General features: G+C 70.3%; 51 protein-coding genes and 1 pseudogene (1 of these 52 only partly in view). 17 read left to right on the forward strand and 35 right to left on the reverse strand.

The window, feature by feature from the left end; translation table 11 throughout:
- The 4 genes from AB0N16_RS07700 to AB0N16_RS07715 form a co-directional block, all read right to left on the reverse strand.
- Positions 1–252 carry the 5' end (the start) of an LLM class flavin-dependent oxidoreductase gene (locus AB0N16_RS07700; RefSeq protein WP_365794169.1) on the reverse strand. It extends 627 nt beyond the left edge of the window, so 252 of the gene's 879 nt are visible here — the first part of the coding sequence; it begins with the start codon at positions 250–252; the stop codon falls past the left edge of the window.
- Between the two features lie 61 nt (positions 253–313).
- Positions 314–829 carry a hypothetical protein gene (locus AB0N16_RS07705; RefSeq protein ID WP_365794171.1) on the reverse strand — a complete coding sequence of 172 codons (516 nt, stop codon included), beginning with the start codon at positions 827–829 and terminating at the stop codon, positions 314–316.
- Between the two features lie 2 nt (positions 830–831).
- Positions 832–2,013: a hypothetical protein gene (locus tag AB0N16_RS07710; protein WP_365794173.1), complete on the reverse strand. Its 1,182-nt coding sequence runs from the start codon at positions 2,011–2,013 to the stop codon at positions 832–834.
- A complete protein-coding gene (locus AB0N16_RS07715) occupies positions 2,010–2,321 on the reverse strand; it encodes a hypothetical protein (protein ID WP_365794175.1) in 312 nt (103 codons plus the stop codon). The genes AB0N16_RS07710 and AB0N16_RS07715 overlap by 4 nt, the downstream gene beginning before the upstream one ends.
- A gap of 279 nt (positions 2,322–2,600) precedes the next feature.
- On the opposite strand from AB0N16_RS07715, the gene AB0N16_RS07720 reads away from it, so the two are divergent.
- A complete protein-coding gene (locus tag AB0N16_RS07720; RefSeq protein WP_365794177.1) occupies positions 2,601–2,963 on the forward strand; it encodes a DUF192 domain-containing protein in 363 nt (120 codons plus the stop codon).
- 110 nt (positions 2,964–3,073) lie between these two features.
- Here the strand turns inward: AB0N16_RS07720 and AB0N16_RS07725 are convergent, their stop codons facing one another.
- The 5 genes from AB0N16_RS07725 to AB0N16_RS07745 form a co-directional block, all read right to left on the reverse strand.
- Positions 3,074–3,703 carry an OmpA family protein gene (locus tag AB0N16_RS07725; RefSeq protein WP_365794179.1) on the reverse strand — a complete coding sequence of 210 codons (630 nt, stop codon included), beginning with the start codon at positions 3,701–3,703 and terminating at the stop codon, positions 3,074–3,076.
- Between the two features lie 7 nt (positions 3,704–3,710).
- The gene (locus AB0N16_RS07730; protein WP_365794181.1) at positions 3,711–4,298 is read right to left on the reverse strand and encodes a hypothetical protein; all 588 of its coding nucleotides are present in this window, start codon (positions 4,296–4,298) and stop codon (positions 3,711–3,713) included.
- Positions 4,299–4,333: 35 nt separating this feature from the next.
- On the reverse strand, positions 4,334–4,918 hold the full coding sequence (locus AB0N16_RS07735) for a pilus assembly protein TadG-related protein (protein ID WP_365794183.1): 585 nt from the start codon (positions 4,916–4,918) through the stop codon (positions 4,334–4,336).
- Positions 4,918–5,103: a hypothetical protein gene (locus tag AB0N16_RS07740; RefSeq protein ID WP_365794185.1), complete on the reverse strand. Its 186-nt coding sequence runs from the start codon at positions 5,101–5,103 to the stop codon at positions 4,918–4,920. Before AB0N16_RS07740 ends, AB0N16_RS07735 begins: the two co-directional genes overlap by 1 nt.
- Positions 5,104–5,211: 108 nt before the next feature.
- On the reverse strand, positions 5,212–5,961 hold the full coding sequence (locus AB0N16_RS07745) for a response regulator transcription factor (RefSeq protein WP_365795191.1): 750 nt from the start codon (positions 5,959–5,961) through the stop codon (positions 5,212–5,214).
- Between AB0N16_RS07745 and AB0N16_RS07750 the strand changes: the two are divergent.
- Positions 5,950–6,237, forward strand: a pseudogene (locus AB0N16_RS07750) (hypothetical protein); the annotation flags it as partial. The gene AB0N16_RS07745 and the pseudogene AB0N16_RS07750 overlap by 12 nt on opposite strands.
- Here the strand turns inward: AB0N16_RS07750 and AB0N16_RS07755 are convergent.
- From AB0N16_RS07755 to AB0N16_RS07795, 9 genes are all read right to left on the reverse strand, one after another.
- Complete coding sequence (locus tag AB0N16_RS07755) at positions 6,192–7,403, reverse strand: ATP-binding protein (RefSeq protein WP_365794187.1); 1,212 nt, start codon at positions 7,401–7,403, stop codon at positions 6,192–6,194. The pseudogene AB0N16_RS07750 and the gene AB0N16_RS07755 sit on opposite strands and share 46 nt — an antisense overlap.
- A 23-nt stretch (positions 7,404–7,426) precedes the next feature.
- Positions 7,427–8,314 carry a DUF5936 domain-containing protein gene (locus AB0N16_RS07760; protein WP_365794189.1) on the reverse strand — a complete coding sequence of 296 codons (888 nt, stop codon included), beginning with the start codon at positions 8,312–8,314 and terminating at the stop codon, positions 7,427–7,429.
- Between the two features lie 12 nt (positions 8,315–8,326).
- Entirely contained in the window at positions 8,327–9,271 is a 945-nt protein-coding gene (locus AB0N16_RS07765; RefSeq protein ID WP_365794191.1) for a type II secretion system F family protein, read from the reverse strand.
- Between the two features lie 3 nt (positions 9,272–9,274).
- Positions 9,275–10,612, reverse strand: a complete 1,338-nt coding sequence (locus AB0N16_RS07770) for a CpaF family protein (RefSeq protein ID WP_365794193.1) — start codon at positions 10,610–10,612, stop codon at positions 9,275–9,277.
- A gap of 18 nt (positions 10,613–10,630) precedes the next feature.
- Positions 10,631–10,972: a TadE/TadG family type IV pilus assembly protein gene (locus AB0N16_RS07775; RefSeq protein WP_365794195.1), complete on the reverse strand. Its 342-nt coding sequence runs from the start codon at positions 10,970–10,972 to the stop codon at positions 10,631–10,633.
- Positions 10,969–11,295, reverse strand: a complete 327-nt coding sequence (locus tag AB0N16_RS07780; RefSeq protein WP_365794197.1) for a pilus assembly protein — start codon at positions 11,293–11,295, stop codon at positions 10,969–10,971. The genes AB0N16_RS07775 and AB0N16_RS07780 overlap by 4 nt, the downstream gene beginning before the upstream one ends.
- A 284-nt stretch (positions 11,296–11,579) precedes the next feature.
- On the reverse strand, positions 11,580–12,830 hold the full coding sequence (locus AB0N16_RS07785; RefSeq protein WP_365794199.1) for a P-loop NTPase: 1,251 nt from the start codon (positions 12,828–12,830) through the stop codon (positions 11,580–11,582).
- A gap of 12 nt (positions 12,831–12,842) precedes the next feature.
- Positions 12,843–13,547 carry a Flp pilus assembly protein CpaB gene (gene cpaB / locus AB0N16_RS07790; RefSeq protein WP_365794201.1) on the reverse strand — a complete coding sequence of 235 codons (705 nt, stop codon included), beginning with the start codon at positions 13,545–13,547 and terminating at the stop codon, positions 12,843–12,845.
- Positions 13,548–13,610: 63 nt separating this feature from the next.
- Complete coding sequence (locus tag AB0N16_RS07795; RefSeq protein ID WP_365794203.1) at positions 13,611–14,507, reverse strand: hypothetical protein; 897 nt, start codon at positions 14,505–14,507, stop codon at positions 13,611–13,613.
- Between the two features lie 235 nt (positions 14,508–14,742).
- Here AB0N16_RS07795 and AB0N16_RS07800 point away from each other — a divergent pair, with 235 nt between their 5' ends.
- Complete coding sequence (locus AB0N16_RS07800) at positions 14,743–16,467, forward strand: glycosyl hydrolase family 18 protein (RefSeq protein ID WP_365794205.1); 1,725 nt, start codon at positions 14,743–14,745, stop codon at positions 16,465–16,467.
- A 148-nt stretch (positions 16,468–16,615) separates the two neighbouring features.
- On the opposite strand, the gene AB0N16_RS07805 is transcribed toward AB0N16_RS07800, so the two are convergent.
- Entirely contained in the window at positions 16,616–17,539 is a 924-nt protein-coding gene (locus AB0N16_RS07805) for an MEDS domain-containing protein (RefSeq protein ID WP_365794207.1), read from the reverse strand.
- A 267-nt stretch (positions 17,540–17,806) separates the two neighbouring features.
- Here AB0N16_RS07805 and AB0N16_RS07810 point away from each other — a divergent pair, with 267 nt between their 5' ends.
- The gene (locus AB0N16_RS07810) at positions 17,807–19,162 is read left to right on the forward strand and encodes a M14 family metallopeptidase (RefSeq protein WP_365794210.1); all 1,356 of its coding nucleotides are present in this window, start codon (positions 17,807–17,809) and stop codon (positions 19,160–19,162) included.
- Positions 19,163–19,198: 36 nt separating this feature from the next.
- Here AB0N16_RS07810 and AB0N16_RS07815 read toward each other — a convergent pair whose 3' ends face one another.
- The 5 genes from AB0N16_RS07815 to AB0N16_RS07835 form a co-directional block, all read right to left on the reverse strand.
- Positions 19,199–19,834, reverse strand: a complete 636-nt coding sequence (locus AB0N16_RS07815) for a hypothetical protein (protein WP_365794212.1) — start codon at positions 19,832–19,834, stop codon at positions 19,199–19,201.
- A gap of 64 nt (positions 19,835–19,898) precedes the next feature.
- Entirely contained in the window at positions 19,899–21,383 is a 1,485-nt protein-coding gene (locus tag AB0N16_RS07820; protein ID WP_365794214.1) for a gluconate:H+ symporter, read from the reverse strand.
- Positions 21,384–21,522: 139 nt separating this feature from the next.
- Positions 21,523–21,933, reverse strand: a complete 411-nt coding sequence (locus AB0N16_RS07825) for a RidA family protein (protein WP_365794216.1) — start codon at positions 21,931–21,933, stop codon at positions 21,523–21,525.
- On the reverse strand, positions 21,933–22,697 hold the full coding sequence (locus tag AB0N16_RS07830) for an IclR family transcriptional regulator (RefSeq protein ID WP_365794218.1): 765 nt from the start codon (positions 22,695–22,697) through the stop codon (positions 21,933–21,935). The genes AB0N16_RS07825 and AB0N16_RS07830 overlap by 1 nt, the downstream gene beginning before the upstream one ends.
- A complete protein-coding gene (locus AB0N16_RS07835) occupies positions 22,694–23,752 on the reverse strand; it encodes a sugar kinase (protein ID WP_365794221.1) in 1,059 nt (352 codons plus the stop codon). The genes AB0N16_RS07830 and AB0N16_RS07835 overlap by 4 nt, the downstream gene beginning before the upstream one ends.
- Positions 23,753–23,888: 136 nt before the next feature.
- Here AB0N16_RS07835 and AB0N16_RS07840 point away from each other — a divergent pair, with 136 nt between their 5' ends.
- A complete protein-coding gene (locus AB0N16_RS07840) occupies positions 23,889–25,166 on the forward strand; it encodes an amino acid deaminase (RefSeq protein WP_365794223.1) in 1,278 nt (425 codons plus the stop codon).
- A gap of 8 nt (positions 25,167–25,174) precedes the next feature.
- Complete coding sequence (locus AB0N16_RS07845; RefSeq protein ID WP_365794225.1) at positions 25,175–26,791, forward strand: D-aminoacylase; 1,617 nt, start codon at positions 25,175–25,177, stop codon at positions 26,789–26,791.
- A 92-nt stretch (positions 26,792–26,883) separates the two neighbouring features.
- Here the strand turns inward: AB0N16_RS07845 and AB0N16_RS07850 are convergent, their stop codons facing one another.
- Positions 26,884–27,735 (reverse strand): serine protease, encoded by an 852-nt coding sequence (locus AB0N16_RS07850; protein ID WP_351708503.1) that lies wholly within the window; start codon positions 27,733–27,735, stop codon positions 26,884–26,886.
- Between the two features lie 357 nt (positions 27,736–28,092).
- Positions 28,093–28,755, reverse strand: a complete 663-nt coding sequence (locus AB0N16_RS07855) for a hypothetical protein (RefSeq protein WP_365794228.1) — start codon at positions 28,753–28,755, stop codon at positions 28,093–28,095.
- 135 nt (positions 28,756–28,890) lie between these two features.
- Here AB0N16_RS07855 and AB0N16_RS07860 point away from each other — a divergent pair, with 135 nt between their 5' ends.
- The 6 genes from AB0N16_RS07860 to AB0N16_RS07885 all read left to right on the forward strand — a co-directional run bounded on the left by AB0N16_RS07860 (position 28,891) and on the right by AB0N16_RS07885 (position 35,359).
- Positions 28,891–30,102, forward strand: a complete 1,212-nt coding sequence (locus AB0N16_RS07860; protein ID WP_365794230.1) for a pyridoxal phosphate-dependent aminotransferase — start codon at positions 28,891–28,893, stop codon at positions 30,100–30,102.
- 91 nt (positions 30,103–30,193) lie between these two features.
- Positions 30,194–30,601, forward strand: coding sequence for a hypothetical protein (locus tag AB0N16_RS07865; RefSeq protein WP_365794232.1), 408 nt, complete (start codon positions 30,194–30,196; stop codon positions 30,599–30,601).
- Between the two features lie 327 nt (positions 30,602–30,928).
- Positions 30,929–32,005, forward strand: a complete 1,077-nt coding sequence (locus AB0N16_RS07870) for a substrate-binding domain-containing protein (RefSeq protein ID WP_365794234.1) — start codon at positions 30,929–30,931, stop codon at positions 32,003–32,005.
- 30 nt (positions 32,006–32,035) lie between these two features.
- Positions 32,036–33,235, forward strand: coding sequence for a toxic anion resistance protein (locus tag AB0N16_RS07875; RefSeq protein ID WP_365795193.1), 1,200 nt, complete (start codon positions 32,036–32,038; stop codon positions 33,233–33,235).
- Positions 33,232–34,770 (forward strand): VWA domain-containing protein, encoded by a 1,539-nt coding sequence (locus AB0N16_RS07880; protein ID WP_365794236.1) that lies wholly within the window; start codon positions 33,232–33,234, stop codon positions 34,768–34,770. Before AB0N16_RS07875 ends, AB0N16_RS07880 begins: the two co-directional genes overlap by 4 nt.
- Complete coding sequence (locus tag AB0N16_RS07885) at positions 34,757–35,359, forward strand: hypothetical protein (protein WP_365794238.1); 603 nt, start codon at positions 34,757–34,759, stop codon at positions 35,357–35,359. The genes AB0N16_RS07880 and AB0N16_RS07885 overlap by 14 nt, the downstream gene beginning before the upstream one ends.
- Before the next feature lie 305 nt (positions 35,360–35,664).
- Here the strand turns inward: AB0N16_RS07885 and AB0N16_RS07890 are convergent, their stop codons facing one another.
- Positions 35,665–37,509 carry a phosphoenolpyruvate carboxykinase (GTP) gene (locus AB0N16_RS07890; protein ID WP_365794240.1) on the reverse strand — a complete coding sequence of 615 codons (1,845 nt, stop codon included), beginning with the start codon at positions 37,507–37,509 and terminating at the stop codon, positions 35,665–35,667.
- A 391-nt stretch (positions 37,510–37,900) separates the two neighbouring features.
- Between AB0N16_RS07890 and AB0N16_RS07895 the strand changes: the two genes are divergently transcribed.
- The 5 genes from AB0N16_RS07895 to AB0N16_RS07915 all read left to right on the forward strand — a co-directional run bounded on the left by AB0N16_RS07895 (position 37,901) and on the right by AB0N16_RS07915 (position 43,528).
- Positions 37,901–38,617: a hemolysin III family protein gene (locus AB0N16_RS07895; RefSeq protein ID WP_365794242.1), complete on the forward strand. Its 717-nt coding sequence runs from the start codon at positions 37,901–37,903 to the stop codon at positions 38,615–38,617.
- Between the two features lie 113 nt (positions 38,618–38,730).
- Positions 38,731–40,305, forward strand: a complete 1,575-nt coding sequence (locus AB0N16_RS07900; protein WP_365794244.1) for a DHA2 family efflux MFS transporter permease subunit — start codon at positions 38,731–38,733, stop codon at positions 40,303–40,305.
- A complete protein-coding gene (locus AB0N16_RS07905) occupies positions 40,302–40,943 on the forward strand; it encodes a TetR family transcriptional regulator (protein WP_365794246.1) in 642 nt (213 codons plus the stop codon). The genes AB0N16_RS07900 and AB0N16_RS07905 overlap by 4 nt, the downstream gene beginning before the upstream one ends.
- Positions 40,944–40,976: 33 nt before the next feature.
- Positions 40,977–41,699, forward strand: a complete 723-nt coding sequence (locus AB0N16_RS07910) for a Mut7-C RNAse domain-containing protein (RefSeq protein WP_365794248.1) — start codon at positions 40,977–40,979, stop codon at positions 41,697–41,699.
- Positions 41,700–41,899: 200 nt separating this feature from the next.
- Positions 41,900–43,528 carry an IS200/IS605 family accessory protein TnpB-related protein gene (locus AB0N16_RS07915; RefSeq protein WP_365794250.1) on the forward strand — a complete coding sequence of 543 codons (1,629 nt, stop codon included), beginning with the start codon at positions 41,900–41,902 and terminating at the stop codon, positions 43,526–43,528.
- A 6-nt stretch (positions 43,529–43,534) separates the two neighbouring features.
- On the opposite strand, the gene AB0N16_RS07920 is transcribed toward AB0N16_RS07915, so the two are convergent.
- The 8 genes from AB0N16_RS07920 to AB0N16_RS07955 form a co-directional block, all read right to left on the reverse strand.
- Entirely contained in the window at positions 43,535–44,878 is a 1,344-nt protein-coding gene (locus AB0N16_RS07920) for a UDP-glucose/GDP-mannose dehydrogenase family protein (RefSeq protein ID WP_365794252.1), read from the reverse strand.
- Positions 44,879–44,994: 116 nt separating this feature from the next.
- Positions 44,995–46,278, reverse strand: a complete 1,284-nt coding sequence (locus tag AB0N16_RS07925; RefSeq protein ID WP_365794254.1) for a right-handed parallel beta-helix repeat-containing protein — start codon at positions 46,276–46,278, stop codon at positions 44,995–44,997.
- Positions 46,275–48,212, reverse strand: coding sequence for a right-handed parallel beta-helix repeat-containing protein (locus AB0N16_RS07930; protein ID WP_365794256.1), 1,938 nt, complete (start codon positions 48,210–48,212; stop codon positions 46,275–46,277). Before AB0N16_RS07930 ends, AB0N16_RS07925 begins: the two co-directional genes overlap by 4 nt.
- Positions 48,213–48,216: 4 nt before the next feature.
- Positions 48,217–49,503 (reverse strand): glycosyltransferase family 2 protein, encoded by a 1,287-nt coding sequence (locus AB0N16_RS07935; protein WP_365794258.1) that lies wholly within the window; start codon positions 49,501–49,503, stop codon positions 48,217–48,219.
- 467 nt (positions 49,504–49,970) lie between these two features.
- Positions 49,971–52,355, reverse strand: a complete 2,385-nt coding sequence (locus AB0N16_RS07940) for a galactose oxidase-like domain-containing protein (protein ID WP_365795195.1) — start codon at positions 52,353–52,355, stop codon at positions 49,971–49,973.
- Between the two features lie 2 nt (positions 52,356–52,357).
- Positions 52,358–53,530 carry a glycosyltransferase family 2 protein gene (locus AB0N16_RS07945; protein ID WP_365794260.1) on the reverse strand — a complete coding sequence of 391 codons (1,173 nt, stop codon included), beginning with the start codon at positions 53,528–53,530 and terminating at the stop codon, positions 52,358–52,360.
- The gene (locus tag AB0N16_RS07950) at positions 53,527–55,167 is read right to left on the reverse strand and encodes a phospholipid carrier-dependent glycosyltransferase (protein WP_365794262.1); all 1,641 of its coding nucleotides are present in this window, start codon (positions 55,165–55,167) and stop codon (positions 53,527–53,529) included. Before AB0N16_RS07950 ends, AB0N16_RS07945 begins: the two co-directional genes overlap by 4 nt.
- Positions 55,164–56,432: a glycosyltransferase gene (locus AB0N16_RS07955; RefSeq protein ID WP_365794264.1), complete on the reverse strand. Its 1,269-nt coding sequence runs from the start codon at positions 56,430–56,432 to the stop codon at positions 55,164–55,166. The genes AB0N16_RS07950 and AB0N16_RS07955 overlap by 4 nt, the downstream gene beginning before the upstream one ends.
- Positions 56,433–56,522: the final 90 nt, after the last annotated feature.

Below are 56,522 nucleotides of genomic sequence, written 5' to 3' on the forward strand. Positions count from 1 at the left end.
CATCCGGTGCAGCGCGGCGGCCTCCATCGCGGTGATGGCGACGTTCCGCAACGGCACGGGCAACAACCCGACACCGATCCGCACCCGCTCCGACCAGGCGAGAGCAGCGGCGGCGGTGGAGATCCCACCCTCCCGGAAACAGTCCTCCCAGAGCCACAGCTCCTCCAGCCCAACCTCCTCCGCGAGCCGAACCACGGCACGGAGTCGCTCAGGGGGCAACTGGGGACGGAATACGGCGCCGAGTGCGGTCATGGGACTTTCCTAACCGGAGAGCCGGGGTAGCCACAACTGCATTGACCGAAGACATCCCTCACTACGTCACCGACTGCGTGTCCGGCAGACGTACTCCGGCGCGGCGGGCGCGGTCGAGGGCAGCGGGGCTGGCCCCCGTGGGATCGGCGAAGCCACGCTTGTCCGTCGGGCGCTGGTGGACCACGTGCAGGCGACGGGGTCCGGGAACCGCGATGACGGCGGCGAAACGGGGGTCACCCGCGAACCACACCTCCCTGGCCTGCGCGGTCTTCTCGGTGTTGTAGCCACGCCCGAGACGCCGTCTCCACCATAGGGACCGAATGTGCACCTTCAGAATCAGCGCCAGCATTTCGCCGGGGCGGTCGGGATTGGGAAAGCTCAGCCAGACATCGCCGGCGGTAGCTCCGGGAATCTTTCCGATGCCGCTCTCCGGTTCCTCGAACACCTGCCAGGGGTAGGCACGCAGCAGCCGCCGTGTGTGGAAAGCCCATGAGATATATGCCGGTTGGAGGAATGCGCGGTAGAACGAGTAGAGCAGAGGGACGAAGAATAGCCACAACGTCCAAGTGATCGACATGATCACATACCAGGCCAGCAAGCCCAGCCAAGCGGCCGGCCACAGGCCCCCAGGACCGTCGCTGGCCTGTCGATCTTCTCGACAATCGGGGCCAGCCGTCCGCCAAACACTCTCGGATGAGACAGGACGTTCACGGCGCCCTCGGCCGCAGCGGCCTCTGTTTTGATCGAAACGCCCACCGTCTTGATTGAAGTGCCGACCCTGACACCAGCCCTGGCGAGCTTCTGTCCAAGGGTCAACACCTCGTCTGCCTCGCCGACTGCCGTAGTGGTCGCCGACAACAGCTCGGGGGCCTTCATGGCTCCCTTGGCCACCGCCCCCAAACCCGGCAACATCCCCAGGAAGTCGCCCGCCACCCCCAGCAGATTGCCCCAGAAGTCGATATCCAGCTCGCCCTTCGTGAGGCCGTCCTGCAAGGACGTCAGGACCTCCGGGTCGCTGACGCGCAGGCTGAAGGCCATTCCGCTGAGGAGTCCGGCCGCCAGGAACAGCATCCACGGGGCGATGGCCGTGAGGCCCAGCAGTGCGATCACGCCCAGCACAGCAGCACACGCGCTGAGAATGTCCGGGAGGTTGTCGCCCAGCCAGTCCGTGAACCTGTCCCAGGCGTTCGGCTCGTGCGGTGCCAGCTTGTGCGTGGCGTCCCCGATGTGCCGGGCCCTCCTGCGGGCGGTCTCCTCGTGTTCGGCCGCGAGGGAACGGGCCCGCTTCAGTACGTCGTCCAGGTCGTCCTGCGCCGCCGTGACCCCGCTGTTCGAGCCGGCCTCCCCCTGAGCCTTGCCCGTGCCCGAAGTCTCCGAGGTCTTCTGCGCCTCGTCCGCATGCCCCTGAGCACGCCGCAGCGCCTCGCGGGCGTCCTTGGCCTCACCGTCGAGTTTCTTCGCGCGCCGCTGGAACTCCTCGAGCTCCCCGGCCCACAGGTCCAGCTGCTTCGCGGCCTTGTCGACGGAGTGGGCGCCGTTCTTCAGGTTGAGCGGCAGCGGGCCGCCCTCCAGCTGCTCGCGGAACGCGACGGCCGCGTCGCCCTCCCAGTAGCTGCCGTTCATCAGCTTGGTGACCTTGGAGTGCGCCTTCTCCATCTCCTTCGCGCAGGCGGACAGCCTGCGGTGGATGTCGTGCACCAGATCCGTGCTGCCGGGAGCGGGGTTGAAGCCGAGATGCGGGTAGGGATTCGTGACCGTCACTTGTTCCCGCTCTTCCGCCTCGCCTTTTCCAACGCCTTCTCCAAGGCCACGTCCACCTCGTGAAAGTCGTCCTTGGCCTTCTTCGTGATGTCCGTGAGTTCCCCGATCTGCTCGGCGATCTCCTTGGCCCCGTAGTGCCAGTCCTCCTGGAACCGGTCACAGGCCTTGTCCAGATCGTCGGTGCCCAGGCCGTTGACGCCCGGGGTGCGCAATACCTTCTGCAGGGCGGTGAACGACTCCTGTGCTCTCTTCAAGTCCCTGAAGAACGTGTTGAGTTCCGTACCGTCGATCTTCAGCCGCTCGGCCATGCGGATGCCTCGTTACGGTGAAGGAACCGGACAGGGCGACGCACTTGCGGACTCCAGAGGGCCAGAGGTCTCTTGATCCTCACGACGATATCCACGGGATGTGGGCGCCGCTGGGTGCGGACCCGGCGGGCTGGGGACGACTGAGTGAGCCGGTATACCTGTTCTGAGGCGAAATTCCAGGCCATGTTGCGCACTTGAGCACTGCCGCAAGCATCACTCGTCCGTGTTGCGGATACGGTCGCTTCGGGGAACCGCTGAGGGACGAGCGAGAGGCAGGCCATGAGGCGCTGGCGGGACGGGCGGGGAACGTTGGTCATCCATGGCAGCGAGGAACCGGCCATCGTCCCGCTGGAGATCGCCACGTCCTATCGCGCTCGCGCGAAGGGCCTGTTGGGACGCGATGCGCTCGACGGGGCGATCCTGCTCTCCCCCGCTGGCAGCATCCACACGTTCCGGATGCGGATGTCGATCGACGTCGCGTATCTGGACCGGCGGCTGACCGTCATCGCCGTACGCACCATGCCGCCGGGGCGCCTCGGTCTGCCACGTCTGCGGTCCCGGCACGTGCTGGAGGCGGAGGCCGGGGCCATGGCGGGGTGGGGTGTGGAGGTGGGGGCACGGGTGAGCGTCGAGGCGGAGTAGCCGCTCACTCGGCGCGAACCGATCTGACCCGTTCGACATGAACGTCGACATCTCCTTGGACGCGCTCCAGGAACTGTGACCGCGCCCCGCCGCAGGGGCACCGACGTCGCTCAGCTCCCCGTTCTCGGGAACGTCACCTCCACGCGGCGGTTCTTCTTGCGGCCCTCCTCCGTGGAGTTGTCGGCGATCGGGTACTGCTCGCCGTAGCCGCGGACGTCGAAGGTGATGTTCGGGTCGTTCAGGTCCTGGTCGAGGACGCCCTGTACGGCGTTGGCGCGCTGGCGGGAGAGGACGTCTCCGTGGGCGGAGGAGCCCAGGTTGTCCGTGAAGCCGAAGACACGGACCTGGGTGGCGTTCTGCTTCCTGATCTCCTCAGCGATCGTATCGATCCGCGCCTTCGCAGCCGCGCTCAGCTTGGAGCTGTCCTTGCTGAACAGCACCTCGGCCTGGAGGGCGAACGTCACGTCCGCGTTGGTGTCCTCACGGCGCTCGTCACCGCTCTGGTCCTCCACGACCGACTTGATGTCCAGGACCTTGGGATCGGCGAGGGTGGCACCCTCGGGGAGCTTGAGGTCGGGGTCCGTCGGGTCGATCTTCACGGGCGCGGTGGCAGACGGCTCGGTGCCCGGGGGGACGCTCGGGTCGCCGTCGTCGGCACGGGCGGCCGTCGCACCGTAGAGATTCGTGACCAGGAGGAGCGCGGCGGCGCCCAGGGTCAGAGGGAGGCGTGGTGTGGTCACGTCGGCCTCACCCGGAGATCTGGATCGTGCCGCTGGCGAAGGTGGGGAGTTGGAGGGTGACTTCGGTGGTGTCGGCGGGTGGGGCGGGGAACTGCATGAAGACGGGGATGGTCTGGCCGGCCTGGATCGAGGCGAGGTCGGTGGTCGTGAGCGGGCGCCCATCCGTGTCCCGCAGCACGTAATACCGCTTCTTCCCCTTGGAGTCCACGAGCGTGGCGCCGCCGAACGACGTGCCGTGCTGGACGATCTCCGTCTCGTCGCCCCGAAGTGCCACGGGGACCACGACCATCTGGGAGCCGTCGTTCTTCAGGTTCGCATTGATGGTGAGGAAGCCTCCCGAGTCTCGGACGGCGGAGGTGACTTGGAGGACCAGTCCGGAGGGGCCCGCGAGTTCGGCGAGGGGCGTCTCGGACTTCCCCTCCTGCGCGCTCGGCTGGGAACCGCCGCTCTGGGAGGCCGATGCCGACGCGCCGGGCTTCTTGTCGCCCCCGTCGTCGCCACCGCTGCCGCATCCGACCGCGCCGAGAGCCAGACCGGCTGCGACGGCCAGCGCGACCGTCCCCCTGCGAGCCTTCGCAGTGAACCGAATGCTCATCACTCCGCTTCCTTCTTCACTCGTCGATTCGCTTGTCAGTCGGCCAGGTGGACGTCGAAGAGGTCTTCGGGGCCCGGCAGATCCGTCGGATCGGTCGGGTCCAGATGCCACGTCCGGCCGTCCCTGCAGGTGAGGTCAGGCAGGACGCTGTCGTCACCGGAAGGCGCGAACGTACAGAGCGACTCGATCACGGCCGTGGCGTCCGCCGTCGATTGCAGGCTCTCGGTGCCGGGCACGACGGAGTCGCCCACGGTCTTGTTCGCCTTGGCCTCGACCTTGAAGCTCAGCGGAGGTCCGGGCAGGCACTGCGCCTTCGCGTCGTTCTGGGTCGCCAATTGTTGGGCGCGCCAGCACGAGTCGGGGACGTTCACCTTGCCCTCGAAGATGTCCAGCCACTTGGTCGGGTCGCGTACGTCCTGCACCCACTGGTCCGCAAGCTCTTTACGCGTGTTCATGGCCTCGGCGAGCGCCGCCGCGTCGGCGGCCGTCTGGGCACCGTTCCGGTTCACCGCGGCCTGGCCGACCGCGAGGTACGCGAACGCGAGAAAGAGCAGGCCCCCCGCTACCGTGATGTAGATGGGGAAGGCCTGCCCTGAGTCGCCGTAACGGCGGACGCGCATCACACGATTTTGTCGATCTGCGCCAGGATCTTCTCCAGGACGTGGCTGCCGATACTGGTACCGGTAACCGCCAGCACGATCGCCACCACCACCGCGATGATCCCCAGATACTCGACCGCGGTCTGCCCCCGGTCGTCGGCGCGGCGCTGCAGCGCGACAAGCATCCTCAGCATCCGGTCGCTCATGGTGCTCCCCTCCGGGTTCGGTTCCGATCCTTGCACCGTAGGGCGGAACATACCCATCCGCGGAGGGTCCCAGGACCCAAATCCGGACCCAGTTCACCCTGTTCATCCTCACGCCACCCCCAGCCACTTGGCCGTCGCCTGGGCGCGGGTGGTGGTGTGGAGCTTGGCGAAGATGCGGTTGATGTGATTCTTGACCGTCTTCTCGCTGATGAAGCAGACGGCGGCGATCTGCTGGTTGCTCATGCCGGACGCGATGAGGTCCATGATCTCCGCCTCCCTGCCGCTCAGTTGAAACCGGGACTTCGATGACTGTCCCATACTGGATTGCAGTTGCGAAAGCCCTTTGGGCGAAAAATGTGTTGGGAGAGCGCGTAGTTCGGGTTTTGCGTGTGCAGTTGCGTGCCCCCTGATATGGGCCAGCAACGCGTTCGTCGCGGTCGGTGTGAAGTGCGGCCGGCCCCCGCCCACGTCCCGTACCGCCTGCGTCAGCTGTGCCGTCGTGAACTCGCCGTGCACCAGGTAGCCCCCGGCGCCCAGGCGTACGGCCTCCTGCACGATCTCCGTCTCGTCGCTGTACGTCAGCATCATGACCGGGGCGACGCGGACCATGTGGGGCAGGACCGCCATGCCGTCCACGCCGGGCATGCGGACGTCGAGGAGGATGACGTCGGGGCGGTGGTGCAGCGCCGCCTCGTAGGCCACGCGGCCGTCCTCGGCCTCCGCGACGACCGTGAGGTCCTCGGACGCGGACAGGACCGCCGTCAGGCCCGCGCGGATCACCGGGTTGTCGTCGGCCACCAGGACGCGCAGGGGTGGGGGCGGAGGTTCCGCGCGCTCCATGAAGGGGTGCTGCGGCATCGGGGGGCCTCCTCTCGTCTCCGGCGTCTCCGTCATCTCCGTCGTCTCCGGCCCCTCCAGCCTCTCCGGCCTCTCCGGCCTCTCCGGCCTCTCCGGCGTCTCCGGCGTCTCCGGCGTCTCCAGCCTCTCCAGCCTCTCCAGCCTCTCCAGCCTCTCCAGCCTCTCCAGCCTCTCCGGCGTCTCCGGCCTCTCCGGCGTCTCCGGCCCCTCCAGCCTCTCCGGCCTCTCCGTCATGTCAGTGGCACCTCCACTCGGACCTCGGTGCCCTTGTCGGCGGTCAGCCGAAGGCGCGCGCCCATCGACGCGGCCCGTTCCGTCATGCCGAGCAGGCCGAAGTGGCCGGTGCGACGCAGGGCTTCGACGGTGGTGTCCGGGGGCAGGCCGCGACCGTCGTCGTGGATCGTGACGATCAGACGGTGGTCGGGGGTCGTTTCCGCCCGTACGTCGACCCGCGTCGCCCGTGCGTGGCGGTGGGCGTTCTCCAGGGCCTCCGCCGTGATGCCCAGCAGGTGGCGAGCCGTGGCGTGGGGCAGCGGGACCGGGGTGGCGGGGCCTTCGTAGGTCGCCGTCATGGCCGTACGGGCCGTGAAGTCACTCGTCAGCGACTCCAGTTCGAAGCGTACGTCCGAGGCCTCGCCGTCCGTTCGGGCGCGCAGGTCCGTCAGGAGTTCGCGGGCCTCCCCCGCCGCCCTGCGGGCCGCGTTCGCCACCAGTTCCGCCTGCTGTCTGATCAGCGTCGGGTCCAGGCGGTCCGGGGAAGCGGACGCCGACTCCGCCAGGCCGTCGGCGATCAGTGCGACGCCGTACAGCGTCTTGGTGACCGAGTCGTGCATCTCGCGGGCCAGGCGGGCGCGTTCCGCGCTCACCGCCTCCGTCGCCGCGAGGCGGGCGCGGGTCTCGGTCAGGGCCTCGGTGGCGGTGCCGAAGCGGAGCATCAGGGTGCGCAGGGTGGAGCCCATCGCGCCGGTGATCACGCACAGGCCGGGCAGGAGGAGGGAGTCCGCCACACCGGTGTGGTGGTCCAGCGTCTCCTCCACGATGAGGAGGATCAGCGACTGGAGGGACGCGAAGACCGCTGCTCCGCGCCAGCTGTAGAGAAGGCCGGCGAGGAGCGGAGTGCAGACGCTGACGTACGCGAGGGTCGTGTCGGGGCCGGCCGAGACCAGCAGGAAGGAGCCGAAGAGGGTGTCGGCGGCCAGCAGGGTGGGGTGGCGCAGCAGGAGCGGGCCGAAGCGCTGCCAGTCGCGGAAGAGGACGTACGAGATCATGAAGGTGACGACCACCGCCGAGCCGACCAGGCGGGTGCCCAGGCCGGGGGTGGCGTTGAGGAGGGCGGCGGGGGCCGCCACGGCGATCATCGCGAGGCGGAAGCCGAAGACCTGGCGGCACATCGCTTGCAGGGCCCGTATCTCGACCTTCCCGTCGTCCTCCCGGGACGCCATCGCCCTCACCCGCCCTTCCTCGGCTACTTTCCCGTGACCGACCCGAAGTCGACCCCGGAGCCCAGCAGCAGGCCGGCGGCCAGCAGGAGCATCGTGGCCGGGACCATGAACGTGGTGATCATCAGCGTGGCCCTCGGGACCGCCCGGGCCGCCTTGCGGCGGGCGTTCTGGGCGTCCGTACGGCGCATGTCCTTGGCCAGGGCGACGAGGGTGTCGACGATCGGCGCGCCCAGTTCCTCGCCCTGCTGGAGCGCCGTGACGAACATCGCCACCTGTTCGGAGTCGTTGCGGCGGCGGAGTTCCGCGAAGGCCTGGCGGCGGCTCATGCCCAGGTCCAGCTGGCGCAGGGTGATGCGGAGTTCGTCCGCCCAGGGGCCCTCGTAGTGCGAGGCGACCCGGTCCAGGGCCTGGCGGAAGCCGAGGCCGGCGCTCACCACCACCGCCAGGACGTCCAGGAAGTCGGGCAGGGTGCGTTCGATGACGTCCTTGCGGATGCGGATCGCCGACCAGATGCCGACCTCCGTCCAGAACGCGCCGAAGAGGAGGAGGAGAACGGCCATCAGCCACTGGCCGCGGAGCAGGAAGACCAGAAAGCCGGTGCCGCCGAGTACGCCGTAGACGGCCCGGCGGGCCGCGTAGCGGTCGATCGTCAGGCCGCCGGGGTTGCCGGCCAGGTCGATCTTGCGGCGGTACCGGGCCACCTGGCGCGGGCCCATCAGGCGGAGGACGGCGGGGGCGTAGCGCATGCCCATGCGGTCGATGAGGGAGTTGGCGGCGCCGGTGCGGGTGGCGCCCACTTCCAGGGCGATCGCCAGGTCGGAGGGGAGTTTCGCGTCCGCGCGGTACATGCGGACGCCCGCGAAGGCGCCGTAGACGGCGAGGGCCGCCAGGAGGGCCAGGAGCAGGGCCATGGTCACAACCCCCTATACGTCGATGCGGCTGAGGCGGCGGATGAGGACGAACCCGATGACGTAGAGGCCGAACGCGATGAGGACCGCGGCCTGGCCGAGGGTGGTGCCCGTCATGCGGTCCAGCGTGTCGCCCTTGACCCCGTTCATCAGGAACAGGGCGCCGATGCCGAGCACCGGGACGGCGTACGACGTCATCGTCACCTGGGAGAGCTGGGTGCGGACCTCCCGGCGGGTCTCCTTGCGCTCCTCCAGGGTCTCGGTGAGGTTGCGCAGCGCGGAGACGACCTGGCCGCCCGCCCTGTTGGACAGGACCAGGGTGGTGACCAGGACGACCAGCTCGCGGGACGGGAGCCGGTCGGCCAGTTCGCCGAGTGCGTCGTCCATGGAGTGGCCGATCGCCAACTGGTCGGCCACCTTGGCGAGTTCCTCACCGGCCGGGGCCTCCAGCTCCTCCGCCGCCATGCCGATCGCGGTGCGCAGGGCGAGACCGGCGTGGGTGGCGTTGGCCAGGATGCGGGCGAGTTCCGGGAGTTGGGCGATGAACCGCTCGATGCGTTTCTGGCGTTGCCAGTTGAGGAACTGCACGGCGGCGAAGACGCCGAGGAGGCCGGCGATCGGCCCGAAGAAGGGGGCCAGGGCGGCCTGGCCGATGAGCCAGAGGGCTACGGCGGCGGCGAGCATGTAGGCGAAGAACTCGCCGGGCGTCACGTCCAGGCCCGTCGCCGCCAGGCGGAGTTCGAGGCGGCGGCCGATCGCCGTGCCGCGCAGGCGGCGGTCCAGGTTGCGGAAGCGGCGCCGGCGGCCGCTGAGCGGGGCCTGGCCGGTGGAGGAGAGGCGGTCCACCAGGGCGGCGCGCTGGGCCCGGCCGGAGGCGTAGGTGTGCAGGCCCACCACGGCCAGCAGGCAGGCCAGCAGGGTGACGCCGGTGGTGAGGGTGACGAGGTCATGGAGGGTCATGGCCTACCTCGCTTCTCGGGTGGTGAGCTGGTCGAAGTGCTGGGCCACGCCGAAGGCCTGCGGGATCGGCTGGCCCGCCATGTAGAGGCGGTCGGCGGTGCGGCGCGGGAGCGGGAAGTACTGGAAGGCGCCGTGGACATGGCCGTCGTGGGTCATGGGCCGGGCGTTGAAGCGGGCCACCGTCGCCAGCCGGTACGGCTCGCTGCCGTGGCTGTCCAGCACCGCGATCTCGGTGATCCGGCGGGCGCCGTCCGCGAACCGGGTCAGCTGGACGAGGACCTCGACCGCGCTGTTGATCTGGTCGTGCAGGGCGACGAAGGGCACTTCGACGTCCGACATGGAGGCCAGGGTCTGGAGCCGCGTCAGGGCGTCCTCGGCGCTGTTGGCGTGGACGGTCGCGAGCGAGCCGTCGTGGCCGGTGGACATCGCCTGGAGCATATCCAGGGACTCCCCGCCGCGGACCTCGCCGACCACGATGCGGTCGGGGCGCATCCGCAGCGAGTTGCGGACCAGGTCGCGGATGGAGACCTGCCCTTTGCCCTCGACGTTCGCCGGGCGCGACTCCAGGCGGACCACGTGCGACTGCTGGAGCTGGAGTTCGGCGGAGTCCTCGATGGTGATGATGCGTTCGTGCGCCGGGATGAGCCCGGACAGGGCGTTCAGCAGGGTCGTCTTCCCGGTGCCGGTGGCGCCGGAGACGATGATGTTGAACTTCGCCTGCACCAGGCCCGCCAGCAGGAACACCATGGGCTCGTCGAGCGAGCCGAAGCCGATCAGCTCCTGGAGGGTGAAGGAGCGCGGGAAGCGGCGGATGGTGAGGATGGGACCGGTCAGGGAGAGCGGCGGGATGATCACGTTGACGCGTTCGCCGGAGGGGAGCCGGGCGTCGACCATCGGATTCGACTCGTCCACCCGGCGGTTGACCGTCGACACGATCCGCTCGATGGTCTGCATCAGCTGGTCCGCGGACGCGAACCGCAGCGGCAGCTGCTCGACCCGGCCGCCGCGCTCGACGAAGATCGCGTCGGGGCCGTTCACCATGATTTCCGTGATCGACACGTCTTCCAGCAGCGGTTCCAGGATGCCGAGGCCGAGGGCCTCGTCGACGACCCGGCGGATCAGCTGCGAGCGTTCGACGGTCGACAGCACCGGGCCCTCGCGGCTGATGATGTGACCGAGGACGCGTTCCAGGCGTGCCCGGCGCTCGGCGGCGGCCAGCGCGCTCATCTCCGCGAGGTCGATCTCCTCCAGGAGCTTGGCCCGGTACGAGGAGACCAGATGGCCGTCCTCGCCCCGGTTGCCGTGCTCCTCGGGGGAGTTGATACGTGCCCGCAGGCTCATGGTTGCCGTGCTCCTCGTTCAGTGGTCGACGGGCATCGTGGCGGACTTGGTGGCGTTGCCCAGCTCCCAGACGATCTTCGGGATGTGGACGGTGGCGGTCACGGTGACCGAGTCGCCGCCGCCGGAGGACGCGCAGCTCACGTCGATCCCGCCGCTGACCGCGCCGGCGCAGGCCGCGCCGACGTCCTGGCTCAGCGAGGCGGCCCTGGCCCCGGCCCGGGCCGCCGTCCCGGCCTGCTCGGCGGCGTAGGCGACGGCGCCGAGCTGGATGCCGGCCAGCCCGACGATGAGCAGCACCGGGATGAACCCGAGGTACTCGACGGCGACCTGGCCGCGGTCGCGCTCGGTGCGACGCGTCATTGCTTCACCTCCTCCACCGTGCCGGCGTGGCCGTGCACGGTGACGGGGAAGTCGATGGTGCCGGGGAAGAGCACCGGGACGCGCAGCGAGACGTCGGCGGTGACCATGCCGGTGCCGCCGCACGTCACGGTGGCGCCCTCCCGCCAGGCACTGGAGAGGTCCTCCAGCGCGGCCTGCTCGCAGGCGCCCTGTCGTTCCCCCGGGGGGACGGCCGTGGCCGCCCGGGCGCCCTCGTCGGCGGCGTTTCCGGCGAGGGTGAAGGCGTATCCGACGAGGACGGCCTGCCACATGAGCACGAGGGTGAGGATGATGACCGGGGTCATGCCGAGGAGTTCGATAGTGACTTGGCCGCGGTCGGGCGCGGGCGCGAACGCGGCGGGCCGTCGCTCGGGGGCGGGCACGGCGGGCCGTCGGTCGGGTGCGGGCCGGTGGGGGCTGAGCGCGCAGTTCCCCGCGCCCCTACGGGGCGCCTCCTTGCGGGGCGCCTCCTTGCGGGACGCTTCAAAGACGCGCTTCGCTGAAGCGCGCCCAAGGGGCGCGGGGAACTGCGCGGCCAGCCTCCACGCACCCGCACCCGCACCCGCACCCGCACCCGGCCGACGGCCTTTCATGGCAGCTCCCTCCGCCGCCGGAATCCCACCGCCGGCCGCTCCGCGCCCCGCGCCCGGCGCGGCACCGTCCCCTCCGCAGTCCGCACCAGTCCCAGCTCCCCGGCCAGCGCCCACAGCGCCTGCTTCACCGTGCTGCGGGCGTCCAGTTCGTGGATCCGTCCCGCGTCCACCACGCCCTGGAGTTCCTTGAAGTTGGCGGGAATCGGTGTCCCCGCCAGTGCGGTGCCGGTGATCCGCTGGATCAGCGCCGGCTGGATCTCCGTGGCCCTGGTGTGCCGGTTGACGACCACCGTCGTCTCCTCGGCCTTGCGGATCTGCAGCCGGTCCCACATCCGCACCGTGCGCTTGGCGGCGCGTACGGCGACCACGTCGGGCGTGGTCACCAGAAGGGCCAGGTCGGCGGTCTCCACGGCCGCCGCGCCCGCCCCGCCGAGCTGGGCGCCGCAGTCGACGACCACGATCTCGTAGCGGGAGCGCAGGGCGCTGAGGATCTGGCGGGCGACCCGGTCGGTGACCTCCTCGCCCCGTTCGCCCTCGGCGGGTGCGAGAAGCAGGGCGAGCCCGGAGTCGTGGCGGAAGACGGCCTCGGCCATGACGCGGGGGGAGATGTCGTTGACCGCGGCCAGGTCGGCGACCGAGCGGCGGAACTGGACGTCCAGGTAGGAGGCGACGTCCCCGGTCTGGAGGTCGAGGTCGACCAGGGCGGTGGAGTGGCCGGAGGCCTGCGCGGCGAGGGCGATCTGGATCGCCACCAGGGTCGCACCGGTGCCGCCCTTGGCGCCGCTGACGGTGACGACGGTCCCGCCGACGCCGGCGAACGCGTCCGCGCCGTGGCCGAGGTGGCGCCGTACGCCCGTGGACCACTGGGCGACCGCCTGGACGCGGCCGGCCAGCTCCTCGTAGCTCATGGGGAGTCCGACCAGGCCGCGGGCGCCGGAGTCCATCGCGGCGGCGAACAGGCCGGGGCTGGTGTCGGTGGTGACGAGGACGACGCCGACCGCCGGGAAGCGCAGGGCGACCTCGCGGATCAGCTCCAGGGCCGGGACCGGGCCGATGCGTTCGTGGACGACGACGACCTCGGGGAGTTCGTCGACGGACTCGGCGGCGAACCGGGCCAGGGTGTCGACGAGTTGGGTGGAGTCGACGACGGGCGGCAGCGGTTCGCTGTCCGGGAGCTGGCTGAGCAGGGAGACCAGCGAGCGGACGGCGTCCGCGTCACCGACGGCGGGGAGGATCCTGATGGGCATGCGAGGCGCCTCTCACTTGTCCGTCGCGAGTTCGTAGGTGCGGTCCTTGTCCGGCACGGTGGTGGTCGTGCCGGGCGCGACCAGGGCCAGCCGGACCCGCTGGGCGAAGGACTCCGCGTAGGTGAGGCGCTGGGCGTCGAGCGTGGACAGCGCGAAGGTGATGGGGACGGCGTCGCTGGGCTGCTGGTTCCGGTTGTCCGGGTCCACGTAGCTGAGCTGGGCGCCGACGTCCAGGACCCGGGCGTTGGTCACGATGATCTTCGACTGGTCGGGGTCGCTCTGCTGCTTGCCCTGGAAGGTGGCGTAGACGTTGACGAGCGAGCCCGGGGTGATCTTGCCGGCCACTCCGGTGGCCGCGTCGATCATGATCGCGACCTCCTGCTCGCCGGCCTTCAGCGCGGGCTGGTCGACGATCATGTCGGTCTGGAGCAGCGAGCCCTTCTTCAGCGTGGTGACCGCGATCTTTCCCTCGATCGCGCTGAGGCTGGTGACGGCGTTGGCGGACAGCCAGCGCTCGGGCATCTCGACCTTCTGGAACTGGCCGGCGCTCAGGGTCGTGTACGGCTTGACGTCCGACCGGACCTTGTACGCGGTGACCTTGGGGCCGACCTCGGACTTCGCGTTGTCGATGACCGAGAGCACGCCGGCGAACGCGCCGAGCGCGCAGATCACCGACAGGATCAGGAGTATCACGCCGCGGCGCTGACGGGAGTTCATGGACCGTGCGACCTCATCGGGGGAAGCGGGGAAGTGGGGGAACCGAGCGGTGGGTGGTACGGGTCAGGCGGGCGTCCGCTGTTCCAGCGCGCGGCGCGCCGGCGGGTCGTAGTCGGGCGGGGTGGCGGAGCAGAAGACACAGCGGTCGCCGATGACGTCGACGCCGCACCAGTGGCAGCTGGTCTGCCGGACCGAGGTGACCAGCTGGTAGAGGACCGACAGATCGGCGAGATAGCTGGTGAACTCGATCATCCGGCCGGTCCCCCACCAGTGGGACGACTCGGCCGGCAGCGGGGTCTCGCGCAGCCCGTACGCGCCCCAGGACTTGGCGAGGCCGCCGATCCACTCGGACTGCAGCTGCCCCCTGGCGACCAGCATCCAGGTGCTGAACTCGGGTCCGGTCAGGGTCGCCTCCGGGCCGACCCGGACCAGTTGCGGCTGGGGGTGCGCGACGACCGCGAACTGGGTGCCGGGCATCCAGGACTTGGCGTGCGCCTTGAGGGTGACCGGGACCCGGTCCAGCTTGGCGACCGAGCCGAGGACGGCGCCGGAGTGGATGTAGTGGGTGAGCAGCCGGCCGGCCGACGCGAGGACGCCGGGGCTGAGGTCGCAGGAGGCCAGCTGCCGCAACTGCCGGGCCAGGACGGCGATCCCGAGGGGCGGCAGGTCGGGGCGGAACAGGGCGATCCGGTCGCTCTCCAGCAGGGAGCGCAGGGTGTGCAGGCGCCGGGTCACGGCTTCGGGTACGGCCGCGGAGCAGACGACGATCACGTGTCCGTGCTGCTCGATGAGCGCCACGAACTCGGCGAGGGTCTGGTCGAGGGGCCGCTGGTCCAGGTCCCTGAGCACGACCGCGGGCATGGTCCGCTCGTCCTGCACCGGCAGCGCCATGTCGGCGCTGGTCACGGCAATGGCAGTTGGCACGCGCAGCTCCCCGCTCTTCACACCCCGGCGGCCCACCGGTGTTACTCCAATGAGCCGGGACGACTTCATTGCGTGACTACCTCAGCACTGTAACCACGCCTCTGTGACCGGAGAACAGCGTTTGTCCAGCTGTCTGGGATCCGTGACCACACAAGTGGCTTCAAATCGGGACAGGTTGAGCATATGACCGGGGTCTGATCCGCCCAGCGGCGGCTTTGAATTTGGTCTGGACCTATTGACACGTGAATTGGTCTGGACCACCTTGATTGTCATGCCCAGACTCATCCCCCGACTCGTGTCCCGGCATGCCGGGCAGCGAGGTATCCGAACCTGGTCGGCCGTGGCCGCGCTCGCCACGGCACTCGCGATGGCGGGCCTCGCCTCCTCCCCGGCCTCCGCCGCCGACGTCAACAACGTGAAGAACGCCGGCTTCGAGTCGGCCCTCGCCAACTGGACCTGCTCCGCCGCCAGCGGTACGACCGTCTCCTCTCCCGTCCACTCCGGCGCCGCCGCCCTCAAGGCGACCCCGGCCGGGCAGGACTACGCCCAGTGCAGCCAGACGGTGGCGGTGAAGGCCAACTCCACCTACACGCTGAGCGCGTGGGTGCAGGTCTCCTACACCTACCTCGGTGTGACCGGCACCGGCACCACGGACGTGTCGACCTGGACCCCGAACACGTCCTGGACGCAGCTGTCGACGACCTTCACCACCGGCGCCTCGACCACTTCGGTCACGGTCTGGACGCACGGCTGGTACGGCCAGGCCGCCTACTACGCCGACGACTTCTCGGTCTTCGGCCCCGACGGCGGCGGCGGCTCCGACCCGGCGCCGACCGTCCCCGCCACCCCGACCGGCCTCGCGGTCTCCGGTACGACGTCGTCCTCCGCGTCGCTGTCCTGGAGCGCGGTGTCGGGCGCGACCGGCTACAACGTCTACCGCAACGGCACCAAGGTCACAGCGGTCACCGGCGCCTCGGCCACGATCACCGGGCTCGCCGCCTCGACGTCGTACTCCTTCCAGGTCACCGCGACCAACTCGGCGGGCGAGTCCGCGAAGTCGACGGCGGTGACGGCGACGACGACCGCGTCCGGCGGCAACGGCGGCGGCACGCTGCCCAAGCACGCGGTGACGGGCTACTGGCAGAACTTCAACAACGGCGCGACCGTCCAGAAGATCTCCGACGTGCCCTCCTCCTACGACATCATCGCCGTCGCCTTCGCGGACGCGACCGGCACACCGGGCGCGGTGAGCTTCACCCTCGACTCCGCCGGGCTCGGCGGGTACACGGTCGACCAGTTCAAGGCCGACATCCAGGCCAAGAAGGCGGCCGGCAAGAAGGTCATCATCTCGATCGGCGGCCAGAACGGCACGATCTCCGTGAGCGACTCGGCGTCCGCGACGAACTTCGCCAACTCCGTCTATTCGCTGATGCAGACGTACGGCTTCGACGGCGTCGACATCGACCTGGAGAACGGCATCAACGCCACCTACATGAGCCAGGCGCTGCGCTCGCTGTCGTCGAAGGCGGGCTCGTCGCTGATCATCACCATGGCGCCGCAGACGATCGACATGCAGTCGACGTCGAACGGGTACTTCCAGACGGCCCTGAACGTCAAGGACATCCTCACGATCGTCAACATGCAGTACTACAACAGCGGTTCGATGCTGGGCTGCGACGGCAAGGTGTACAGCCAGGGCTCGGTGGACTTCCTCACCGCGCTCGCCTGCATCCAGCTCCAGGGCGGCCTCAGCCCCTCCCAGGTGGGCCTCGGCCTGCCGGCGTCGACCAGCGCGGCGGGCGGCGGGTACGTCTCCCCGACGGTGGTCAACAACGCCCTGGACTGCCTGACCAAGCTCACCAACTGCGGCTCCTTCAAGCCGTCGACGGCCTATCCCGACCTGCGCGGCGCGATGACCTGGTCGACCAACTGGGACGCGTCGTCGGGCAACGCGTGGTCCAACTCGGTGGGAGCCCACGTCCACGGCCTGCCGTAGCGATCACGGGAGAGCGCCCCTTGGCTGAACTCACCCAAGGGGCGGCGACCAGCCCCCCGCATCCGCGAACGGGCCGCGACGCCCACCCCCGTCGCGGCCCACCCGGCGAAGCCACGCGCACCCCCGTACCGAAGGCGAACCACACCGTTCACGCGTACTGGACGCGGATCTTCGCCCGGTCCCCCGGCGCCCCGTCCCGCACATCGACGTACGCGCACACCTGGCGGGTGAACCACAGCCCCTGCCCGGCTTCCGGCTCCCCGGCCGGCGGCGGTACGAACCCGGCGAGCGGGTCTCCCACGGCCCGGCACAGCCGCAGCTCGCAGACGCAGGCCGGGGCCTCGCCCCAGGCGAGGAACTCGATGACCGGACCATGGGCGCCGGCCGCGGCCACGACCGCCCGTGCGAACAGTTCCGCGTCCGCGTTCGCCAGCCCCTGCCCGGCGGCCCAGGCGCATACCGACTCCGCGGCCGGCAGCCGGGTGACGGCCCGCGGCGGCGGAGGCAGCGGTACGGCGTCCAGTTCGCGTACCAGTACCGGCGGCTGCTCGTACACCCCGGTACCCGGGTGGGCGCGGCGGGCCGCGTCGACGACCGCCGTGCCCGCCGTCCGGGTGTCGTACGCGCACAGGACCGTGGTGGCGAAGGGGGCGAACAGGAGGTTGGCGAGGGACTCGTAGCGGATCCACTCGATGCTCTCCCGCGCCGAACGCCCGGCGCGGCCCGCCCAGTCGGGCTCCATGAGGAGATGGACACGGCCGCCGGGTCCGGCGTTCGCGGCGAGGTAACCGGCGCCCCGGGCCACGGCGTTGGCGGCCGTGCCCGTGTACCAGTCGGTGTGGTCGATGAAGCCGATGTCCCTGGCGTCGGTGCCGAGCGCGTCGCGCAGGGCGGCCAGCAGGCCGGGAGCGGCGATGGCGACGGGCGGGGGCTCGTCGGGGGCGGCGAGCCCCTCGGCGAGGAAGGGCAGGGCGGCGGCGACGAACCCTTCGTCCGAGCCGAACACGGCCATCCGGTGGTCGAAGTGGCCCTGAGCCTCGGCGGGGCGCGCGCTCCTGGTGGTGCTCATCATCACCCAGCCCCTCTCCTGGCCCTCCGTCCACGGTCTCCCGGCGGACCGGGCAGGCGCACATGGACGTCACGCGGGCGGGTGTATTTCGGTGGGGGCCGCCTGCGGTTGCGGGTAAAGGCGTACTCTGCGCGGCCGGTTCGCGCGGCTGGTTTTACCGTCTTGACCTGTTCATGCCATTACTTGGACGATGAGCGGCACGCACAGCCCCAGCACAACAACTGCACAGGTACGTCGCACTGAACCACCCCCACCTCCCCAGGAGATTTCATGCGACTTCGCATTCGCGGCTCCGGCGCCCTCGGCCGCGGCCGGACCGCCGCGCTCGGCGCCCTGCTGGCCCTCGCCCTCGCGGCCCCCGTGTCGGCGACGGCCACCCACGCGACCGCCGACAGCGCGCGCCCGGCGCCGCCCTCGGCCGACGACGTCCGGCAGTACGAGATCCACCAGAGCACCACCCCCGTGACCCGTGCGGCCATCCAGCGGACCGGCGTCACCGTGGACGAGGTCGACGAGGAGACGGTGGTCGTCTCCGGACGGGCGTCGCAGATCGCCGCGCTGAAACGCCTCGGCTACGAGGTCACACCCCTCGGCGCGGCCCCCGACCGGTCCACCGCCGCCGACGAACTACGCCTGTTCGACTTCCCGACGGCCGACTCGAAGTACCACAACTACGCCGAGGCGAACACCGAGATCAGCCAGCGGCTCGCCGCCTACCCCGCCATCATGAGCAGGCAGGTGATCGGCAAGTCGTACCAGGGCCGGGACATCGTCGCCATCAAGGTCAGCGACAACGTCGCGACGGACGAGAACGAACCCGAGGTCCTGCTCACCTTCCACCAGCACGCGCGCGAGCACCTCACGGTGGAGATGGCGCTGTATCTGCTGCGGGAGCTGGGCGCGGGATACGGCTCCGACTCCCGGGTGACGAACATCGTCAACAGCAGGGAGATCTGGATCGTCCCCGACCTCAACCCCGACGGCGGCGAGTACGACATCGCCACCGGCTCGTACCGGTCGTGGCGCAAGAACCGGCAGCCCAACTCCGGCTCCTCGTACGTCGGTACGGACCTGAACCGGAACTGGAACTACAGATGGGGCTGCTGTGGCGGGTCCTCGGGCAGCACGTCCGCGGAGACCTACCGGGGCGCGTCCGCCGAGTCGGCGCCCGAGGTGAAGGTCGTCGCCGACTTCGTGCGCAGCCGGGTCGTCGGCGGGAAGCAGCAGATCAAGGCCGGGATCGACTTCCACACGTACAGCGAACTGGTGCTGTGGCCGTTCGGGTACACCACGGCGGACACGGCCACCGGGATGACCGCGGACGACGCGGCCGCGTTCAAGGCCGTGGGGCAGAAGATGGCGGCCAGCAACGGCTACACGCCGGAGCAGTCCAGTGATCTGTACATCACGGACGGGTCGATCGACGACTATCTGTGGGGTACGCAGAAGATCTTCGACTACACATTCGAGATGTACCCGACGTCCAGTTCCGGGGGCGGGTTCTATCCGCCCGACGAGGTGATCGAGCGGGAGACCTCCCGGAACCGGGACGCGGTGTTCCAGCTGCTGGAGAACGCGGACTGCATGTACCGGTCGATCGGGAAGGAAGCGCAGTACTGCGGCTAGGCGGCCACGGGACCGGGGCCGCCCGCCCGTGCCGGGCTACTTCTCGTCGCGGACCTTGTCCTCGGCGTCGGTCTCGGTCTCGGTCTCGGTCTCGGTCTCGGCAGCGGCCTTGCCGTCCGTCTCCAGGGCGTCTTCCTCTTTCTCGCCCTCCTCGAAGTACGCGTCCAGGACCGCGTCCAGGGCGTCGTCCCACTCCTTGAAGCGGGAGCGGGAGGTCGCCTCGATCTCGATGGGGTACCAGCGGCGGTCCGGGGTGTGGACGGTGATCGTGAAGCGCTTCCCGAAGCGCGGTGCCTCGGTCTCGATCGCGCCGATCTCGTCCCAGCGGAACTCGCACTTCTCCTCGTCGAGACTGAGGCGCACGCCCTGGTGGTCGGCCACTATCCGGGCACGCCGGTCGGAGGCCTCGAAGACGGGACCGTCAGCGGCCTCCTCGGCGTCCTTGGCGTCCTCGGTGTCCTCGTCCACCGTGGTGCCGGCGTCGGCCGCGTCCTTGGTCAGGGCCACCGGTTCCACCACCGCCTCAACACCCGCGGCCTCCTCGGGCCGGGTGTCCTCCGGCCCCGCGTCCTCCCGCTCGGCGGACGCGGGTGAGGTGAGCCCGGGGATGAAGGCCGGGTCGAATCCGGCGCCTTCCAGGGGCTGGCTGTTGGCTCCTATGCGCTGCTCCACAGCGGGCAGTATGGTCCAAGAACCTGTGCCGGAGACAGCCAGTCCCGACTTCGTTATCAGACGCCTACACGAAGACGCTGAGCACGGCCGCCACCGCGAACCCGGCCACCGACAGCACCGTCTCCAGCACGGTCCACGTCTTCAGGGTGTCCCGCTCGCTGACGCCGAAGTACTTGGCGACCATCCAGAAGCCGCCGTCGTTGACGTGCGAGGCGAAGATGGAGCCCGCCGAGATGGCCATGATGACGAGGGCGACGAAGGCCTGGGAGTAGTGGCCCTCGCTCAGCAACGGGGCGACGATGCCGGCCGTCGTCACGATCGCAACCGTCGCCGAGCCCTGGGCGACCCGCAGGACGACGGAGATCAGATAGGAGAGGACGATCACCGGGAGGCCCACGCCGTTGAAGGTGTCGGACAGGGCCTGGGCGACCCCGCTGGCCTTCAGCACGGCACCGAAGATCCCGCCCGCGCCGACCACCAGCAGGATGTTGCCGACCGGCTTGAGCGACGCGGTCGACACCGTCTCCAGGGACTGGCGGGACCAGCCGCGCCGGATGCCCAGCAGGTAGTAGGCGAGCACCAGAGCGAGGGTGAGGGCGACCATCGGCGTGCCGAAGAACTCGAGCACCGAGCGGCCGGTGGAGGGGTCCAGGGCGATCGAGGAGAAGGTCGCGGCGAGGATGAGGACGAGCGGGGTGCCGATGATGGCCAGGACCGTGCCGAGCGGCACCGGCTTCTCCTGCGGTTCGACTCCGGCTGCCCGCTGCTCGGCCAGGACCGCCTGCTTGGCCTCCTCCGCCGCCTCGACCATGTCCTGCGGTACGGCGACGAAGATCCGCTTGCCGATCCACGCCGCGTACACCCACGCGGCCAGCACGGCCGGGATGCCGCAGACGATGCCCATCAGGATGACCCAGCCGAGCTGGACGTGCAGCAGCGCGGCGGCGGCCACCGGGCCGGGGTGCGGCGGCAGGAAGGCGTGGGTCATGGAGAGGCCGGCGAGCAGCGGGAGGCAGTACAGGAGGATCGACTTGCCGCCGCGCTTGGCGGCCGCGTAGACGAGCGGGGCCAGCACGAAGATGCCGACGTCGAAGAAGACCGGGATACCGAAGATGAGGCCGGTGAGACCCATGGCGAGCGGCGCCCGCTTCTCCCCGAAGAGGTTGAGGAGACGGGTCGCCAGGACCTCCGCACCGCCGCTGACTTCGAGGATCGCGCCGAGCATGGTGCCGAGGCCGATGATGATCGCGACATGGCCGAGGATGCCGCCCATCCCGGACTCAATGGTGGAGACGGCGTCCGAGCGCTGGACGGTGCCGAAGAGTTCGGTGACGGAGAGACCGGCCAGCAGGCCGACGGCTATGGAGACGGCGAGCAGGGCGACGAAGGGCTGGAGTCGCGCCTTGATGATGAGGAAGAGAAGCAGGGCGATGCCGATGGCGGCGACGGTGAGCAGTCCCGCGGTGCCGTCGAGGAGGAGGAGCAGCCCCCCGGTGTGGGGTGGGGTGGCTGGGGCTGTGGTGACGGCTGCGGCGAGCGATAGGGACATGTGGGGGTCCTCTTCGTAAGAACATCGTCCGGGGGGGTGGGGCGTGTCCCCCCGACAGGCACATCCGGGCAGGGGGGATCGCGGCACGGCGCCCGGTGGGGTGCCGTGCCGTGCGGGACGTGCGGGAGTTGGTGGGCCGTCAGCCGAGGACGGCGAGGGCGTCGATCTCGATGAGGAGGCCGGCGGGCAGACCGACGTAGACGGTGGTGCGGGCGGCGGGCGGGGCGGTGAGGTCCTGCTCGTCGAAGTACCGGTTGTAGATGCCGTTCATCTCCGCGAAGTGGTCCACGTCCGTCAGATAGACGCGGATCATCATCACGTCGTCCCAGGAGGCGCCGCCCTCCTCCAGGATCGCCTTGACGTTGGCCAGCGTCTGGAGGGTCTGCTCGCGCAGCGTGGGGCCGGCCGGCGTTGGGGGCTTGCCCTCCTCTGCGGGCAGGAACCCGACCTGGCCGGCGACCTGGAGGATGTTGCCCTTGCGCACACCGTGGGAGAACTTGGCGGGCGGGGTGGTGTGGGTCGCGGGGGTGAGCGCGATCTTCTCGGTCATCAGTTGCTGGCTTCCTTGATCGGTGTTCTGCCGGAGTACTCGCCGCTGATCGCGTCCGCCGTACGGCGCACCTGCGGGAGCAGGGTGAGGAGTTCGTCGGCGGTGACGACGACGTTGGGCGCGGAGACCGACATCGCGGCGACGACCCGGCCGTCGGCGCCGCGGATGGGGGCCGCGACGCAGTTGATGGACTCCTCGTGGCCGCCGAGGTCGGTGGCCCAGCCCTGTTCGCGCACCTTGGCCAGTTCCTTGCGGAAGGCCTCCGCGTTCGGTGTCGAACGGGCCGTGTACATGGGGTAGTCGAGCCTGTCGGCGAGGGCGCGCCGCTCGGGCTCGGGCAGGTCGGCGAGGAGCAGCTTGGCGACGGCGGCGACGGTGATGGCCACCGGCTTGCCGATCCGCGAGTACATGCGCACCGGGTAGCGGCTCTCGACCTTGTCGATGTAGAGGACCTCGCCCTCCTCGAGCACGGCGAGGTGCACGGTGTGCCCGCAGGCCTCGTTGAGGCGGGCCAGGTGGGGGTGGGCGATCTCGCGGATGTCGAGGTTCTCCATCGCCTCCTGGGCGAGCGCGAAGAGCCGGGCGCCGAGGCGGTAGCGCTGGTCGGACTGGCGGTAGACGAGCCCGTGTTCGTGGAGGGTGCGCAGCAGCCGCAGCGCGGTCGACTTGTGCACGCCGAGGCGCTCGGCGACCTGGCCGAGGTCGGCGGGGCCCTCGGCGAGCAGCGGCAGGATGCTGAGCGCTCGGTCGACGGTCTGGCTCATGGGGTGCGTGCCTCCTCTTCGGCCGGGTCGGCTTGGGTCCAGCCGGGGCCGAGTCGAAGTCTCTCCCACGCGGCGGCGTGGAGGCCGGTCAGCCGGTCGGCGGTGTCGCGGGCGGGGGGTGCGGCGAGGTCGGCGGGGGTGGTGAGCGCGGCGGCGGCACAGAGGTGACCGAGCCGCAGCGTTCGCGGCAGGGGCAGTCCCCGCAGGGTCCCGGAGAGAAACCCGGCGGCGAAGGCGTCCCCGGCACCGACGGGGGCGACGACGTCTACGACGGGGGCGGGTTCGAAGGTGGGGGCACCGGCACCCGACACAAAAGCCGTGGCCCCCACTCCCCCCTGCTTCACCACCAGCACACCCGGCTCCGGCAGCAGCCCACGAACCGCCTCCGGCCCTCCCGTCACCCCCCACGCCTGCTCCGCCTCGTCCTCCCCCACGAACACGATGTCGGCCCGGCGCGCCAGTTCCAGCAGGACATCAGGCCCGTCACCCGAACCCCACAACCCGCGCCGGTAGTTGACGTCGAAGGACACCACCGGCCGTCCCTCGGCGGGAGCCGTCAGCTCGCTCAGCAGGTCCTGGCACCCGGGCGACAGCGCGGCCGTGATGCCCGACAGGTGCAGGATCCGGGCCGCGCGCACCGCGGCCAGGTCCACGGTCGCCACCGACATCGCCGACGCCGCCGACCCCGCCCGGTAGTACGCGACCTCGTGCGCGTCCGTCGCCCGGTCCCCCGCCGTACGGAAGTACACGCCGGTCGGCCGCACGGGGTCGCGGTCCACGCGTCCGACGTCGACGCCGTACGAGGCCACCGTCTCCACCAGATGGTCGCCGAACCCGTCCGCGCCGACCCGGCTGACCCACCGCACCGAATGTCCCGCCGCCGCCAGCGCACACGCCAGGTTGGACTCCGCGCCGCCGATCGCGCGGTCGAAGGACGGCACGTCCGCGAGGCGCCCGGGCCGCGTGGGCAGGAACGTCACCATGGACTCGCCGAGCGCGACGACGTCCACGACATCCGCGCCGTCAACGGTGTCAACGGCGTCCGTGGCCTTCACGATGGTCGTGGCTCCTCGTCGTCTCGAGTCGCTGCGGGCTCCATTGACCCGGCGTTGGCGTGGATGTTAGACAGCGGTAAGCGATATACGCAATGGACGTTGCACACAATGCAACACACCTGATCAGGGAGGCTCCGTGTCCTTCGACACCGGCACCGACGCGCTCGCCCGTCTCACGGAGGAACGCGTCGACCACCGCTTCAAGGGCCTCCCGCCCGACGCCGAGGGCCTCACCGTCGGCGAACTGGCCGCCCAGCGCCGCAACCTCTTCTCCGGCGGATTCGCCACGCCCGTACTGGCCCTCTCCGCCGAGCGCCTGGAGCACAATCTCGCGCTCATGGAGACGTACACCGAACGGCACGGCCTCGCCTTCGCCCCGCACGGCAAGACCTCCATGGCCCCGCAGCTCTTCCGGCGCCAGGTCGAGCACGGCGCGTGGGGCATCACGCTCGCCGTGCCGCACCAGGTGCGGGTGGCCCGGGCCTTCGGCACCCGGCGGATCTTCCTGGCCAACGAGCTCGTGGACGCCCCGGCGCTGCGCTGGATCGCCGCCGAGCTGGAGCGGGACGCGGAGTTCCGCTTCGTCTGTTACGTCGACTCCGTGCGCGGGGTGGAGCTGATGGACGCGGCGCTGAAGGGGAGTTCCCGTCCGGTCGACGTCGTCGTGGAGCTGGCCGCCGGGGAGGGCGCCCGTACCGGCGTCCGTACCGAGGCGGAGTGCGCGGCGGTCGCGGACGCGGTGGCCGCGGCGGGGACGCTGCGCCTGGTCGGGGTCGCCGGGTACGAGGGCGAGGTCCCGCGGGCCGACCCCGACCGGGTGCACGCCTATCTGCACCGACTGGTCGCGCTCGCCGCCGACTTCGACACGGCGGGACGGTTCGCCGGCACCGACGAGATCGTCGTCAGCGCGGGCGGCAGCGCGTGGTTCGACGCGGTCGCCGACGTCTTCGCCGGGATCCCCGGACTCTCCCTCCCCGTGCTGAAGTTGCTGCGGTCCGGCGCCTACGTCTCGCACGACGACGGCCGCTACCGGGAGGTCACCCCCTTCAACCGGGTGCCCGAGGAGGGCGCCCTGGAGCCGGCCTTCCGGCTCTGGGCGCAGATCGTCTCCCGCCCCTCCGCCGAGCAGGCCTTCGCCAACGCGGGCAAGCGGGACGCGGCCTACGACCTGGACCTCCCGTTCGCCCAGGTGATCCGCCGGGACGGCACCGAGCGACCGGCGGCGGGCGTCAGCGTGACGGGCCTCTCCGACCAGCACACCTGGCTCGCCACCGCCCCGGAGGCCGACGTCCGGGTCGGGGACTGGGTGGGCCTGGGTCTCTCCCACCCGTGCACCTCGTTCGACAAGTGGCAGCTGATCCCGGTCGCCGAGGCGGACGGCACGGTCGTCGACTACGTCCGCACGTTCTTCTAGGAGAGGTCATGGAGGATCTGGTCATCCGGGACGCCGATGTCGTCGACGGCAGCGGCGCGCCCTCCTACCGCGCGGACGTGGTCGTCGACGACGGCAGGATCACCGCCATCGTCAAGGAGGCCGCGGCGGCGGGCTGCCAGCGCCCGCGCGCGGCGCGCGAGCTGGACGCCGAGGGCCTGGTCCTCTCCCCCGGCTTCATCGACATGCACGCCCACAGCGACCTGGCCCTGCTCCGCGACCCGGACCACAGCGCCAAAGCCGCACAGGGGGTCACCCTGGAAGTCCTGGGCCAGGACGGGCTGTCGTACGCCCCCGTCGACGACCGCACCCTCGCGGAGGTCCGCCGGGCCATCGCCGGCTGGAACGGCCACGGCGACGACATCGACTTCGACTGGCGCTCGGTGGGCGAGTACCTGGACCGCCTGGACCGGGGCATCGCCGTCAACGCGGCCTACCTGATCCCCCAGGGCACGGTCCGGGCGCTGGCGGTCGGCTGGCAGGACCGTGAGGCCACCCCGGCCGAGCTGGACCGGATGCGCCGGCTGGTGGCGGAGGGGATGGAACAGGGCGCGGTCGGCATGTCCTCCGGCCTCACCTACACCCCCGGCATGTACGCCGAGGACGCCGAACTGACCGAGCTGTGCCGGGTGGTGGCGTCGTACGGCGGCTACTACTGCCCGCACCACCGCTCGTACGGGGCGGGCGCCCTGGCGGCGTACGAGGAGATGGTGGCCCTGTCCCGGGAGGCGGACTGCTCCCTCCACCTGGCCCACGCCACCATGAACTTCGGCGTGAACAAGGGCCGGGCACCCGAGCTGCTGTCGTTGCTGGACAAGGCCCTCGCGGCCGGCGCCGACATCACGCTCGACACCTACCCCTACACCCCCGGCAGCACGACCCTCGCGGCGATGCTGCCGAGCTGGGCGAACGAGGGCGGCCCGGACGCGGTCCTGGCCCGGCTGGCGGACGACGAGACGTCCGAACGCATCCGCCACCACCTGGAGTCCCTGGGCTCCGACGGCTGCCACGGCGTCCCCATCGAGTGGGACACGATCGAGATCTCCGGCGTGGCCGACCCGGCGCTGGCGGACTTCGTCGGCCGTACGGTGGCGGAGTCGGCGCGGCTGCGCGGCGAGACCCCGTGGCCGACGGCCCGCCATCTGCTGCTGGCGGACCGGCTGGCCCCTTCCATCCTCCAGCACGTCGGCCACGAGGAGAACGTCCGCACGATCATGCGCCACCGCGTCCACACCGGCGGCTCGGACGGCATCCTCCAGGGCACGAAGCCGCACCCCCGGGCGTACGGCACGTTCCCGCACTACCTCGGCCATTACGTACGGGAGTTGGGGATCCTCTCCCTGGAGGAGTGCGTCGCCCACCTCACCGCCCGCCCCGCGGCCCGACTGCGCCTGCCGGACCGCGGACTCGTACGCGAGGGCTACCGGGCCGACGTCGTCCTCTTCGACCCGGCGACGGTGGCGGCGGGCTCGACCTTCGCCGAGCCGCGCAAGCTCCCGACGGGCATCCCGCACGTCCTGGTCAACGGCCGCTTCGTGATCGAGGAGGGCCGAAGGACGGACGAACTGGCGGGACGCGCCGTCCGGCGTTCACCGCAGGGTCTTTAGGGCGCGGGGCCGTGTCCATCTGCGGCTACCGCCGCGTGGGCGCGACCAACCCCCACACACTCGCTCCCGAAGACGGCCCACCCAGCAAAGCGCTACGGCTTGGGCAGGGTGCAACCACTCGCGCTCAGGTTCAGCACGTTCCCCGTCGTGAAGCACGCCGGGATGATGTACGTCTCCTCCGCGTAGTTGATCCCCTGCCGCACCGTGACGTTCCCGCTCGCGTCCACCTCGCACGGGTTGTCGACGGTGCACCGCTCCCCGTCCTCGTTGCCGGTGTTGTTGACGGCGACGACCTGCCCAGTGGTGGTGTCGATCACCGGCGAGCCCGAGGTCCCGCCGATCGTGTTGCACGCGGAGGTGTAGCGGACCGAGTCCTTCCAGGTCCAGTCGCCCTCCTTCAGCCGGTACACGAACCCGTCGATGTTGCAGCTGTAGATGGTCTTCCAGTAGCCGGAGACGACCTTGATGGCGGTGCCGGCGACGGGGTGCGTGCTGCTGACGGTGAGCGGGCTGATGCCGTAGGAGCTCTTGATCGCCGCGTACGTCGTGGTGGTGCGGTAGATCGTGACGTCCGTGTCGGTCATCGTCGAGTAGACGACCTGGTTGGCGCGGAGCGTGGCGACCTTGGTGCCGGTGGAGTTCAGCAGGCCGAAGGTACGGCTGGAGGACTGTCCGGTGATGACCTCGCCGGGCTCGGGGAAGCCGGTCTCCAGGCAGTGGCCGTTGGTGAGGACCAGCGCCGGGTCGGTGTCCGCGGAGTTCGGGAAGCGGATGACCGAGCCGGAGCAGTTGCTGAGCGAGACGGTGCCGGCGAAGTTGACGGTCACCGCGGCGGCCGCCTTCGGCCGCGCGTCGGCCTTGGCCGCGGGCGCGGCGACCGCCGGTACCACGCCCATCCCGGTGATGGCCAGGGAGGCGAGCGCGGCGACGAGAGGCTTGTTCATGTGGGGGGTCCCCTCTATACGACGAGGTGACCGGAGATCTTCCGGTCACCCGCTTTTTGTCATGCACATTTTCAGCACATCGGAGTGCGAGGGCAAGACGCAGTTTCCGGTCGGCCCCGACGGCGCAATCCGGCGCCGGCGAAGGGTGCCGCGCACGGAGGGGGTTCACGGGGGCGATGAACAGGACCGTACGACGGAGCTGTGAGGACTTCCCGACCCGGATGACGACGAACTGCCGCGGCTGGTCGGCCGGTTGTGCCGATCACGCGCCGACCTGGACGTGGCCGGAATACGCTCGGCCCACTCCGCCGGGATTCCTGCGCGGAAGCGGCGCCCCGGCGGGACCGCTCGCGCTTCTCAGTGGGACCGACCGCCGCCTCTGCCATGTCCTCGCCCCGGTCGCCAGGACGAGGTGCTCCCGGTCGGCGAAATGGGGGTGGAGGTCGCCGCGGGCGTCCCGTCCGCACTGCGGGACGCGGCAGGGCTGGTCGAGGCGCTCGTGGGTGTGGGCGCACCGGCGGACGGCGAGTCGCCCACACGCGAGGCGGCCAGGGTGGACGACGTCGCCTCGACCGGAGCGGCCGATGCCGTGACCGGCGCGGCCGAGGCGCTGCTCGGGCTCACCTCGTCCGGCTCCCCGGCCGGTGCCTCGCCGGCCGTGCGCTGTGTACGGCTCCGGCCGTCCTGCGTGCCGTCCGACGACGAGGAGGACGGGGAGAGGGCGAAGCCGGCGATCAGCGCGGCCACGGACGCGGCACCCAGCGCGCCCACGGCGACGGCCACATGCTTCGAACGCCGGCCGGTCGTGTCGCGGGCGGCCCGCCGTCGGTCCGCCCGGCCCAGCCCTGGTGGTACGGGGGCGACGGGGGCGATCCGGGGCAGCTCGCGCGTCTCGTCGTAGGCGTTGAGCCAGCCGTGCGCGGACGCCGGATCCCTGAACTCCTCGTACGCGGGGGCCGGTGCGCCCTGGGGGCGGTAGACGTGGGAGGGCCCGTCTTCTTCCTCGGCAGGTCTCGGCATGGACGCGGATTCTAGGAGGGAAGGGGCCGGTGAGACAGCTACCGGCGATAACAGGCCAAATCTCCGGGGCTTTCCGTGTCTCACGTGGTGGGAAACACGACGCGACGAGCGTTACCGCCCCGTAAGCTCACCGGCATGCAGGTGATCCAGTCGACCAAGCTCGCCAACGTCTGTTACGAGATCCGGGGCCCGGTTCTCGAGGAGGCGATGCGGCTAGAGGCGGCGGGACACCGCATCCTCAAGCTCAACACCGGGAACCCGGCCGCCTTCGGCTTCGACTGCCCGCCGGAGATCCTGGAGGACATCCTCCGCAACGTCTCCTCGGCGCACGGCTACGGCGACGCGAAGGGCCTGCTGGCCGCCCGGCGCGCGGTCGTCATGCACAACCAGACCATCGGCATCGAGACCGACGTCGAGCACGTCTTCATCGGCAACGGCGTCTCCGAGCTGATCGTGATGGCGATGCAGGGCCTGCTGGACGACGGCGACGAGGTCCTCGTACCGGCGCCGGACTACCCGCTGTGGACCGCGGCGGTCTCACTCTCCGGCGGTACGGCGGTGCACTACCGCTGCGACGAGCAGTCGGACTGGATGCCCGACCTCGCCGATGTCGAGCGCAAGGTCACCGACCGCACCAAGGCGATCGTCATCATCAACCCGAACAACCCGACGGGCGCAGTGTACGACGAGGCGATGCTGCGCGGGCTGACCGACATCGCCCGCCGCCACAACCTCCTGGTCTGCTCGGACGAGATCTACGACAAGATCCTCTACGACGACGCCACGCACACCCCGACCGCCGCGATCGCCCCGGACCTGCTCACGCTCACCTTCAACGGCATGTCGAAGGCCTACCGGGTGGCCGGTTACCGGGTCGGCTGGATGGCCATCTCCGGCCCCCGCGCGCACGCCGACTCCTACATCGAGGGCCTGACGATCCTCGCGAACATGCGGTTGTGCGCGAACATGCCCGGTCAGCACGGGGTCGTGGCCGCGCTCAGCGGCCGCCAGTCGATCAACGAGCTGGTACTGCCGGGCGGACGCCTCAAGGAGCAGGTGGACACGGCGTACGAGCTGCTCACCCAGATCCCGGGCGTGACCTGCGTCCGGCCCAAGGGCGCCCTCTATCTCTTCCCGCGCCTCGACCCCCAGGTCTTCAAGATCAAGGACGACCGGCAGATGGTCCTGGACCTGCTGCGGCAGGAGAAGATCATGGTCGTCCAGGGCACCGGCTTCAACTGGCCGGAGCCGGATCACTTCCGGGTGGTGACCCTGCCGTCGGTGGGTGATCTGCGGGACGCGATCACGCGGATCGGCCGGTTCCTGGACGGCTACGGGCAGCCATAGGTAGCGGCCGGGCCACCCTGCGTGAACCGGGTCAACTTTAGACGAGATCTAAGCTAGGATGGCTTCCTGACAGCACAGGAGGCCATCTCCCATGTACGAACCGATCCGCACCAAGTCGGTCCACACCACGATGGCCGGCGCGCCGTCCGACTTCCCCCACCACACGCGTGAGGAGGAGCTGGACATCCAGCTCGCGGGACATCTCGCGGCGCTGCTCGCCGTCACCGACGAGCTGCGCGACCTCACGCCGTCCACCGACCTCGACGCCGCCGCGACCCGGCTGGCCGAGCAGGTGACCCGGCTGCGGGGCGGACGTACGCCGGTCCGCGCGTCGCTGACGGCGGTACGGCAGCCGGCGGCCCTGCACGAGCGCGCCCACGCGCTGGCCGGCCGCGCGCTGGTCGTCGCGGCGTCCCGGGCGGACACCGCGGCGGCGATCCTCGCGGCGGAACGCATGGACGCCCACGCGGCGGCGACGGAACTCACCGCGACAGCCTGACCCGGCCGATCCGCCGCTCCCCCGAACGGCCCCGGTCCGCGCGCCCCTACAACCGCGCGCGGACCGGGTTGCCACCACTCCCACCTCACCCCCACCTCCGCAAGGCTCCCCGCCACCCAGCAGGCCCCCTCTTCCCGCCACAACGGCGACCAGCCACCACGGCACAGCCCGGCGGCGCCCAGCCACCACGGCACAGCCCGGCGGCGCCCAGCCTCACCGCACCCCTGATCGGCTGTCGTCCCCCCGTTGTAATCCGGGACGTCCGATTCACCCCCCGTTCACCCAGGTCGCCCAGGAACGTGGGGTTCCGCGAGCACGCTCCCCGGCGTGAGACGTATCGCGGGAATCATCCTGGCGGTGCTGCTGATCGGTGGCGTGGTGGCTGCCGTCGTCGCAGGCCGGCATGGGGATGACAAGGGCACGGCAACGAAGACCGTGCGTGGTGTGATCGGTTCGGAGAAGTCGGACTTCTTCGCCGATCCCGATGTGGTGAAGGCCCTCGCCGCCAAGGGCTACACCGTGAAGACGGAGGCGTCGGGGTCCTGGGCCATGGACGGCCTGGACCTGAAGGGCTATGACTTCGCGTTCCCGTCCAGCTCGGCGCCCGCCGACCAGCTGGCCGCGAAGTACCACGCCCGCCAGCCCCTCCCCCGGCCCTTCTACTCGCCCCTCGTGGTGGTGGCCCACCGCAGCGCCGCCGAGGTACTGGCGGCGAACGGCCTCGCCGTGCTCGACGGCAAGGGCAAGGGCACCGTGAAGATGGCCGCCTACCTGGACGCCGCCCGGCACGACCGGACCTGGCAGCAGCTCAAGGGGGCCAAGGCGCACGGCGAGCTGACCGGGACGCTGTACATCACCAGCACCGACCCGGAGACCTCCAACTCCGGCGCCCTCTACCTCGCCGCCGCCTCCTACGTCGCCAACGGCGGCCAGGTCGTGGCGAACGACGCCGCCGTCGCGAAGACCGCACCCCTGCTGCGCAAGCTGGTCAGCGTCCAGGGCGCCCAGCAGCCCAGCAGCGACTCGGTCTTCCGGGACTTCATCAGCGGCGCCGGCAACCCGCTGGTGTGCCTCTACGAGTCGCAGGTCGTCTCGCTGCTCGCCGAACAGCACGGCGCCGACGACCTGGTGGTCCTCTACCCGGACACCACGGTCAACAGCGACCACACGATCGTGCCGATGGACGACGCCGGCCGGGAGCTCGGCGACCTCCTCAGCGCCGATCCGACCCTGCGCAAGCTCGCCGTGAAGCACGGCTTCCGGCCCCAGGGCGACTCCGCCGAGTTCGTCACGGCCACCGCCGACCGGGCCGCGTACCTCAACCAGACACTGACCGGCGTCCGGCAGGCGCCCGTGCCCACCTCCGCGGTGCTGCACGAGATGGCCCGCCGGGCGCGCGGCTGACGGGGGGATCCTGTGAGCAACTTCGACAAGATGAGGCCGAGCGGCGTCGAGCACCCGCCCACGCTGAGCGGTGAGGACGTCTTCACGCTGACCCCGCCCGAGGCGGTCGCGCCGGTGCCGCGGGAGAAGGCCGGCGGACTCGTGCCCGTCGACGAGAGTGTCCGTACCGACATGGCGTACAAGGCCTCCGTGTACGTCCGGGACCTCGCCGCCCTGGACGCGCGGTCACCGGAGTTCGCCAGCAAGGTCGGTGAGATCACCGGGCTCGGCGCCGGCGAGATGCGCAGCGCCGCCTCGCAGGCCAACCGCATGCTGGAGCGTGCCGTCCGCAGCCTGCCCGACAAGGGCGGCGACGCCCAGGGCAAGGTCGCCGGCTCGCTGGTCGAGCTCCGCCGGGTCGTCGAGGACCTGGACCCGCGCGACCTGCCCGCGGGCAGGGGCCGCAAGTTCCTCTCCCGGCTGCCCGGCGGCAACAGGCTCCGCGACCACGTCGCCAAGTACGCCTCAGCGCAGGGGACCCTGAACAAGATCGTGGGCTCGCTGCGTGGCGGCCAGGACGAACTGCGGCGCGACAACGCCGCGTTGGGCACCGAGCGGGTCCGGCTCTGGGAGACCATGGGCAAGCTCCAGGAGTACGTCGTCCTCACCCAGGCCCTGGACACCGCCGTCGAGCAGCACATCGGCAGGCACCCGGACCCCCAGGAGGCCGACGCGCTCCGCGCGGACGTGCTCTTCCCGGTCCGGCAGAAGCACCAGGACCTGCTCACCCAGCTCGCGGTGTCCGCGCAGGGCTACCTGGCGATGGACGTCGTACGGCGCAACAACGACGAGCTGATCAAGGGCGTCGAACGCGCCGCCACCACCACGGTGTCGGCCCTGCGCATCTCGGTGATGCTGGCCTCCGCGCTGGACAACCAGAAGAAGGTCGTCGAGCAGGTCAACGCGTTGCGCGGGACGACCGAGGACCTCATCCGGGGCAACGCCGAGATGCTCGCGAGCCAGAGCGGGGAGATCCAGCGCATCGCCGCCGACCCGGCCGTCGGCGCCGAGACGCTGCGCGCCGCCTTCCAGCAGATCTACCGCACCCTCGACGCCATCGACACCTACAAGGTGCAGGCGACCGAGGTGATGGCGAACACCGTGCAGTCCCTCACGGACGAACTCCAGTCGGCCAGTGCCTACCTGGAGCGCAGCCGCTCCAAGGGCGCGCTGGAGGGCGGCCCGGCATGAACAGACGCCCGCTGCTGACCCTGCTCGCCACCGCCGCCCTGCTGACCGGATGCACCTCCGAAAGCCACCGGGACGACGACTCCACCGCCCCGAAGCCCGGCACCCTGCGGGTCCTCGCCTCCTCCGAACTCAGCGACATGACGGCCGTCTTCGACCGCGTCCGCAAGGACACCGGCGTGACGATCCGCCCCACCTACATGGGCACCCTCGACGCCGTCGACCTGGTCGCCCAGGGCAAGGCGGACGGGAGGTACGACGCCCTGTGGCTGTCCTCCGACGACTACCTGCGGCTGCGCCCGGAGGCGGCGAAGAAGGTGGTCTCGGAGACCTCGATCATGTCCAGCCCGGTCGCGATCGGCGTCAAGGCGGCCACCGTCAAGTCGCTTGGCTGGAAGCCGGCCGACGTCACCTGGTCGCAGGTCGAGCAGGCCGTGGAGGCCGGCCGGCTGACCTACGGCATGACCGACCCGGCCCGCTCCAACTCCGGTTTCTCCACCCTGGTCTCGGTGGCCTCCGCGCTCTCCGGCGCCCAGTCGGCGCTCACGGAGGCCGACGTGACCAAGGCGACCCCGCGGCTGAAGAAGTTCTTCAAGGGCCAGACCCTGACCTCGGGCTCCTCCGGCTGGCTGGCCTCCGCCTACCGGCGGCGCGGCGACGTCGACGCCCTGCTCAACTACGAGTCGGTCCTCAAGAGCGTCCAGGGCCTCACCGTGATCCGCCCCAGCGACGGCGTGATCACCGCGGACTACCCGTTCTCCTCGCTCTCCGCCTCCTCCGCCGACACCCGCGAGGACGTCCGCAAGGTGGCCGAGGACCTGCGGACGACGGCGGTGCAGAAGCTCATCACGGACACCACCCACCGCCGCCCGGTGGTCGCCTCGGTGCCGCCGGCCGCCGGCCTCGACACCTCCCGCCGCCGTGAACTCCCCTTCCCGGGCAGCAAGTCGGTAGCCGACGGGCTGATCTCCGCGTACGAGAACGAACTGCGCCGGCCGTCCCGCACGGTCTACGTCCTGGACACCTCGGGCTCGATGGAGGGCGACCGTCTCGCCCGTCTGAAGAAGGCCCTCACCGATCTCACGGGCGACTTCCGCGACCGGGAGGAGGTCACCCTGATGCCGTTCGGCTCGGACGTGAAGGACGTCAGCACGCACGTCGTCGACCCGGGGGACCCGGACACCGGCCTGAACGCGATCCGCAAGGACACCGACGCCCTGCGGGCCGACGGCAACACCGCCATCTACACGTCGCTGGAGAAGGCGTACGACCAGCTGCGCACCGACCGGGACGCGTTCACCTCGATCGTGCTGATGACGGACGGCGAGAACACCACCGGCGCCCAGGCCGGCGAGTTCGACGACTTCTACCGGGGTCTGTCCACCGCCCAGCGGAACATCCCCGTCTTCCCGATCCTGTTCGGGGACTCCTCCCGCACCGAACTGCAGCACATCGCCGCCCTGTCCGGAGGCCGTCTCTTCGACGCCCAGCAGGGCTCCCTGGACGGCGCCTTCGAGGAGATCCGTGGCTACCAGTAAGTTCCTCGGCTATCTGGAGTCCCGCAAGAACCTCACCGGATCGGCGGGCGGCCTGCTCGGCCTGGTCCTCACCTTCACCGGGGTGGCGGGCCCGTACTGGCCGGTGGTGGTGGCGGGCCTGTACGGCGCGGGCGCGCTGATCGCACCGCCGGAGCGGCCGCCGCTGCCGGACTTCCCGACGCCGTCGGCCCAGCTGGAGGGGGTGCGGGCCGACTTCGGGAAACTGGAGACCTATCTGGCGGAGGTCGGCCTGCCGGCTTCGGCGCAGGCACGGCTCGGCGACCTGACCGACCTGCTGACGGCGTTGCTTGACCCGGGCTGGGCGGCCGAGCTGCTGGCCCAGGACCCGGAGGGCGTCCATGTGCTGTCGCGGACGGTGCGGCAGGACATCCCGGAGGCGGTCGACAGCTTCGTCCGCACCCGGTGGTGGACGCGTCTGGCGCCCGGGCAGGAGCCGCCGGAGCGGCACCTGGAACGGCAGCTGACTCTGTTGAAGGAGGAGGCCGAACACCTGGCAGCGGGGCTGAGGGACGCGGAAGCGAGACGCCAGGAAACGCATACTCGCTATTTGGAGGAGAGGGGCAACTGAAGCGCCCTCGAAAGGGGCGCGGGGCTGTATCGATATGCGGCTCCGCCGCGTGGGCGCGACCAGCCACGACGGCGCGGCACCCGACAGCGCACCCCGTACAGGCGAAGGCCCGCCGCCCCCGCCCCCGTCGGGGCGGACGGGAAGTGACGGGGACGGCAGGCCCAGGGCCACGCACTCCGTTGTGCGCGGCCTCGCCCGTTCACACCGCGGCCGGTCGTGACGATCGCTGGTCAGGGCACACTCCCCCACTGCCTCAAGGGCGTGGGAGGTACCCCAGTACCGGCCGCGGAGTCTTCACTCGGGGCTCAGCCCAGTCGCTGCACCAGCGCCCGGTACTCGTCCCACAGCTCCTTCGGCGTGTGGTCGCCGAAGGTGTTGAGGTGGTCGGGGACCAGCGCGGCCTCCTCGCGCCAGATCTCCTTGTCGACGGTCAGCAGGAAGTCGAGGTCGCCGTCGGTCAGGTCGAGCCCCTTGGTGTCGAGGGCCTCGCGCGTCGGCAGCACACCGATCGGCGTCTCCACGCCCGCCGCCTTGCCGTCCAGCCGCTCCACGATCCACTTCAGGACCCGGGAGTTCTCGCCGAAGCCGGGCCAGACGAACTTGCCCGCGTCGTTCTTGCGGAACCAGTTGACGTAGTAGATCTTCGGCAGCTTCGACTGGTCCTTGTCCTTGGCCACGTCGATCCAGTGGGCCATGTAGTCGCCCATGTTGTAGCCGCAGAACGGCAGCATCGCGAACGGGTCGCGGCGCAGCTCGCCGACCTTGCCCTCGGCCGCGGCGGTCTTCTCGGAGGCCACGTTGGCGCCCAGGAACACGCCGTGGTTCCAGTCGAAGGACTCGGTCACCAGCGGGACCGCGGTGGCGCGGCGGCCGCCGAAGAGGATCGCCGAGATCGGCACGCCCTTCGGGTCCTCCCACTCCGGCGCGATGATCGGGCACTGCGCGGCGGGCACGGTGAAGCGGGCGTTGGGGTGGGCGGCCGGGGTCTCGGAGTCCGGCGTCCAGTCGTTGCCCTTCCAGTCCGTCAGGTGGGCCGGAAGCTCCTCCGTCATGCCCTCCCACCAGATGTCGTTGTCGTCGGTGAGCGCCACGTTGGTGAAGACCGCGTTGCCCCACAGCGTCTTCATCGCGTTGGCGTTGGTGTGCTCGCCGGTGCCGGGCGCGACGCCGAAGAAGCCGGCCTCGGGGTTGATCGCGTAGAGGCGGCCGTCCTCGCCGAACCGCATCCAGGCGATGTCGTCGCCGATGGTCTCGACGGTCCAGCCGGAGACGGTGGGCTCCAGCATGGCGAGGTTGGTCTTGCCGCAGGCGCTCGGGAAGGCGGCGGCAACGTACTTGGACTCGCCCTGCGGAGGCGTGAGCTTGAGGATCAGCATGTGCTCGGCGAGCCAGCCCTCGTCCCGCGCCATCACGGAGGCGATGCGCAGGGCGTAGCACTTCTTGCCGAGCAGGGCGTTGCCGCCGTAGCCGGAGCCGTAGGACCAGATCTCGCGGGACTCGGGGAAGTGCGAGATGTACTTGGTCTTATTGCAGGGCCAGGGGACGTCCGCCTGGCCGGGCTCCAGCGGGGCGCCGAGGGTGTGCACGGCCTTCACGAAGAAGCCGTCGTCACCGAGTTCGTCGAGGACGGCCTGGCCCATGCGCGTCATCGTGCGCATGGAGGCCGCGACGTACGCGGAGTCCGTGATCTCCACGCCGAGCGCGGAGAGCGGCGAGCCGAGGGGGCCCATGCAGAACGGGACGACGTACATCGTCCGGCCCTTCATCGCACCGCGGAAGAGACCCTGTTCGCCGGCGGAACCGTTTTTCTCCCCGGTGAAGACGGCCCGCATCTCGGCGGGGTCCTTCCAGTGGTTGGTCGGACCGGCGTCCTGCTCCCGCTCGGAGCAGATGAAGGTGCGGTCCTCGACCCGGGCGACATCGGTCGGGTCGGAGGCCGCGTAGTAGGAGTGGGGGCGCTTGATCGGGTCGAGCTTCTTGAAGGTGCCCTTCGCCACGAGCTCTTCGCACAGTCGCTCGTACTCGGCCTCGGATCCGTCACACCAGACCACGCTGTCCGGCTGCGTCAGTTCGGCGATCTCGTTGACCCACGAGATCAGTTCCTGGTGCTTGGTGGGGATGACGGGGGGAGCCGCGATGTCGCGCGCCACGATTGCTCCTAAATGAGGGATTTTTTTGATCTTGTTGGTCCGCTGAGGACCTTGTCGCCCCGTGGGGGCTGCGACCCGGATGCTTCACAGTGCACGACTGTCTGGCGCTCATCCGGTGCCGACCGCACTCATTTGATCCTCCGACTCGATCACCCATCTGTCCAGAGGGAGTCACAGATGAGCGACGTGAGGAAGGCCACGGTCCCGGTGCCCACCTGCGTTTCTTTGCGTCCACATTGAGTTCGCCTCAAGGTCTTTTTGCCCGCCTCCGGGAGGCGCTCGGGCAGCCGGCGGGTAGCCGACGGATGACCCGTGAGATGATGGGCACCCCCGGCCCGCCATCGGCCGAGACTGATCCGTGACTTACGGTTCCGTAGGTACGATGCCGTCCATGACTGCGCCCGTCCCCGACGCGCCCACGGATTCGCCGGCCGCCGGCCACGGCTCCAGCGCGCTCTCCTCCCTGTCGCACCAGGTCAAGCCCAAGTTGCGTGGCTGGCTGCATCTGGGCATGTTTCCGGCCGCCCTCATCTCAGGCCTCGTCCTCACCGCCCTCGCCGACTCCCCGCGCGGCCGAGTCGCCTGCGGGATCTACGCCCTGACGGCGTGTCTGCTGTTCGGCGTGAGCGCGCTCTACCACCGGGGCGACTGGAGCCCGCGCATGGACGGCATCCTGCGCCGACTCGACCACGCCAACATCTTCCTGATCATCGCGGGCACCTACACGCCGCTGACCCTGCTGCTCCTGCCCGCCTCGAAGGGGCAGTGGCTACTGTGGGGCATCTGGGCCGCGGCGGCCGCGGGCATCGCCTTCCGGGTCTTCTGGGTCGGCGCCCCTCGCTGGCTGTACACGCCCTGCTACATAGCGATGGGCTGGGCGGCGGTCTTCTACCTGCCCGACTTCATGCGCACCGGCGGTGTCGCCGTACTGGTCCTGGTGATCGTCGGCGGCCTCCTCTACAGCGCGGGCGGCGTGATCTACGGCATCAAGCGCCCGAACCCGTCACCGCGCTACTTCGGCTTCCACGAGGTCTTCCACTCCTTGACGCTGGCCGCGTTCGTCGTCCACTACGTGGGGATCTCCCTGGTGGCGTACCAGCACGCGTAGTCCCTCCACCCCTCTGCGAGTGGCCACGGCTCCCGAGCCGTGGCCACTTTTCTCATGCCCTGACAGCAGCTCCCCATTGACAGGCACTAGGTTTTGAGAGCTACTCTCATTTCATGCCTACTATCACTCCGCTGGAAGAGACACATCGGAACCCCCGCCGCTGGTGGGCCCTGGGCGCCCTGGTCGCGAGCATGCTGGTGCTCGGCTTCGACACGACGATCCTCAATGTGGCGCTCCCGACCATGGCCGGGGAACTCGGCGCCACCACCAGCCAGCAGCAGTGGATGGCGGACGCGTACGTCGTCGTCTTCGCCTCGCTGATGCTCCCCGCCGGGCTCCTCGGCGACCGCTTCGGCCGCCGCCGGATGCTCGTCACCGGCCTGGTGATCTTCCTGGCCGGGTCCCTGGTCGGCTCCCTCGCCGACGACGTGCACTGGGTGATCGTCGCCCGCACGGTGATGGGCGTCGGCGCGGCACTGGTGATGCCGCTCGCCATGTCCGTGCTGCCCTCGCTGTTCGGGCCGAAGGAGCGCACGCGGGCCGTCGGCATCGTCTCGGCCGCCTCGGCGCTCGGCCTGCCGCTGGGCCCGATCATCGGCGGTTTTCTGCTCAACCACTTCTGGTGGGGCTCGGTCTTCCTGATCAACGTCCCGATGGCCGCCATCGGGATCGCCGCCTGCGTCTTCCTGCTCCCCGAGACCAGCGACCCCGCCTCCCCCAGGGTCGACGTCCTGTCCACCGCGCTCACCGTGACCGGCCTCGGCGCCCTGATCTACGCGATCATCGAGGCCCCCGACCGCGGCTGGGGCGACCCGCTGGTCGTGGCCCTGCTGGCGGCCTCCGTCGTCCTCATCACGGGCCTGGTGCTGCGCGAACGCCGGGTCGAGCGCCCCATGCTCGACATGAGCCTCCTCGCCCACCGCGGCTTCCTGCTCAACACCCTCGCCGCGACGCTCGTGATGTTCGTGCTGTCCGGCCTGCTGTTCGTGCTGCCGCCCTACCTCCAGGCGGTCCTCGGCAACGACGCCTTCGGCACCGGTCTCAGGCTGCTGCCCATGATGGGCGGCCTGCTGGTGGCCGCCCGGGGCGCCGAGGCGATGGTCGCCCGCTTCGGATCACGCGCCGTGGTCGCCACCGGCCTGGTCGTCCTCGCCTTCGCCGCGATCCTCGGCAGCCGTACGGCCGTGGACTCCGGCTACGGCTACACCGCGCTGTGGCTGTCCGTCGCGGGCCTCGGCTTCGGCTTCTCGGTGGTTCCCGCCATGGACGGCGCCCTCGCCGCCCTGCCCACCGACCGGGCCGGCAGCGGCTCCGGGCTGCTGATGACCACCCGCCAGGTCGGCGGCGCCATCGGTATCGCCCTGCTCGGCAGCCTGCTCGCGAGCACCTTCCGCGACCGCCTGGACGTGACCGGCCTGCCCGCCCCGCTCGGCCACACCGCCGGCGAGTCGGTGGTCGCCGCCCACCTGGTCGCGGAGAAGACCGGCTCGGCGCCGCTGGCCGCCTCCGCGAACGCCGCGTACGTCCACGGCATGGGCCTGGTCCTGCTGGTCTGCGGTGTCGCCGCGTTGGTCACCGCGCTGCTGGCCGCCGCGTTCCTGCCCAGCACACCGACCGCCCATCCCGCCGAAGAGGAAGAGAACGAGGCATCGGCCGTGGCCCCCGCCACCACCGATGCCGGACAATGAGCAGCATGACGGCACCGCACACCTCCTTCTCCCCGGCCGACAACCCCCGGCTCGGCCTGCGTGAACGGAAGAAGATCAAGACCCGCGAGGCGATCCGCGAGGCGATGTACGCGCTGGTCGAGGAGCAGGGGTACGAGGCCACGACGATCGAGCAGATCGCCGAGCGGGCCGAGGTGTCGCCGTCCACCGTCTTCCGGTACTTCCCGACCAAGGAGGACATCGTCCTCACGGACGAGTACGACCCGCTGATCCTGGAGGAGCTCCGCGCCCGGCCCGCCGGCGAGCCGTGGCCGGAGTCCCTCCGCCACGTGATGCACCGGGCGGTGGCCCTGGGCGTGAAAGACCCCCACTCGGTCTCCCGGCTGCGCACCCGCCTGATGGTCGAGGTGCCGGCGGTGCGCTCCCGGATGATGGAGAGCATGTCGGAGACCGGCCGGCTGCTCTGCCAGGCCATCGGCGAGCGCACCGGGCGCGACCCGCACAGCCTCGAGGTGCGGGTCTACGCGATGTCCATCGTCGGCGGGCTGATGGAGACCTCGATGTACTGGGCGGAGCAGGACCACGAGCCCGACCTCACGGCCCTCGTGGACCGCGCCCTGAAGGTCATCGAACACGGACTGCCGCCGGAAAAACCCTGAGGTCCCGGACGCCTCCCGTGCCATCCTGACCAGGTGAACACTGCCGAGATCCGTGTCGAAGTCGCCCCCGGGCTGGCCCTGTTCGTCCCGCACGCCCGCCGCACCGGCGCACACCCGCTCACCGTCGACGGGGTCTCCACGCTCGGCCATGTGATCGAGTCCCTGGGCGTCCCGCTCACGGAGGTCGGCGCGCTGGTGGTGGACGGCCGGGAGGTCCCGGCCGCCCACATCCCGGCCGCCGGCGAGTCGGTGGCCGTGCGCGCGGTCCGGCGCCCGCAGGAGGTCCCGGGCGCTCCGCTCCGCTTCCTCCTCGACGTCCACCTCGGCACCCTCGCCCGCCGACTGCGCCTGCTCGGCGTGGACACCGCGTACGAGTCGACGGACATCGGCGACCCGGCCCTCTCCGCCCGCTCGGCGGCCGAGAAGCGCGTGCTGCTCAGCCGCGACCGGGGCCTGCTGCGCCGCCGCGAACTGTGGGCCGGCGCCTACGTCTACAGCACCAGCCCCGACGAGCAACTCCACGACACCCTCGAGCGCTTCGCCCCCGAGCTGCGCCCCTGGACCCGCTGCACGGCCTGCAACGGCCTGCTGAGGAAGGCGACCAAGGAGGAGGTGGCGGACCAGCTCAAGGGCGGGACGCAGAAGTCGTACGACGTCTTCGCCCAGTGCGCGGAGTGCGGCCGTGCCTACTGGAAGGGCGCGCACCACCAGCAGCTGGAGGCCATCGTGGAGCGCGCCCTCGCCGAGTTCGCCTGAGGCGGCCCGGTCCCGGGGTTGTGAACAGGTGGTGATCGACGGTAGATGAGCGCGTTCTGGCACGAATGAGTGAGTCTTCGGGCGGTGGCGGGCGCACGCACCGGGTGGAGAACGAAGTTTCCTGTCTCGAATGCGTGACCTTGGTCGGTGCTGGTCGTTGCTTGGGTGACGGAATTCGGCGGCACCGGGGGGTGCGGGCGGTGGGTGGACTGCGGGAGGTGGCGGCGCCGTTCGTGGTGCCCGGCCCTGCGGGGGTCGCGATCCGTACCCGCCTCAAGGGTCTGGCCGACAAGGACGAGAAGGTGCTGTGCCTGGTCGGTGACCATCTGGGTTCGCTCGCCTCCCGTGATCTGAAGGCACGGTGTGCGGCCGGGCTGGACCACGACAGCGGGCAGTGGGCGCAGCGCAAGCGTGTCCTGACCGGGGAGTCGTCCTCCCGCTGGGCCGGTTCGGTCACGAAGGCCACCCACGACCAGTGGGCGCTGGCCCGGCGTGGTCAGCTCGCGCACGTCCAGAGCCTTCAGGCGGGGGTACGCACGATCGCCCATCGGCTGTCCCTGCCCCTGGGCGAGAAGGGCGGCAAGCATGCCCCGGGCGGCTACCGCTCCCGCGCGGAGTGGCACGCCAAGTCCCGCCGTCTGCACGTCCTCGAAGACAGGCTCCAAGCGGCGCGAGCCGACTGGCAGGCAGGCGTCGTGCACGTGGTGCGCGGCGGCAAGCGGCTGCTCACCACCCGCCACCACCTTGACGCGGCCGGGCTTGGCGAGGAGCAGTGGCGGCACCGGTGGCAGGCAGAACGAAGGTTCCTACAGGCCGACGGCGAGTCCGGCAAGCGTCACGGCAACGAGACCATCCGCGTCACTCCCGACGGCGAGGTCTCGCTCAGACTCCCTGCCCCGTTGGCGCACCTGGCCAACGCGCCGCACGGCCGGTACGTTCTGGCCGCGAAGGTGTCCTTCGCGTACCGGGGCGAGCAGTGGGCCGACCGTGTCACCGCAAACCGTGCCGTCGCCTACCGCATCCACGAAGACACAGGCCGGGGCCGCTGGTACCTGACCGCCTCCTGGACCATCCCACCGATCCAGACCGTGCCGCTGGAGACGGCCCGAGCGAACGGCCTGGTCGGCGTCGACACCAACGCCGACCACCTCGCCGCTTGGCGCCTGGACCGGCACGGCAACCCCGTTGGCGAACCGCTCCGGTTCGGCTACGACCTGACCGGCACCGCTCCGCATCGGGACGCGCAGGTCAGGCATGCCCTGATCCGTTTGTTGCACTGGGCCCGGGGTCACGGCCTCGCGATCGCGGTCGAGGACCTTGACTTCGCCGCGGAGAAGACCCGCGAGAAGCACGGCGGCCGTAGACACTTCCGCAAGTTGATCTCCGGCATGCCCGTGGCCCGGATGCGCGCCCGGCTCGTTGCCATGGCGGCCGAACTCGGCATCCCCGTCATCGCCGTCGACCCCGCCTACACCAGCAGGTGGGGCGCCCAGCACTGGCAGAAACCCCTCACCAGCAACAACAGGAAGACCACTCGCCACGACGCAGCCGCCGTGGCGATCGGAAGGCGCGCCCTGGGCCACCCGATCCGGCGTCGGACGGCACCGCCCCGCACCCACCAGAGCGATGGATGCGGGCATCGGACCGTCCAGGCCAGTTCGGTAGCCCCGGGGCGTGAGGGACACCGCCCCCGCACCCCCGGACCACGGACACGATCCATGCCGCCCGGACGCGGAGCGAACGCGGTCGACCAGAACGCCCAACACCGTACGGGGCGTTCGACTGAGCATGAATCCTGGCAACAGGACTCACTCCCGCTCAGTCTCTAGGAACGGTCAGTTGCGGCCCAGCGCCCGGTACTCCCAGCCGGCCGCCCGCCACTGCGCGGGGTCCAGGGCGTGCCGGCCGTCCACGACCCGGCGCCGTTTCACCACGGCACCCATGACCTCCGGGTCGATCTCCCGGAACTGCGCCCACTCGGTCAGCAGCACCACCACATCGGCGTCCGCGGCGGCCTGCAGCACATCGGTGCCGTACGCCAACTCGGGGTGGACACGGCGGGCGTTGTCCATCGCCACCGGGTCGTAGACGGTCACCTGGGCACCGGCCCGGTGCAGCGTGGCGGCGACGTCCAGCGCCGGGGCGTCCCGGATGTCGTCGGAGTTGGGCTTGAAGGCCGCCCCCAGCGCGACCACCTTCGCCCCGGCGAGTTCCCCGCCGACCAGCTCACGGACCAGGTCCACGGTGCGGGCCCGGCGCCGCTGGTTGATCCCGTCCACCTCGCGCAGGAACGCCACCGCCTGGGCGACGTCCAGCTCCTCGGCGCGGTGGATGAACGCCCGGATGTCCTTGGGCAGGCAGCCACCGCCGAAGCCCAGACCCGGCTTGAGGAACCGGCCGCCGATCCGGTCGTCGTAGGCCAGCGCCTCCGCCAGCCGGTGCACGTCGGCGCCGGTGGCCTCGCAGACCTCCGCCATGGCGTTGATGTACGAGATCTTCGTGGCCAGGAAGGAGTTGGCGGCGACCTTGACCAGTTCGGCGGTCGGCAGGTCGGCGACCACCACCGGGGTGCCCTGGGCGATGACCGGGGCGAACGCGGCGCGCAGCTGCTCCTCCGCCCACGCGGACTCGGTGCCGAACACCAGCCGGTCGGGGTGCAGGGTGTCCTCCACGGCGAAGCCCTCCCGCAGGAACTCCGGGTTCCAGGCGAGTTCGACCTCGTCCCCGGCCGGCGCGGTGCTGCGGACCAGCTCCGCCAGCCGGGCCGCGGTGCCCACCGGCACCGTGGACTTGCCGACCACCAGGGCCCGCCGGTTCAGATGCCGGGCCAGCTCGGTGACCGCGCCCTCCACATAGCGCAGGTCCGCCGCGTAGGAGCCGGGCTGCTGCGGGGTGCCCACGCAGACGAAGTGGATGTCGCCGAACTCCGCGGCCTCCGCGAGGCTGGTGGTGAAGTGCAGCCGGCCGGATTCCTGTGCCTTGACCAGGAGTTCGGGCAGTCCTGGCTCGAAGAACGGCACCTCCCCGGCTCTCAGCAGCTCGATCTTGCCGGGGTCCACGTCGACGCCGAGCACCTCGTAGCCGAGTGCCGCCATGCACACGGCGTGCGTGGCGCCCAGATAGCCGGTCCCGATGACCGTGAGACGGGGAGCGTCGGTGCCGTCGAGAAGAGTGTCCATGATGCCTCCGAGAGGGGTTCCCGAGCTGAAAGTGCGCATGCCGAAGACGCACGTGGGTGAAGAAGAGGGACCTGGGGCGGCGTGCGGGGCCCGGCTGCGAACCGGGCCCCTCGCCGTCAGGAGGAGCAGGCGGTGTTGGCGAGGCCCTTCGCCGCGTCGCTGACCTTGTTGTCGCAGGCGACCTTGTTGTTCTCGACGGGCGCGAGATGGAACCCGTAGCCGGGGCCGTCCACTTGCGCGGTGTTGGCCTGGAACAGGTTTCCGGTGCCCCAGCCGTCGAGGATCCGGTGGGTCTGGAAGCCGTCCTCACGGGAGTGGCGGCCGACGTTGCCCTTGATCAGCCAGTCGTTTCCCTTGACGTCGACCCAGGAGTCGTTGTGACCCCCGGTGAGCTGGGCGCCGTCGAAGGTGTTGCCGATGAGGGAGCCGCCGGTGGTGCCCTCCTTGATGTCGACGGACTCGGCGGTGGTGGCGCTGACGTGGTTGCCGCGGATGACGTTGTCGTCGCTCTTGTCGGGCTTGCAGTCGGTGACCGTGCACCAGTTGGACTCGGCCGAGCCGACGTAGATGCCCTCCCCGAACTGCTCCTTGCGCTTGCCGGTGTCGCGGACGGTGTTGCCCTCGACCACGTTGCCGGAGCTGAAGTCGCGCAGATGGATGCCCTCGTCGCCGATGTTCTCGACGGTCAGGCCCTGGATGACGGTGCCCTGGACCTTGTCGGCCATGACCCCCTTCTGGCCGTCGCGGACCGTGAAGCCGATCAGCCGCCAGTGGCTGGCGCCGTCGAGGTGGAAGGCGTAGCCCCCGTCGACGTCACCGGCGTCGATCACCGCGCCGGGGCCGCCACACAGGAAGATCGGCTTGGCCGCCGTGCCGGGGTGGGCGGCGGTGAACTTGTCGTCGTACACCCCGTCCTGCATCTGGATGACATCACCGGGCCGGGCCTGGTCCAGGGCGTCGTCGAGGGACTTGGCGTCGCTGACGGTGACGGTGGCGGCCGGGCACTTCACCGGGCCGGACGCGGCGGCCGCGGCGGAGCCGGACGCGGTGGGCGCGGCCGTCCCCCCGTCGGTCGCCGTACCGCTCGGTTCCGGATCGGCGGCCGTGGCACCGGGGCCGTCGGTGGCGTCGTTGTCGTCCGTGGGTGTGGCCACCGCAATGGTGGGACCCGCGTCGGGGCCCGCCCCGTACACCACGGGCGGGCCGTCTCCGGTGGAGGCCGCCACGATCAGCGCCACCACCGAGATCAGCAGGGCGGCCGAGGCCACCCACAGCGGCAGGCCGCCGGAGAGCCAGGTCCGGCGCAGCCACTCCGCCGGCGTGGGCCGCGTGCCCGGGGTGCCGCCCGCTGGGCCGGCACCTGTCCCGTCCGGGGTGTCGTCCGGTGTGCCGTCGCTCATTCGCTCATCACCGGCGTCCTGCGGCGGCCTGCCACCTCGATCTCGTCCGGGGACGGGGCGGGCAGCGGTGCCTTGTCGGAGTAGGGATGGATGATCCGGGCGATCCGCCCGTGCCCGCGCCGCCGACGCCGGCCCATGACGGCCGAGAACAGGATCAGCAGCAGGATGCCGGTCCACAGCAGGGTCATCGGGCTCGCGTAGTGCTTGACCTTGACCCAGAAGGAACTGGTGTCGTACCAGGCGAAGGTCTGGTTCTCCTTGATGGAGGCTCCGCCGTGGGAGCGGCTGGCGTCCAGTGCGCTGGGGCCGACCCCGCCGATCACGTTGAAGGAGACCGTCGTACCGTCCACGCCGCCGACCAGGCTGACACCGTGGTTGGTCGCGTCCTGGACGGTGTTGCCGCGTATCTCGGCGGCCGAGTCGCGGACGTACACGCCGGTCTCCGGGCCGTCGATGATGTTGCCGGTGACCGTGGCGTCGGTGACGCCGTCCCGTACCGAGATGCCCTGCCGGTTCTGGCCGGTCAGGCGGTTGCCGGTGATGGACACCTTGTCCGCCTCCAGGCGGGCCACGATCCCCATGTCACCGCCCTCGATGCGGTTGTTCTGCACCCCGACGTCGAACCCGCCGAGCACCTCGACACCGTAGCGGCCGTTGTCCTTGGCCACGCTGTTGGCGACCGAGTTGGAGCCGTAGCTGTCGACGGCCTGGCCGGAGGCGGAGGGGCCGTCGGCGAGCGGCTTGCCGCTGAGGGTGTAGCCGTTGCCGCCGTTGCCCTGGGCGGTGGAGCCGCTGATCCGCACCTGCTGGGTGGCCCGGGAGAGGATGAAGCCGTCGCCGCCGTTGTCCTTGGCGACCGTGCGCTGCACGAGCGAGCTGGAGACGAAGCGGTGCAGCACCACACCGTCCTCCAGGCTGTTCTCCACGGTCGTGTCGCTGATCTCGATCCCCGTGGCACTGGAGATGAAGATCCCGAAGGCGTTGCCGGTGATGGTCGAGTGGGTGATCGACCCGGAGACGTAGGAGAGGCCGCCGGTGGAGAAGCGGGCGTCGGGAGTGGTCAGTTCGCCGGACGGCATGGCGGTGACATCACCGCTGCTGGAGTTCCCGTCGTCCTGCGCGTTCCCCTGCTCCTCGGCCCGCTCGCGCGCGGTCTTGCCGTGGATCTGGCCGGTGTCCTCCAGCGAGCCGGTGTTCGGCCGGTCGGTTCCGGTCAGGCTGAGCCCGCCGGTACGGCCGCTCCAGAAGCCCAGGTTCGAGAGTTTGGTGTGCGTCATCTCGAACTGGCCGCCGATGGTGCGGACATAGGCGCGGCCGTCCCGGACGTCGGTGTCGGCCTCGTTGGCCTGCGGGTCCCAGCTGGTGATCGTCAACGGCGCCTGGGCGGTGCCCTGGAGCGCCAGTTCGCCGCCGAAGGAGACGATGGAGACGAAGCCGGTGCGGTTGCTGGCCATCCGCAGGGTGAGGCCGCCCGGGTTGGACAGCTTCAGCTTGGCGCCGACGTTGAGGTAGATGTTCTCGGTCAGCAGATACGAGCCGTCCTTGCGCCGCACAAAGGTCTGCGGGGCGAGTTTCAGCAGGTCGGCGATGGTGTAGGCGTTGCTGCGCTGGGTGAGCACCAGGGTGTATCCGTTGTCGGTGTCCAGCCGGTACGGCACGGTCCACTTGGTGCTCTGCAGGGGCGCCACCGAGGTGAAGGCCCGTACCTGGTTGAGCCGGTGGTCCTCGTCGGCGACCAGCGCGGCCTGGGTCTCCGCGTCCTCGGCGGCGAGTTTCCTCTTGTCGCCGTCCCCGTCGGCGTGCGCCGCGGTGGACGTGCCCAGCAGCAGCGTCGCCGCCACCGCGAAGGCGCCCAGCAGCGCCGCCGTTCTGGCACCGGCCCGGCGCAGCCGGATGCCGGGGCCCGGTCTGACAGTGATGAGTCGCGCTGACATGACGTCAGATCACCTCCGGCTGGAGAGCGGAGTGGTTCTGACCGCCGCCGGAGAGGGTGGACGCGCTCTGCCCCTCGCCTCCGATGCTGGTGGAGCCGCGGGTGAGCCAGCCCTGCTTGTTCATGGTGACGAAGGCGTACAGCTTGATCGGCAGCGAGATCATGATGACCACGAGAGCCGTCAGCGGCAGCAGCAGGATCTCCTGCGGATGCCTGCGCAGATGCGAGTAGCCACGGACCGCACGGCCCAGCATCAGCCAGATCAGGGTGAGGACGATGCCGCGCCCGCTGAAGTCGAGCCGGCTCAGCAGCAGGTAGCCGAGGGCCATGCCCATGGTCACCGGGGTGAGCAGGATCTGCAGCACGGTGATCTTGGTGACCAGCGGGGCCCGCCACAGCCAGCCCTTGTACAGCGCGGTCAGGTAGCACCGGTAGGAGTTGCGGCTCCACCGGACGCGCTGCTTGACGAAGGCCCGGAAGGACGACGGGAACATGGAGATGGCCCGTGCGGAGGACTGGTGCACCGTCTTGTAGCCGGAGGCGAGCACCAGCCAGGTCAGCCTGCCGTCGTCACCGGCCACGCAGCGGCGGCCGAGGAAGAACTCGTTCTCCAGGTTCTCCAGGACCGGCAGGACCGCGGCGCGTCGGTAGGCGGCCGTACGGCCCGACAGACAGGCCACCGCACCGGCCCGGCCCATGGCCGGGACGTAGTCGTAGTAGCGGAGGTTGACCAGCCAGTCGGCTATTCGGCGCCAGACACTGGTGGTGCGCTGGTAGACGTTCTGCTGGGTGCCCACCCCGCCGACCGTGGGGTCCGCGAAGGGCATCTGTACGGCGTCCAGCAGCCCCGGCTCCCAGCGGGTGTCGGAGTCCACCAGGACGAGGATCTCCCCGGTTGCCGCGCGTATGCCGACGCCCAAGGCGGAACGTTTCCCCCTGTGTTCGAACGCGAGCACCCGCACCCGGGGGTCCTCCACCAGCGACAGCCGGTGCAGTACCTCGTGGTCCTCCACGTCGGGGACGATGATGATCTCAGCCGGATCCTGGGCGAGCCAGGTCTCCAGGCATTCCAGCAGGATGTCGGGGTCTTCCCGGTACGCCGGGACCACCACGGAGACACTGGTGCGGAAGTTGTTGACGACTGGCCTCGCGAACCGGGAGAGCACCGCTCGGTACAGCCAGAGCGCCCAGACGAAGAGTCCGGCAAGCCCCAGCGGCATCAGCTCTCGCCACGAAGTTTCCCCCACAGCCTCGACGATCCACGACCAGACCTGGTCGAAGAACTCGGACAATGTTGCGTTCTCCCCCCACATAACACGGCTGCCTCGGTCCGAAAAGAGACAGAACCGGGCACTGCTTCAGCGATGCTAGGAGTTCTTGGGTGAACAGGGGTCACACGAAATGCAAACTTCACTTACAAAATCTTCACACACCACTCGCCACAGATGCGACGAACCGCCGGACGGCCAGTGCGCGGGATCCCCAGTTCCCCATTCCCTCCCCGGCCGTGACGGCGCCTCACACGCGTCACGGCACGACCGGGATTCTATGGGGGTGATGTGAAGAGCACGAACTCATCCGATAAATGACATGTTTCGACGCAACAACCAGAAAGCGCGATCTGTTCGAACACGCACACGAGAAGGGGCGCGCCCCACGACCTCCGTGGAACGCGCCCCGCCCTCTCAACTCCGCCAACTGCAGCGCCCCATTGGGGGCGCGGGGAACTGCGCGACCAGCCACGCACTACCCGCAGCGACTACCGCACATCAGCCACCCCACACACCACCCCGTCCCCATTCCGGTCAAGCCCCAGCGGATCGTCCTTGCCGTTCACCTTCAACCGACCGTACTGATTGCGCTCAAGCCAAGCGCAGCGAGCCGCCGCCGTCTTCTTGACCCCCGCCGGGAACGCCGTCGGCACACACACGTTGACCGACCCGTAGTGCCGGTCGCACCCGGAGATCGTCGTACTGACCGGCTGCGAGGCCCGCTTCTTCCCCGCCCCCGAGGTCTTCCCCGCCAGGGAGTCGGCGAAGGCGTGGACGTGCGGCGAGGCGTCCCCCAGCGCGGCCGGCCCCTGCAGATGCACCCACTTGGCCACCGACGGCACCCCGTTCGCGTCGACCGCGAACAGCATGTACCAGCCGGGCGGAGCCAGATTGGGATTGCTGGTGACGTTGAGGTCGACGTTGTTGCCGTCGACGGACAGCGGCAGATCCACGAACCGCTGGTTCGGGTCGGAGGAGTGGGTGACCGCGGCCGGCCGGATCAGCTCCGCCTTGGCGATGGGCCGGTCCACGGTGATCCGCTGCGTGTCGCCGTACTTCCACTCCTGGTTGATCACCGAGGTGATGGCCGGCCGGGTGCCCTTGTACAGGTAGGGCGGCGTGTAGATCGACACGTTGTGGTTCCAGGTGCCGTTGCCCGGGTTGTCACCGGTGGCCATGACCCGCCCGTCGGGCAGCAGGAACGCCGACGAGTGGTAGCCCCGGGCCTCGGGATCCGCGGCCACGGAGTCGAACGCGTTGGTGTCCGGGTCGTAGATCGACGACTCGTACACCGGGTTGGCGCGGTTGTGCAGCGCGCCGCCCGTCTCCAGGACCTTGCCGTCCGGCAGCAGTACGGCCGAGACGTACATCTTGCCCTGGTTGCCGGTCTCGGCCATCGGCCCGTTGCCGAGATCGACCGTGCCCTGCGGAAGGGGCGGCCCGGCGACGTACGACGGGTTCGGGTCCTTCAGGTCGATCAGGTCCGTCAGCCGGTTCGCGTCCGGGTTGGACTCGATGTTGCCGCCGCCCAGTGTGAGGACCTTCTGGTCCTGCGCCGGAGGCAGCAGCACGCTCGCCGACTGGTCGCGCTCGTCCTTGTTCCGGAGTCCCGGGATCTGGGTGATGGTGTTGGCGGCGTAGTCGTAGACCGCGGAGCCGGTGCCCGGGATGTTGTTGCCGAAGACATGGCTGCCGGAGTAGAAGAGCCGCCCGTCCTGCATCAGGATCATCGACGGGTACAGCCCCCAGTACGACCAGGTCTGGTGGACGTCCCCGAGACCCAGCCACCTCTGCCGGGCGTCCGACCAGTACTCCGCCGTCACCGACCCCGACGAGTCCTCCCGCAGCCCGCCGAAGGAGATGACGTCACCGTTGCCCAGCTCGGTCGCCGAGGGGTACCAGTGGCCGTCGTTGAGGTCGTTGGTCTTGCTGTAGGTCTCGGTGGCCGGGTCGAAGACGTACGAGTCCTTGTACCCCTCGTAGCCGTGGCCGCCCGCGACCGGGTAGGCCTTGTTGCCGCTCATCACGAGCACCCGGCCGTCCTGCAGCTGCACGTGACCCGAGCAGAACATGTCCTTCGGTGTCGGGATCACCTTGTAGGTGCCGTGGGCCGGGTCGTACACCGCGCTGGTGAAGGTCCCCGCGTTGAAGTTCTCCTCGCTGTTTCCGGAGCCGGCGATCAGCAGCACCTTGCCGTTGTTGAGGACCACGGAGTGCATGGCGCGCACCGGGTTCCGGGTCGGCAGGACCGACCAGCTGCCGTCCGCGCACTGGGCGTTCGTGCCCGTGCACTGGGCGGGCGGCACGGCGTCGGCCACCTGCTCCATCGTGTAGTCGTCGGTCGTCACCGAGCCGGTGCCGTAGACCGAGACTCCCCAGGTGATGCGGTCGGTACCGGCGGGGACCTCGGGGGTGCGGACGGTCGCCCGGGTGTACGCGGACGCCATGTCCAGGGTCTTCAGGTCGGTCCAGTACTGCCAGCCGGCCGTGGTGTCGTGCCGGAACAGGGTGACCGCCGTGTCCGGGGTGGTCGACTTGTACCAGAGTGAGAGGTCGTACTGCTTGCCCGCCGTGACGACGGGGGCGCAGTCGGTGGACTCGGTGATCAGCGCCTTGCGGTCGCCGTCCACCCGCCGGGTCAGTGTCACTTTCATGGCCTGGGAGCCGGAGTGGGCGTCCGTCGTCGTCGCGAAGGCGAAGTCGTTGTCCCCCCAGCCGGACTTCTCCCAGCAGTACGGCATGCCGTCGGTGCCGGCGGTCTCGAAGCCCGGGTTCTTGACGAGGTTGGCCGCCTCGGCGGGCTGGGGTGCGGTGAGCAGCAGTCCGGCGGTCAGGGCGCCGACCCCGACCAGCGCCGTCCTTCTGTGCTTCATGGTCACGCGGCTCTCCTTGCATCTTTCGTGCGGCGCGGGAGATAGACCAGCGCCTCGGTTCCGGCGAAGCGCAGGACGAACGTCGTCACCAGGGCGAGCGCGGTGGCCGGCAGCGCCCCCATCCCGAACCGGCCGACGAACAGGGCGATCAGCGGGATGCGCAGCACCAGGTCGGCGTTGGCGAGCAGCGCGAACCGGCCGGCCCGGTCCCACCAGCGACGATGGGCCCGCCGGTCGCGGAACAGCAGGTGTTCGATGAGGACGAAGTTCCAGCCGACGCCGAGCTGGTTGGCGAGGATCTCGGCGGGGACGTAGTGCAGGCCGAGCGCGGTCAGCGCCCACAGCCCGACGAGGTTGGGCACGAAGCCGCTCAGCCCGATCAGCCCGAAGCCGACCATCCGGGCGACCGGCGAGGCGGTGCGCAGGCCGGCCAGGTGGCGCAGGAAGCGCAGGCCCTCCTGCGCGGTCGACTTGGACTCGCCGGCGAACCGGTCCTGGAAGACGAACGGGACCTCGGCGACCTCGCGCGGGCGGCTCCGCACGGCCATCTCGAGGAGGATCTTGTAGCCGAGGGGCTTGAGCACATCGGCCGTGACCACGCTCCGCCGGATCGCGAAGAAGCCGCTCATCGGGTCGCTGATGCCGTGCAGCCGGCGGGGGAACAGGGACTTGGTCAGCCAGGTCGCCCCGCGCGAGACGGCGATCCGGTAGCTGCCGGCGAGCCCGGCCCGGCTGCCGCCCTTGATGTACCGGGAGGCGACGACGAGCCCGGCGTTGCTCCGCTCCCCGGTGGCCACCAGCTCCGGTACCAGGGACGGCGGATGCTGGCAGTCGCCGTCCATGACGACGATCCACTCGGAGGTGGCCGCCTTCAGCCCCTCCACGACGGCCCCGCCGAGCCCGCCCACCGGTTCCTCGCGGTGCAGCACCGCCACCGGGAACGGGCAGTCCTGCGCGGCCTGCCGGATGACCTCGGGGGTGTCGTCGGTGGAGTCGTCGACGAAGACGACCTCACAGGGCAGCCGCGCGGGCACCGACTCGGTGATCTGGCGCAGCAACTGCCGGATGTTCGCGGACTCGTTGAAGGTCGGTACGACGATGGTGACGGCGCCCGGCTCGGGAACCTCGGTGGCCTTCAGTCCCGGCGCCGGGACGGTGTACTCGTGGCTGCTCAACGGGTACCCCCTGCGATCTGCCGGATCTCGATGCGGTCGTCGCCGGTGCCGAAGGTGGCGACGGGGGTGGAGTGCTGGAGCGCGGCCCTGACGTTGGGCAGGTCGCGGGCGTCCCGCCGTACCGTCGGCGAGGCGACGACGTAGTCGAGGTCCTGCCAGCCGTGCGGCAGGGTCCTGGTGACGGCCGGGTCGAGGTCGGCCTTGTAGAACCAGATGGCGCCGAGGCCGGGCCGGTAGCCCTGGTGGACGAGGTCGAGCCAGAGCGCGTCGTCGACGAGGACGCGGGCGCGGGCGGGGTCGGCGACCTGGGTGCCGAGCCAGTGCGAGGCCTTCCGGTAGGAGGCGTTGGCGTCGGCGGTGACGGCGGTGCGGTCGCCGTCGTACCACTTCGGTACGGCGTAGGCGCCGGCGGCGAGGGCGAGTACGGCGGCCAGCCCGTACCGGCCGTAGGTCACGGCCCGCCTCTCGCCCTCCGTGCGCCACCTGCGGAGCACCGCGTGGGTGACGGAGGCGGCGGCCCCGGCGAGGACCAGGGCGAGGAACGGGAGCGCGCCGATGATGTACATGGCGGGCAGGTAGCCGTTGGGGCGCAGCGCGACGGCGGCCAGGATCACCACGGTCAGGGCCGGTCCGGCGAGCGCGCGGGCGGTCACCGACCAGCGGTGGGCGACCAGGAGCAGCAGGGCCGCGGCGAGACCGCCGACGGGCAGCACCCGGTCGTAGTACAGCCAGGAGTGCAGCACGCCGTGGGAGCCGGACGCGGTGTCCAGGATGAAGCCCGAACCCGGCCTGGACATCTGGTACTTGATGCCGTCCCAGAGCGAGACATGGCCGGCGCCGGGCAGTAACTCGCCCTTGAGGAGAGCGAACAGCGGGTACGCCAGTCCGGCCAGGGTGCAGGCGGTGACGGCGCCGGTGAGGGCGAATTTGCGGGTGTCGGCGTGGCCGTGCCGCCACATGGTGACGAGCAGGGCGGGCAGGACGACGAGCATCGTCTCCTTGGTGAGCACGCCCGCGGCGGCCGCGAGGCCCGCGCCGAAGTGGTGCCAGAGGTGACGGCTGGGCGAGGCGGCGAGGCAGAAGGCCAGCAGCAGCCACATCACGGCGATGTTGTCGAGGAAGATCTCGCGCTGGAGGACGACGGAGAGCGGCGAGAGCCCGAACAGGGCCATGCCGAGGCCGGCCGCCCAGCGGGGCAGCGAGAGGCGGCGGCCGAGGACGTAGACGAGGACCGCGCTGGCGCCGCTGACCAGCAGCATCGCCACGCGCATCGAGCCGACGGCCATCAGGCCGGGGTCGATGGCGGAGGGTATCCAGGTGAGCAGGGCTATCTGGATCCAGCCCAGCGGCGGATGGTCGTACCAGTAGGTGTAGTGGGCCAGGCCCCGGCCCTCCTGGACGGCCCAGGCCTGGGCGAGGTAGGTGCCCTCGTCGTCGCTGAGGGTCGGGTAGTCGGCGATGTTCCAGCCCTGGACCGCGAGGATCGCGAGCAGCAGCACACCACACAGGAGCAGGTCGCGACGGGACGAGCGGAGCCGGAGCGGCGGCGCTGTCCGACCGGTCGAACCTGTTTTCGGCACAGCTCTGCGCTGCGCGGGGACCTTCGGAGTGGTCACCGCGGGAAGAGTGGAGGTCACGCAGGAACGTCCTCTCGGATCGTCTCGGCCGCGGTGAGATGCGCGCCGACGTGAGTGGTCAGCTCCCAGTCGTTCCGGCCGCGTTGCTCGCGCCACACTGCGCGGATCGCTGCTCCGGCGAGGAGGACCTGGTAGAAGGGGCCGCCGACGACGAGCTTCACGTAGTGGATGAAGCGGACGCGCAGCCCGTACTGCTTGCCGAAGTCGTGCAGCCCGACCACCTCGAAGACGAAGGTGACGGCGGCGGTGACGAGCGGCAGGAAGGTGAGGAAGGCGACGCCCACGGGGACGTCGAGGAAGAGGGCGACCGCCGCGTTCAGCGGGATGATCACACCGGAGAAGGCCTGCAGGAACGGCGTCATCAGGGTGTAGCGGGCGAGCAACCGCTGCCCGAAGCCCGGGAGTTGCTTCCAGTCCTGCTTCCGGTAGACCTGCAGGAAGCCCTGGTTCCAGCGGGTGCGCTGCTTGAGCAGCGACATGAGCGAGCCCGGGGTCTCCTCGCGGGTCACCATGTCGGAGTCGTAGGCGACGACGACCTTCTTGCCGACGGACGACAGCCGCACGCCCAGGTCGCAGTCTTCGGCCAGGCAGTCGGGGTCCCAGCCGTCGGCCTCCCGGAGCACGGCGGTCCGTACGAAGACGGTGTTGCCGCCGAGCGGGATGAACCCCTTCTGCGCGTGCAGATGCAGCCGGGACCGGAACCAGAAGAAGTACTCCAGGCAGTTGCGCAGGCTGTACCAGCTGGAGTGGAAGTTGATGAGCTGGACGCCGCCCTGGACGACGTCCGCCTCCGTGGTGCGGAAGGCGTGGTCGACGTGGGCGAGCAGTTCCGGATGGACCTGGTCCTCGGCGTCGAAGACCCCGACGACATCGCCGCGGCAGTGCGGCAGCGCCGTGTTCATGGCCTTCGGCTTGTTCTTCCTCTCGTGGGTGTCGACGACGACCCGGACGCGCTGGTCCTTCTCGGCCGCCGCACGGGCGACCGCCGTGGTCTCCGGATCGTCGTGTCCGACGATCACGATGATCTCGAAGTCGGTGTGTGTGGACTCCAGCAGCCGCTGGATGGTGTGGTCGAGCACGGCCTGTTCGTGCCGCGCCGGCAGCAGCAGCGAGAACGACACGTGCTCGCCCCCGTCGGGTCTGCCGAACCGGGTGGACGCGAGCACCTCGGGCGTACGCCACGCGTGCATCTGCCACCACAGGGTGAAGGCAGCCATCCAGAACAAGGCGAGCGAGACGACCGCGATGAAGACAGACGTCAGCAAGAGAAGATCCCCCCAGATCCCAAAGCCCCCTGTACGCAACGGTGAGTCACAACCGTCGCGTCTCTGTGCAGAGCCTAGGGGGGATCTGTG

This window comes from Streptomyces sp. NPDC051105, assembly GCF_040682795.1.
Classification (GTDB): domain Bacteria; phylum Actinomycetota; class Actinomycetes; order Streptomycetales; family Streptomycetaceae; genus Streptomyces.

What these genes read in the sequence shown, in the direction of transcription:
- AB0N16_RS07740 (WP_365794185.1), bottom strand. Translation starts at nt 5,103, where the DNA reads ATGAGCGACCGGATGCTGAGGATGCTTGTCGCGCTGCAGCGCCGCGCC.
- AB0N16_RS07875 (WP_365795193.1), top strand. Translation starts at nt 32,036, where the DNA reads ATGAGGCCGAGCGGCGTCGAGCACCCGCCCACGCTGAGCGGTGAGGAC.
- AB0N16_RS07830 (WP_365794218.1), bottom strand. Translation starts at nt 22,697, where the DNA reads ATGAGCCAGACCGTCGACCGAGCGCTCAGCATCCTGCCGCTGCTCGCC.
- AB0N16_RS07820 (WP_365794214.1), bottom strand. Translation starts at nt 21,383, where the DNA reads ATGTCCCTATCGCTCGCCGCAGCCGTCACCACAGCCCCAGCCACCCCA.
- cpaB (WP_365794201.1), bottom strand. Translation starts at nt 13,547, where the DNA reads ATGAACTCCCGTCAGCGCCGCGGCGTGATACTCCTGATCCTGTCGGTG.
- AB0N16_RS07800 (WP_365794205.1), top strand. Translation starts at nt 14,743, where the DNA reads ATGCCCAGACTCATCCCCCGACTCGTGTCCCGGCATGCCGGGCAGCGA.
- AB0N16_RS07860 (WP_365794230.1), top strand. Translation starts at nt 28,891, where the DNA reads ATGCAGGTGATCCAGTCGACCAAGCTCGCCAACGTCTGTTACGAGATC.
- AB0N16_RS07850 (WP_351708503.1), bottom strand. Translation starts at nt 27,735, where the DNA reads ATGAACAAGCCTCTCGTCGCCGCGCTCGCCTCCCTGGCCATCACCGGG.
- AB0N16_RS07745 (WP_365795191.1), bottom strand. Translation starts at nt 5,961, where the DNA reads ATGCCGCAGCACCCCTTCATGGAGCGCGCGGAACCTCCGCCCCCACCC.
- AB0N16_RS07855 (WP_365794228.1), bottom strand. Translation starts at nt 28,755, where the DNA reads ATGCCGAGACCTGCCGAGGAAGAAGACGGGCCCTCCCACGTCTACCGC.
- AB0N16_RS07765 (WP_365794191.1), bottom strand. Translation starts at nt 9,271, where the DNA reads ATGACCCTCCATGACCTCGTCACCCTCACCACCGGCGTCACCCTGCTG.
- AB0N16_RS07925 (WP_365794254.1), bottom strand. Translation starts at nt 46,278, where the DNA reads ATGAGCGACGGCACACCGGACGACACCCCGGACGGGACAGGTGCCGGC.
- AB0N16_RS07755 (WP_365794187.1), bottom strand. Translation starts at nt 7,403, where the DNA reads ATGGCGTCCCGGGAGGACGACGGGAAGGTCGAGATACGGGCCCTGCAA.
- AB0N16_RS07780 (WP_365794197.1), bottom strand. Translation starts at nt 11,295, where the DNA reads ATGACCCCGGTCATCATCCTCACCCTCGTGCTCATGTGGCAGGCCGTC.
- AB0N16_RS07705 (WP_365794171.1), bottom strand. Translation starts at nt 829, where the DNA reads ATGTCGATCACTTGGACGTTGTGGCTATTCTTCGTCCCTCTGCTCTAC.
- AB0N16_RS07920 (WP_365794252.1), bottom strand. Translation starts at nt 44,878, where the DNA reads ATGGACACTCTTCTCGACGGCACCGACGCTCCCCGTCTCACGGTCATC.
- AB0N16_RS07930 (WP_365794256.1), bottom strand. Translation starts at nt 48,212, where the DNA reads ATGTCAGCGCGACTCATCACTGTCAGACCGGGCCCCGGCATCCGGCTG.
- AB0N16_RS07735 (WP_365794183.1), bottom strand. Translation starts at nt 4,918, where the DNA reads ATGCGCGTCCGCCGTTACGGCGACTCAGGGCAGGCCTTCCCCATCTAC.
- AB0N16_RS07900 (WP_365794244.1), top strand. Translation starts at nt 38,731, where the DNA reads ATGCCTACTATCACTCCGCTGGAAGAGACACATCGGAACCCCCGCCGC.
- AB0N16_RS07715 (WP_365794175.1), bottom strand. Translation starts at nt 2,321, where the DNA reads ATGGCCGAGCGGCTGAAGATCGACGGTACGGAACTCAACACGTTCTTC.
- AB0N16_RS07770 (WP_365794193.1), bottom strand. Translation starts at nt 10,612, where the DNA reads ATGAGCCTGCGGGCACGTATCAACTCCCCCGAGGAGCACGGCAACCGG.
- AB0N16_RS07940 (WP_365795195.1), bottom strand. Translation starts at nt 52,355, where the DNA reads ATGAAGCACAGAAGGACGGCGCTGGTCGGGGTCGGCGCCCTGACCGCC.
- AB0N16_RS07825 (WP_365794216.1), bottom strand. Translation starts at nt 21,933, where the DNA reads ATGACCGAGAAGATCGCGCTCACCCCCGCGACCCACACCACCCCGCCC.
- AB0N16_RS07785 (WP_365794199.1), bottom strand. Translation starts at nt 12,830, where the DNA reads ATGCCCATCAGGATCCTCCCCGCCGTCGGTGACGCGGACGCCGTCCGC.
- AB0N16_RS07880 (WP_365794236.1), top strand. Translation starts at nt 33,232, where the DNA reads ATGAACAGACGCCCGCTGCTGACCCTGCTCGCCACCGCCGCCCTGCTG.
- AB0N16_RS07895 (WP_365794242.1), top strand. Translation starts at nt 37,901, where the DNA reads ATGACTGCGCCCGTCCCCGACGCGCCCACGGATTCGCCGGCCGCCGGC.
- AB0N16_RS07805 (WP_365794207.1), bottom strand. Translation starts at nt 17,539, where the DNA reads ATGATGAGCACCACCAGGAGCGCGCGCCCCGCCGAGGCTCAGGGCCAC.
- AB0N16_RS07845 (WP_365794225.1), top strand. Translation starts at nt 25,175, where the DNA reads ATGGAGGATCTGGTCATCCGGGACGCCGATGTCGTCGACGGCAGCGGC.
- AB0N16_RS07810 (WP_365794210.1), top strand. Translation starts at nt 17,807, where the DNA reads ATGCGACTTCGCATTCGCGGCTCCGGCGCCCTCGGCCGCGGCCGGACC.
- AB0N16_RS07760 (WP_365794189.1), bottom strand. Translation starts at nt 8,314, where the DNA reads ATGGCCCTGCTCCTGGCCCTCCTGGCGGCCCTCGCCGTCTACGGCGCC.
- AB0N16_RS07720 (WP_365794177.1), top strand. Translation starts at nt 2,601, where the DNA reads ATGAGGCGCTGGCGGGACGGGCGGGGAACGTTGGTCATCCATGGCAGC.
- AB0N16_RS07775 (WP_365794195.1), bottom strand. Translation starts at nt 10,972, where the DNA reads ATGACGCGTCGCACCGAGCGCGACCGCGGCCAGGTCGCCGTCGAGTAC.
- AB0N16_RS07730 (WP_365794181.1), bottom strand. Translation starts at nt 4,298, where the DNA reads ATGAGCATTCGGTTCACTGCGAAGGCTCGCAGGGGGACGGTCGCGCTG.
- AB0N16_RS07905 (WP_365794246.1), top strand. Translation starts at nt 40,302, where the DNA reads ATGAGCAGCATGACGGCACCGCACACCTCCTTCTCCCCGGCCGACAAC.
- AB0N16_RS07865 (WP_365794232.1), top strand. Translation starts at nt 30,194, where the DNA reads ATGTACGAACCGATCCGCACCAAGTCGGTCCACACCACGATGGCCGGC.